This is a genomic window from Neochlamydia sp. AcF95 (assembly GCF_018342455.1).
Lineage (GTDB): Bacteria > Chlamydiota > Chlamydiia > Chlamydiales > Parachlamydiaceae > Neochlamydia.
In genome coordinates this window covers 1-57,671 of sequence record NZ_JAEMUC010000033.1, presented here as the reverse complement: position 1 = coordinate 57,671, position 57,671 = coordinate 1, and the positions used below count along the sequence as shown (strand labels likewise).

The window sequence follows — 57,671 nt, the reverse complement described above, 5'->3', positions numbered from 1 at the left end:
CCAGCCGCTGCGCTAGCGGAAGCTTCTCTTTTTTCCAGGTGGAAAAAATTGATATCTCCATTTCCAGGGGTATTGACTTGGCTCCATGCCCCCACTTGCATAGCAAAAATTTCATAAGCATCCAAATCACTGTTTAAGTCGCTACGTAAGCCGCGATAAGGTGTTTGGATTAACTTCCATTGATTCTCTAAAGGCTGGCGTTTCGCTAGCTTCTCTGAAGGCGCTTCCTGAGCGGTATAAATCCACTTTTGCGTATTAGAAGGATCTTTTTCCAAGCTAGCGCGAACCTCACGCATGTAAGCATATAAACGCAAGGAAGCCAAGTAATCTCCTAAAAAAATAGAAGGTGCCGGCTGAGGAGCTGTAGCTTTCCTATAATCTGTTTCAATAGCTTTACGTATTTTTGCAAAATATTGATCTGCTACAAGATCCTGGACATCTGCTAAAGGTTTCCAAGAGCCATCAGTTTTTCTATAGTGTGAAGGCTCCTTCTCGCGAATTTTTACATAATAAGCTTCTAACTCTTTCTGCAGTAAGGGCTCTAATACATCTTGCTGCTCTGCTTCAGCAAAGGTCATAATTTCTTGCTCAGAACCCCGATCAATAACCTTTATACAATAGTAGGTGAGATTATCAGGAGAGTACTGCATAAGCTTTTCTGCTGCTGAATTGATAGCTTCTCCTTGCAAAGAAGCTTGCTCTAATAGCTGTATAAGTTCTGGCCGTTTTTCTCCCACAGCAAAGGCTACTTTGCCGCCTTTAATGCCAATTGATACCTCGCTTTTCTTAACAGCGGCCTTCTCTAATGCTTGCTTTATCCATTCAGGATGTAGATCAACGATGGCAGTGCGAGCAAAAGCATCCACTAGCCCTCTGGTTTTATCGTCTAAACTATCTAAAGCTAAGAAGCGTTCCTCGCGGGTGGCCCCTTTTCTAATCCCTAATTCTGGAAATTTCTTTTTTAATATCTCCCAATTGTGCTCTTCAACTTCCCAATCCCAGGTATCTTTAATGCTGACTTTAGCTTGAAGATCTCTTTTATTTAATTGTGCTACCTCCAGAATATAGCGCTTATGAAGCAATTCGGGAAATTTTTTAGCTAGGGCTTCTGTTGTTAAAAATTTAGTCGGTAACATTAAAAGGTTCATTGTATCTTCTGGTCGCTGGCTGACGGCGTTAAGATAAATTTCTAGCTTTTGCAGTTTGCGATAACTATCCATGCGCAAACTTTCCGGTAATTGAAAAATTTGCCCTATCACTCCTTCCTTGGTATATTCTTGAAGTTTTGTGATGCTAAATGGATCTACGACTAGCGCATTACCAATATCATGGAAAAGACGGCGAAATAACAAAACATCTCGCCAAACTTTTATTGCTTTATTTTGGTCCATTCCCATCCGGCGTAGCTGCTCATCGAAGTATTGCTGAAGGTTAGCTACTCCTAAATTAGGGTTGTTTATATTTTCCTCATAACTTTTGGCAGCATGTTGCATCAACTCCGCTAAAGCTTCTTTTTTCGAAACACTGTAGCCTTTTTGTTCAGCTATCTTAGCACTATTGAGAATGAATTGAGCAATAAGACGCACAAAACGAGGACCAAACCAATCTTCTGCCGTATGGTATCCAAAAAGAGAAAGGTCTTGATAATCAAGATTATCATCGGGAGGCAGCCAAGAATACTGTCTTTCTTGATAGCGTAAAACTTGCCTTAATAAGGGGGCTGGAAATTGCTTTTCTTGTAGGAACAAACTTATACGCGCTTGCAATGCCTCCCTCTCCACGGGATTAGTAGTGGCCTGCAAAGAATTATAATTAGCCTTCATCTGAGGAGCAAAGTAAGACCAGGCGGACTCGACATTGATAAATCCGGCTTGCGGATGACGGTAAAGAGAAAAGCGTTTTTCTTTTTCAGACCGCGCTCTTAAATCTTTTGCCAGCTCATCAGAATAGTGTGATGCCAACATCAATCCCATTCCACTTTCTAAGAAATCTTTATATATAACCCCATCATTTAAGAAATTAGGCCCCCAAACTCCTCCTAAAAGAAGTTTATCATGCCTATCGGTGCTAATAAAATTAGATAGCTCATCCAGCTCTAAACGTTTTACCGCAGTACCATCTATGGCGGTAAAAACCGTTTGCTCATGGGGATATTCGATGTTAAGCGTGTTAAAAGTGCCGAAGAAAGAAAATGAAATGACAATCATTACCGTAATGACAATGAAGAAATAACGCTGATGCTTTCGTAAAAATTCTAACATGATTATGGCTATCTCCTTAAAAATCAGAAAGAGAAGATCCTAACAAAAAAGCTGCTTTCTCTCAAAGGATATCTCTTTTCTTCTTTTTAATTAGGTAGGGGCCCTCACCTAATTTTCTTAATTACTAACTTTTTTGAAATTAGCCCTACAGAGAGGAGAATTTAAAGAAGACTCAATTCATAGGCAGGTAGGAATATTTTTTTAACCTCTTAAAACATACTATAAGAGAAGCTTCTTATTCTCAATATTTACCCTGCTATAAACATGCTTATTTTCTGACCGCGTATGAAACACGAAAGCATGATCCGAGCTAATGCTCAGTTCATTAAAAATCTCTCTATATTCCCGCTCATTCTTTTTTAACAAGTTTTTTCAAATTGTAGAACCAGTAAATGTTTTAGCTGGTGGCGAATCTCTTCTAATTGGTTAGCATTAGCCCCTTCTTCTAAAGCATAGCTATAACTTTTCATCGCTTCCCACACCTCCGTTCCTTTTTTTAGCACAGCTTTAAGCAATGACTCATCAGGCAAAGCAATAGATAAAGTACCTTGATGTAAAAAGCCCTCACGGGTACGCCGTTGTGCCGCCCCACCGATCTTTTTACCCTCAACCATGACATCATAAATGGTAGGCTTTGCCATGCAAAAATGACGGCAAAGCTCATCGGTAGAAAGAGGTTCGATCTTTAAAAAAGCAGTAACAATTTCATTTTTAAATGCTTTTACCGCCTCGGCCACCTGCTGGTTCACCCAAGCATAATTATCAAGCGTGTTTAAAGAATAGCAGGGATGTTTAGCAGGTATGATCACTGAGAAAGCTAGATCGGTTAAATGGAAAACTATTCCCCCTCCTGTCGGCCTTCGCCCTAACTGCAGTCCATGCTTTTGCATTCCTGCAACATCTAAAAAAAGCAAGGGATTAATAAAATATCCATAAGTCGCACAAGGGCCCTGCCAGCCATAAAAACGCAGGATAGGATTTGCCGTGCACCCAATATTTTGCAAAAGTTTTAAATCCTTATCCATATTGTTTTGAGCAGTATCAACGGCGTCCTGAAGAATGGTCCACTTCATTTTTTAAGCCTGTACTTTAATTTCAAAATTTTAATAGAGAAAGATTTAGCAATTTATTAACTTCGGATAATAAGAGGATTGAGCTTATCGGATAATCTATCGCCGAAAACATATCCTCGATGTTTTAAACTATGCGTATGGGGATCTTGATCATTTAACACATAGATTGATCTTGGCTCAGCATAAGCAATCATCAAATAACGTCCCCCTTTCGCATGGGAAAGATAACTCAAATCAAGAGGAAGATCGGACTTAAAGAAAACCCCATTGCCCAATGTTTGGGGAAGAATAACAGGCGGAATTTCAAGCGATAATGAAGGTTGCAAACAAATAACAAGGCCACACACTAAGGGCTGCACACAACTTTTATCTTGGAGAGAACCTACACTTTGTAAAAATTGATTGTAAAGAGCATTTGCGTTTACGTTAGCTTGCCCCGATTGACCGACAAGCAACTGATCATACCCTATACGTAGCCCTCGTGCTTCCATCAATTCCAGAGCAATTTCTGCCAAGCGTCGATTTAGCACCTGTTTCTGGATTCGCTCATCTTTTCGATAAAGGTCGTGCCCGCAAAGAAATATATCTTCAGCATTTTGCAATTGCAGAGCAATATTTTTAAAAGTTAGAGAAAGAAGGTCATCAATTGCCGTATTAAGCTGTTGAATTTGCTCTAAGGAAAAAAGACCATCAAACTCAATGGTCCCATGTTTGTAGAAATAATCTCTATGAGATTTATCGGTGGCTAGTTTCATTATGTTTAAAATTTGGGTTAGATGTTTGCAAAGTCTAGACAAAAGAATAACATAAAAAACAGTTAATTATCTTGAGAAATATACTTTTTTTCAATAGCCGCTTGTAGCAAAAATTAAAGATTTACTAAAAGCTACCCTAAAAATAAAAAGTGGAGTAAAATTTAACCTATGAACGCCTACCATGAACTCATAAAACGTGCTACCGAGATAGAGCATAAGATTGGTTATACCTTTAAAGACCGAACTTTATTAGCTTTAGCTTTTGTTCATCGATCTTACGTTAACGAAAACAAAGAAGTGGGGAAGCACAATGAACGCTTAGAGTTTTTAGGAGATTCGGTTCTAGGCATGCTCATTGCAGACTATCTTTATCGCTACCTACCCTCCACCTCGGAGGGTGAACTCTCTGTTCTTCGTTCCCGTTTAGTAGAAGCCAGCTCCTGTTTTAATTATGTGCAAAAGTATGATTTAGGCCAGTATTTACTTTTAGGAAAGGGCGAAAGAATGAATGATGGGCGAGGACGTGAATCTATTTTAGCAGACTTATTTGAAGCGATTATTGGAGCCATTTACTTAGATGGAGGCTTAGAAGTCACCAAGCAATTTTTATTTAAAAATTTTTCTGCGGAAATCGAAGCTATATTAAAGATGCCTCTGCGCAATTTCAAAGCCCTTTTTCAAGATTACTGCCAGAAGAACTTTCAACAAACCCCTACTTATAAAGTTCTAGGTGAGGAAGGACCTGATCACAGTAAAATTTTCAAAATATGTGTGATGGTTCATGATCAAGCTAAAGGATATGGACACGGCTCCTCTAAAAAAGAAGCTCAGCAAGCTGCTGCTGCAGATGCACTCGCTCACTATCGCGTTATTGCTATTTAAAAAAATTAAAGAGGCTTAAATAGTTTATGGCTGCTAAACAAAAAAGCGCCTGGTATTGCTCTGAATGTGGCCACAAGCAATATAAGTGGACCGGCCAATGCCCTCAATGTACTTCTTGGAATTCCATGCATGAGGAAGTAGAGGTAGTAGGCGCCAAAACACGCTTTGAAGCTCAACAGCCTATACGCACTAGTAGGCCCGTACGCTTAAAAGAAGTTTCTCATAAAGAAACACCCCGCATCCGCACCTTACTTCATGAATTTGATCGTTTAATTGGTGGGGGTCTCGTCCCTGGTTCTCTTTCTTTAGTCGGTGGAGACCCTGGAATTGGAAAATCCACTCTTCTATTGCAGATTTCTCAGGCACTAGCTATGCAAGGCTCTATTATTTTGTATGTTTGCGGAGAAGAGTCTGTGGAGCAAACCTCGATGCGTGCGCAACGTTTAAGGATCGATAGCGAAAATTTGTTCCTTTTAAGTGAAACCAATTTTTCCGCTATCAAGGCACACATCGATCAGATAAAGCCCGACGTTTTAATTATTGATTCCATCCAAATTGTTTATAAAGGCGAAATTTCTTCAGCACCTGGATCAGTTTCACAAGTACGCGAAACGACTACAGAGTTTATGCATATCGCCAAAGGACACCAGATTGCCACTTTTTTAATTGGCCATGTAACTAAATCTGGCGAAATAGCAGGCCCTCGAGTTTTAGAACACTTAGTAGACACTGTGCTCTATTTTGAAGGAGATAAACAGAATAATTATCGTATGATTCGTGTAGTGAAAAATCGCTTTGGCCCTACGGATGAAATTGCCGTATTCCAAATGCAACAGGCGGGCTTAGTGGAGGTGCCTAATCCTTCACAAGTCTTCTTAGAAGAACGTCGCAAAGAGGCGATTGGCTCTGTGATTATTCCTACTATAGAGGGAACACGCGCTATCTTAATAGAAACCCAAGCTTTGGTTACCGAAACTTTCTTTAGTACCCCTTCTCGCCGCTGTACAGGAATTGATCAAAATCGGCTAGCCTTGTTATTAGCAGTTTTAGAAAAACGTATGGGCTACCAATTACATAGATGTGATGTATTTGTTTCCATTGCGGGCGGCATGCGTATTACAGAACCAGGCATTGATCTGGGTGTTTTATTATCTGTAGCCTCTTCTATGCGTAATCTACAAGTAGATGCTGAAACTGCCGTAGTTGGTGAGGTTGGTTTGGGAGGAGAGATTCGGAGTGTGACCCGCATAGAGAGCAGGCTTAAAGAAGCTATTCATATGGGCTTTCAACACTGTCTAATCCCTAAAAGAAATATTAAAGGTATTCCTCCAGAGATTTCCCAAAAAATCGGCATCATTGGCGTTGAGTTTGTAGAAGAAGCTGTCCAACAATTGATTAGATAAATCGTGCACTTAAAATTTTTAATAGATAGTATTTGCCTATATAGAGATCAGCGATTCAAGGGAAAAATTATGCAAAGCTTGTCAATTAAAGTAGGTGCGCGTTCTTCTGCCTTATCTAAAGCTCAGGTTAAAGAAGTTTATCAAGAACTTTGCCGCCATCATGCCCATCTCATATTTGAAAATATTTACCTTGAAACAACAGGTGATAAAGATCGTCTCACTTCGCTGCGCCACATGGGTAAGACAGATTTCTTTACAAAGGAAATTGATCTTCTCCTTCTAACCCAACAGTGTCGTTTAGCTATACACTCAGCTAAAGATCTTCCCGATCCCCTTCCTGCAGGCCTAGTGCTCGCAGCTATTACTCATGGAGTAAACCCTGCAGATGTATTAGTGCTAAGGCCGGGACAAACTCTTGAGGATCTTCCTCCAGGAGCCTGTATTGCCACCTCCTCTCTACGTCGTGAAGAAAGAGTAAAAGAATTACGTAAAGACCTAACTTTTTGCGATTTAAGAGGAACTATTCCCGAAAGATTGAAGTTGCTTGAAAAAGGACAAGCTGATGGCGTAGTCGTAGCTGAAGCAGCTTTAATTCGTCTTAATCTTACCCATCTAAATCGCATTAAGCTACCAGGGGAAACTGTGCCTTATCAAGGACAATTAGCCCTCATATGCCGAGAAGATGATACGGAAATAATTGAGCTAATGAGCTGTTTAGATAGCCGCAAGCCACAGCCGCAAATCCTTTATCTGGGTATAGATCTTCCCGAACAACACAAAAAAAGCATTAACTTTATTCATTATCCTATCATTTGCATTCACCCACGCGCCTCCCACGAAACTGATATTCAAAAAAGCTTTCAAGATTTTTTATCTTACACTCACTTAATTTTTACTAGCAAAAGTGCAGTGCATATTTTTTTTAAACTCTTTTCTCATTATGGATATAAAATCCATCATTTACATAATAAAGAAGCCATTTGCGTCGGCTCTCAGACAGCCAAAGCTTTTGCAAGCTATGCCACCCTTTCTCCTTTAACTCCTCCTGTAGAAACGGCTGAAGGCATGGTAGATTTTTTGCAAAGTTTATCCCTCGCCAATCCTTATTTTTTTTGGCCCCATTCTGCTCTTTCGCGCTCCGTCCTTGCCGATTTTTTTATCCAGCAAAAATGGCGTTTTCGTGCATGTATTCTCTACGATACTTTCCTTAATAAAAATTTGCGACCTCTAGATTTAACCCTTATTGAGGAAATTCATTTCACCAGCCCTTCTACAGTCAATGCTTTTATAGAGAAATTTGGTAGCCTTCCTAAAGACAAAAGGCTTAAAGCTATTGGACCTATCACGCAGCAGCATCTAATGCAGCGATTAAATTTTTCTTAAGCTTTTTAGAAGGCTAAAGAAATGAGTAAGTTAAGATGCATGAATTTCCTACTTCCCCCTTACTCCATATAATTTTGCCCCTTTAATCCCATCCATGTTTTTTTAAGGCTTCACTCTCCTTTTACGCTTTCAAAATAAAGTTGCTCAAAAAAAGAAAAAAAAGTAAATTTTCTGTAAAGATCTAAGTTAAACCCTTAATTATTAGACACAAGCAATCTTAAAATTAGCAACCTGCTTTAATACTTTTAGGAGGTTATATGATGCCATCCGTTTCTTTCTCTAACACCCAACCAAATTTTCGACTTGCTGTCTCAGAAAATATAGAAGACGCGGTCTCAGGAAAGCTGATGACTCGAGCAGTTACAGTATTTCCTTGCGGTCATACTCTTAATGAAGATACTGTCATTCAATGCTTAGCCCGCAATAAACTTTGTCCTCTTGATAGCCAACTTATAGAGAGGCATACACCCAACCCTACTATCAGGCTCCACGCTCAAATTGCTGAGACCGAGTTTTTATCAGAATTTTTTAGAGAGCGCTATATTGCCCTTTTGATCCATCTTTTAAATGAACCTTCTATTAAAGCAATTCCTTCCCTGGCTAGCTTATTAGAAAATCAATCCAAAACTTTAATGAGCCAACTCGGTGAACAGCTAACCCAAGAAGAAATGATAAATTATAAGTGGACAAAGAATTTATTAGATGAAAATAAAAAAGTTAGACTATTTGTCTTCAAAAGGCTGCAACAGCCTTACCAAAGCTCCCTTTCCACCTCTTCTTTATCTGGCACCTCGAACGAAAGTGGATGCTACCCTCATCCATCCGTGTCTCCCCTTTCCATGTCCTCGCTTTACAGCGCAATCCTCATGATTCATTTTCCTGGTAGAGATGAAAGTCTTATAGAACAGGCTCCTATTTTAAATAAGATCTATGAAATTGAGCCTAACCTTTCTACAGAGGAAAAAGTGGCCCATATCTTTCAAAAAATTTTTACCTTAGCAGCTTTTTTTTCTCCACCAGAAGTTGAAAGAAATAGTAGAGAAAGCAAAACCTTTACCCTTTCTAATTACTGCTACTACTTATTAAATATTAGTCGCCTATCACTCTGGCATCACCTACCAGGAGGGGCAGAGTACTTAAACAAGCCCCAGATTAAGATCTTATCTTTAAAGAAAAAAGGAGAGATATTAATTCAATGGATAGAAGAACACTTTGTAGCTATTGATTACTTAAATTTAAGTTGTTCAGGCTTTATGTGCTTGCCGCCAGAGATCGGGCAGCTTTCCCAGCTGCGGCAACTTTACTTGCAAGATAACCAGCTAACTACTCTTCCAGCGGCTATCGGCCAGCTCTCCCAGCTACAACGGCTCTATTTATACAACAACTATTTAAATACTCTGCCTGAAACCGTCGGGCAACTTTCCCAATTGAAAGAGCTTTTTTTATCGAATAATAGATTAAGTGCACTTCCTGAAAGTATTGGGCAACTTTGCCAATTGCAATACCTTTTTTTATCCACTAATCAATTAAGAGCTCTTCCTAAAACTATTGGGCAGCTCTCTCAACTGAGACTGCTTTACTTAGATAACAACCAGCTAACATCTCTTCCTGAAGTCATAAGCCAGTTTTCTCAACTTCAGCAGCTGAACTTAAGCAATAACCCTTTTACTACTATTCCTCCGTTTCTTAAGAGCGAAGAAATCGTCCTACATAAAAAGTGTTATTTAGTTTCCCTTCAAGAGGATAGATAAGTAACGGTAGCTCAAAAAGCCTAATCCATTTATTTTCGAAAAAAACTATAAAATACTTCCAAATATTTACTTAAAAACTATTCCTTTCATTTGAGCTTGCCATTTATCTACTGTAGAGCCACGGAGCATGCATAGAAGGTCCATGCAACAATGAAAAAGTAAAAGCTTAACAATTCGCTTATCTTTTACCTCCAACTTTAATATTCTCAAATCCTTAATTTTATAAGCCTTTTTTATAAGAATGAAAATTGTGCTTAAACCTTGTCAAAATTACTTTCATAGGACAAAATGTAGATTCACATTTTTTTCAAACTTCAAGGAGCTTTTTTATGGCCTTCAAATATCAACTTCCCCCTCTACCCTATGATTTTGGCGATTTAGAACCTGTCATTAGTGCAGAAATCATGAACTTACATTACACTAAGCACCATCAAACGTATGTCAACAATCTCAATAAGGCTCTTGAGCAGTATGAAGAAGCCCAAATAAAAGCCGAGAAATCCAACGATCCTACCGATTTAATTGCTCTGCAATCTGCTATTAAATTTAATGGCGGTGGACACATTAATCATAGCATTTTTTGGACAAATCTAGCACCTAAGAACCAAGGCGGCGGTACAGTACCCAATGGTGAGTTACAAAATGCCGTTAAAAAAGATTTTGAGTCATGGGAAAAATTCATTGAAGAGTTTAGCGCCCGCACGGTGGCAATTCAGGGTTCTGGATGGGGATGGCTGGGCTATTGCAAGCAACACCATCGCTTGCAAATTACCACGTGTGAAAACCAGGATCCCTTATCTCCTAAAGGTTTGATTCCTCTGCTCGGCATTGACGTCTGGGAACATGCCTATTATCTCCAGTATAAAAACGTAAGAGCCGAATATGTGAAAAATATTTGGGATATTGTTAATTGGAAAAATGTCGAAGAGCTTTATAAACTAGCCAGTGCCCCTAAAACCAACTGATTTGAATTTTAAGCCAGAAAGAAAATTTTCCCTTTCTGGCTTTCTTTTTCTTCCACTATTTTCACTCAGAAAACTGCTTGTTTGCAAGATTTAGATTGAATTGCAAAGCTTTTTCCTCTATAGTTTCTTTTTCTACTTCATTATTAAGAGAGTTAAATAATGGGATTATTCTCAAGGAATAAACCTAAAATAAAAATTCAAACAACCAAAAAAGATGGGTATAGCGGATGGCTAAAATGTACACATTGCCATGAACTTATCCACGCGAATGAGTTGCAGCAAAACATGAATTGCTGTCCTAAATGTGAATACCATTACCGTCTAACCACCGAAGAGCGAATTAAAAATCTTAGCGACGAAAATTCTTTTCAAGAAATGTATAACGATTTAGAGCCGGTAGATGCATTAAATTTCGTAGATACGGAAACTTATCCCAAGCGTTTAGCAAGTGCTCGAGAAAAATCAGGGCATAACGAAGCAGCTATAGTAGGCACGTGTAGAATTAATGGCAACCTAGTAGCTTTAGGGATATTGGATTTTAATTTTATGGCAGGATCCATGGGCTCGGTAGTAGGTGAAAAGCTGACTCTCTTAATGGAATATGCATTAGCCCACAGAATACCCCTTCTTATTGTCTCTACTTCTGGCGGGGCTCGCATGCAAGAATCGATCCTCTCCCTCATGCAAATGGCTAAAACATCGGCAGCACTTGCCAAGCTTCACGAAGCTAAAATCCCTTATATTTCTGTTTTAACTAATCCGACTACAGGTGGAGTAACGGCTTCCTTTGCCTCTTTAGGAGATATTATTATGGCAGAACCTAATGCCTTGATTTGCTTTGCCGGTCCGCGAGTAATTGAGCAGGTTATTGGGCAGCAGCTGCCGCCGGGCGCTCAAAAGTCGGAATTTCTTCTCCATCATGGGATGATCGATTGCATTGTTAATCGGCAAGAGTTAAAGCATAAAATTTCTGAAGTTCTTTACTTTCTTACCAATAACGAAGAAAACAACCATAAAGACGAGCATTCTTTTCTTGCTTATCCTTCTTTAAATAATCTTACTAAAGCCGATCAACCTTGTAGGTAATCTTTATGAACCCTGGCCTTTCTGTTGAAGTTCTCGTTTTATCACCTGACGTTAGCTGGTTACCTCAGTATGTTTCTTCTGGTGCTGCAGGTGCCGACGTTAGAGCTTATCTTAAAGAACCTTTGGTTCTTGCTGCCGGAGCCTCTTGCTTAATTCCTACTGGTCTACGAATGGCTATTCCTCAAGGATATGAAATCCAAGTAAGACCTCGCAGTGGCTTAGCTTTAAAAAACCAAGTGACTGTTCTTAATACTCCCGGTACAATTGATGCCGATTACAGAGGTGAAATAGGAATTATTCTTATTAACCATGGTAAGCAAGATTTTATAGTTACACCTGGCATGCGTATCGCCCAATTTGTTCTGGCGCCTGTAACAGTAGGAAACTTTATCTTGTCCGAAAAGCTTACAGACACTGCTCGCGGTGAGGGTGGCTTCGGTCATACAGGAAGCCATTAATCAGAGCTAAACTGCTCTTACCTGTCAAAGGTATAAGCTATGAATAGAAAAAAATGCTTGCGTAAATGTAGAGCTTTTTCCGTGCAATAACCGTCTCTAGGGTAAATAATGATGATCAAAATTTCAAAGTATTTGGACTCTCGAAATATTCTTTTTATGTCAGCTGAAGATCGCGATGAAGCCCTCCATACTATAGTAGAAAATCTTCATCAAAATCGTTTTTTACATGACAAAGAGGCTTTTTACCAAGCTATTCTTGAAAGAGAAAAAGTTGTTTCCACAGGCATTGGCATGGGAGTTGCTATTCCTCATGCTAAGCTAAAAGGATATGAAAGCTTTTTTATTGCTATTGGCATCCTGCAAAAAGGAGTGGATTGGAATTCTTTAGATGGCAGTCCAGTACGCATCATTATAATGATTGGCGGCCCTGATGACAAACAAACCGAGTATCTTCAAATCCTTTCTGCACTAACAATTGCCGTTAAAGATGAAAATAGAAGAAAAAAAATGTTAACATTGAATTCGGCAGAAGCTATTATGACTTTGTTTAAAGGATTTTAAATGCGGAGGTGAGGGTGGACTTAAAAATCAAAGATGTAGCCGATTTATTAAATGTTTCTGAAAAAACCATTTGTCGTTGGTTAAACGAGGGAAAAATCCCTTCTTACCAGATTAACCAGCAACATCTCTTTAACCGCAATGAAATTGAAGATTGGGTTTTAAGTCAAAAAATCCCTGAAGCTTCCTTTGACCATCCTACCGCTATTCCTGATCCTTCTCCTATCAAAGGTGGTATTAAGCAATTTAGCCTTTATCGCGCTTTACATAAAGGTGATGTGTTAATCGATATTATGGGGGACACTAAAGAAGAAGTTATTCGCCAGACAATGCAAAGGATGGCCAAAAGTTTGAATTTAGACGCAGAAGGTATCTCTCATCTTCTTTTGGATCGTGAAAAGCTTCAACCTACCGCTTTAAATAATGGGATAGGCATTCCCCATACTCGTGATTTTCTTCTTAACGCCCATTATGATGTAGTCGTCGTAGCCTATTCCAAAAATCCTATCGATTACGGTGCTCTGGATGGTAAGCCCGTTCACACTCTCTTTTTTCTTTTTGCCTGTGATGATAAGCGTCACTTACACTTACTCGCCAAAATTGCTCATCTGGTTAACCACCCTAATACATTGGAATTCTTGCAGAGCAAGCCTCCTAAAGAAGAATTTTTGAATTACATTAAAAATTTTGAATCGTCTATTAAATAGTTTGGCATGATTTAAAGGGTGTCTATTGCTTAAACAAGATTTTGAGAGCGTTGTTTCTCCTAATTGCTATAATTTCTTTACGCCTAAATCATTATAAAGCTCTTAATTTCTTGCAAAGTTGACTATGAAACCAATCAAGCTAGATAATCAACAAGGCCGTCTTTTTAAACCCCGCTTTAGCGATGAACTCACTCTAGATCATCCTCTTATCCAGCTATCCAAATTGATTGAATGGAAGCAGCTGGAAGAAGAGTTTGATAAGCTGTTTGTAGAAAAGATGGGACAGCCCGCTAAACCTGTAAGGCTAGTTGTAGGGCTCTTTATCTTGCAGCATACGTATGGGCTTTCGGATGCAAATGTGGTGCATCGATGGGTAGAAAATCCTTATTGGCAATACTTTTGTGGGTATGAGTTTTGGCATCATGCGCTGCCTATCCATCCTACTTCTTTAATCAATACTACTACGTTAAATTTAAGAGGAATCAAAAAATAGCCTTTTAGATGAGTCGTGAATAGCTTGGTAAAAAAAGGTAAATGGTAACCTCGACTTTGACAGTTATTTTCTAAGTAGATAATTATTAAAGGATTATATTCAAAAATTCAGGCACAACATAGGGGGTTGAAACGTAGTAGTACTAAGTAAATTTTCACATCTTGCTCAAACCATTGATTACTCTTTTTTAAGTATATGTTAATAATAAGAAATATGAAATGTAAATTACTATATTTGCGACTTAGTTAGCTTTCTTATAGTGAAAGGTATGTTGGCAATCTGGGTGTGGTCCAGATTCAGCTCTTGCAATTGAGTCAACTGCCCTATCTCAGCGGGAAGAGTGGTAAGCTAATTATGGTCTAAGGTAAGCACTTGAAGCTGAGTTAATTGCCCTATCTCGGCAGGAATAGTGGTAAGTTGATTATGGTCTAAGGTAAGGAATTTTAGCTGAAACAGGCGGTCTATCTCTGCAAAAAGAGCGGTAAGCTGGTTGTTATCTAAAGTAAGCTTTTGCAACTGAAAAAGCCATCTCATGTCTGCAGGAAGAGTAGTCAGTTGGTTATGATCTAGGGTGAGCGCTTGTAAATGAAATAGCTTCCCTATCTGTATAGGAAGAGAGATGAGTTGATTATATTCTAAAGCAAGTCTTTCAAGGTCAAATAAGTGTTCTATTTCGGCAGGAAGGGTTGTGAGTAGGTTATGGTGTAGGGTAAGCACCCGTAGCTTAAATAACTTTCCTATCTGAGAAGGAAGAACATAGAGTTGATTATATTCTAAGCTAAGTTCGTATAGTTTAGATAAACGTCCTATTTCGCTAGGAAGAGAAGTAATTAGGTTATTGTTTATGTAAAGATTTTGTAGTTCAGATAGTTGACCTATCTCGATAGGAAGAAAGCTAAGTTGGTTATGGCCTAAGGCAAGCTCTTGCAGCTGAGAGAAGCGTCCTATTTCGAGAGGAAGGGAAGTAAGTAGATTGTGGCTTACGTAAAGCCTTTTTAGTTCCAGCAACTGGCCTACTTCGGCAGGAAGAGAAGTAATTAGGTTGTTATTTATGTAAAGGTTTTGTAGTCCAGATAGCTGACCTATCTGGGCAGGAAGAGAGCTAAGTCGGTTATGGCCTAAGACAAGCTCTTGTAACTGAGAGAAGCGTCCTATCTCGTAAGGAAGGGAGTTAAGTAGATTGTGGCTTACACAAAGCCTTTTTAGTTCCAGCAACTGGCCTACTTCGGCAGGAAGAGATCTAAGTCGGTTATGGCCTAAAACAAGCTCTTGCAACTGAGATAAGCATCCTATTTCGTGAGGAAGGGAAGTAAGTAGATTATGGCTTACGCCCAGCCTTTTTAGTTCCAGCAACTGGCCTACTTCGGCAGGAAGAGAAGTAAGCAGGTTGTTATTTATGTAAAGGTTTTGTAGTCCAGATAGCTGGCCTATCTGGGCAGGAAGAGAGCTAAGTTGGTTATGGTCTAAGGCAAGCTCTTGCAGCTGAGATAAGCGTCCTATTTCGTGAGGAAGGGAAGTAAGTAGATTGTTGCTTACGTAAAGATCTTGTAGTTCAGATAGCTGGCCTACTTCGACAGGAAGAGAAATAAGTAGGTTGTTATTTATATAAAGGTTTTGTAGCCCAGATAGCCGGCCTATCTCGGCAGGAAGAGAGCTAAGTTGGTTATGGTCTAAGGCAAGCTCTTGCAGCTGAGATAAGCGTCCTATTTCGTGAGGAAGGGAGGTAAGTAGATTGTTGCTTACGTAAAGCCTTTCTAGATCCAGCAACTGATCTACTTCGACAGGAAAAGCAGCTAGTTTATTGTACTTTAAAGAGAGCAGTTGTAAATACGTCAGTTGACCTATCTCAACCGGAAGAACGGTAAGCTGATTATGGTCTAAGGTAAGCATTTGAAGCTGAGTTAATTGTCCTACTTCGGCAGGAAGAGTGGTAAGCTGATTATGATCAAGGTTAAGGATTGTTAAGCGGGATAGATTGCCTATCTCGGTAGGAAGATTAGTGAGTTGATTATAAGCTAGTATGAGCTCCTGTAGCTGAGGCAATAGGCCTATCTCGGCAGGGATAGTGGTAAGTTGATTATGGTCTAGGGTAAGGAATTTTAGCTGAAACAGGCGGTCTATCTCTGCAAAAAGAGCGGTAAGCTGGTTGTTATCTAAAGTAAGCTTTTGCAACTGAAAAAGCCATCTCATGTCTGCAGGAAGAGTAGTCAGTTGGTTATGATCTAGGGTGAGCGCTTGTAAATGAAATAGCTTTCCTATCTGTATAGGAAGAGAGATGAGTTGATTATATTCTAAAGCAAGTCTTTCAAGGTCAAATAAGTGTTCAATTTCAGCGGGAAGGGTTGTGAGTAGGTTATGGTGTAGGGTAAGCACCCGTAGCTTAAATAACTTTCCTATCTGAGAAGGAAGAACATGGAGTTGATTATATTCTAAGCTAAGTTCGTATAGTTTAGATAAACGTCCTATTTCGCTAGGAAGAGAAGTGAGTAGATTATTGTTTATGTAAAGGTTTTGTAGTTCAGATAGTTGACCTATCTCGGCAGGAAGAGAGCTAAGTTGGTTATGGCCTAAGACAAGCTCTTGCAAATGAGAGAAGCGTCCTATTTCGTGAGGAAGGGAAGTAAGTAGATTGTTGCTTACGTAAAGCTCTTGTAGTTCAGATAGCTGGCCTATCTCGGCAGGAAGAGAGCTAAGTTGGTTATGGTCTAAGACAAGCTCTTGCAACTGAGATAAGTGTCCTATTTCGTGAGGAAGAGAGGTAAGTAGATTGTTGCTTACGTAAAGCCTTTTTAGTTCCAGCCACTGGCCTACCTCGGCAGGAAGAGAAGCAAGTAGGTTGTTATTTATGTAAAGGTTTTGTAGTCCAGATAGCTGACCTATCTCGGCAGGAAGAGATCTAAGTCGGTTATGGTCTAAGGCAAGCTCTTGCAGCTGAGATAAACGTCCTACTTCGCGAGGAAGGGAAGTAAGTAGATTGTTGCTTACGTAAAGATCTTGTAGTTCAGATAGCTGACCTATCTCGGCAGGAAGAGAGCTAAGTTGATTATGATCTAAGACAAGCTCTTGCAACTGAGATAAGCGTCCTATTTCGTGAGGAAAGAAGGTAAGTAGATTGTGGCTTACGTAAAGCCTTTCTAGATCCAGCAACTGACCTACTTCAGCAGGAAGAGAAGTAAGCAGGTTGTTATTTATGCAAAGGTGTTGTAGTTCAGATAGCTGGCCTATCTCGGCAGGAAGAGAGCTAAGTTGGTTATGGTCTAAGGCAAGCTCTTGCAGCTGAGATAAACATCCTATTTCGCTAGGAAGGGAAGAGATTAGATTATTGTTTATGCAAAGGTTTTGCAGTTCAGATAGCTGGCCTATCTCGGCAGGAAGAGAGCTAAGTTGATTATGATCTAAGACAAGCTCTTGCAACAGAGATAAACATCCTATTTTGCGAGGAAGAACTGCTATCTGATTGTTGTCTAAGTAAAGGCCTTGCAGTTGAGACAGTTGATCGATTTCGGCAGGAAGAGCAGCTAGTTTATTGTACTTTAAAGAGAGCAGCTGCAACTGAGACAACTGCCCGATCTCTGCAGGAAGAGTAGTGAGCTGATTTTGGTCTAAATTAAGCACTTGCAACTGAGGTAACTGTCCTATTTCTATAGGAAGAGTAATGAGTTGATTGGAGCTTAAATAAAGCTTTTGCAGCTGAGATAGCTGCCCGATCTCTGTAGGAAGAATAGTGAGCTGGTTTTGATCCAAGATAAGCGTTTGTAGCTGAGGAAACAAGCCTATTTCAGAAGGTAAATAAGTCATACCATTTTTTTTTAGGGCTATATGTTTGATATCGATGCCATATCTTTCAATCCATGCTCTAAAAAGCTCTCCTTTTTTTTCTAAAGATAAAGCTTTAATTTCTTCTTTTTCTAAATATTCTCCTCCTCCGCCCAGTTCTTTCCACATTAAGAGGCGGTTGATATTTACAAGGTAAAAACAGTAATTAGCGAGGGTAAAATATTTCTTTTCCTCGGTTTTCCATTTGAATTCTAAAGGAGAAAGAGATTTAGCTAATATAAAAGTTTGCTTAAAAATTTTATCTACCTTTTTTACAAGAGGCAGCCGAGTATCTAATTCATAAATTTTATCTATGATAAGAGCCTGCTCAGTAACATTTCCGTTAGGGAAATGAATGTTACCTATCTTTCTATACAGGGGAGGGATCACTTTATCAGATAGAAGATCATGCCAGCGGGAGCAAATGCTAAATAAAGAGGGGTGAGGGCAGCGCTCAAGGATAGAGGCTAAAACTTCATTGGGCAAATGCCCAAGAGTAATAGGAGGGATAAAGGGGTTCATTTTTTACCGCCTAGTAATTATTAAAAGATTCAAATTAGCTTATCTTGAAAAGGCACAATCATCAACAAAATATTTAGTTCGACATGATTTAAAGGGTGTTTCATGCTTGAAAAATATTTTGAGAGCATTTTTTCTCCCCAGTTACTATGATTTTTTACGCATAAATCCTTATAAAGCTCTTAATTTCTTGCAAAGTTGATTATGAAACCAATCAAGCTAGATAATCAACAAGGCCGCCTTTTTAAATCCCGCTTTAGCGATGAGCTTAATCCAAATCATCCTCTTATCCAGCTATCCAAATTGATTGAATGGAAGCAGCTGGAAGAAGAGTTTGATAAGCTGTTTGTAGAAAGCCAGCCCGCTATGCCTGTAAAGCTAGTTGTAGGGCTCTTTATCTTGCAACATATGTATGGCTTTTTGATGAAAAAGTGGTGTATCGATGGGTAGAAAATCCTTATGGGCAATACTTTTGCGGGTATGAATTTTGGCATCATGCGTTGTCTATCCATCCTACTTCTTTAATTAAATGGGGGTCTAGGTTAGGAGAAGCTGGACTTAGCAAGGTTTTACAAGGGACAATTACAGCAGCTGTCTTGACCGGCGCCGTAAAAAAACCTTAAAAAGGTCATTGCCGATACAATAGTGATGCCTAAAGCTATCGCTTTTTTTCCTTATTATTGATAAAGCTGCGACAAGGTTAGCTTTTACTTGAATAAGTCTTCCACTGCTTGCAACACAGCCTTTGTATAACCTTTATAGTTATAAATAAGATCGTCGACGGTGATTTCATAGGGAAAATCTGGTGTAACACCAAGATTTTCAAGCGGTCGATCGCCTGTGCGATAGAATATAGAGCCGGTGTAAGAAAAGCTAGCAATGCCAAAAAGGTTAGGATATTCGTGCTCTAAAACAAATCCTCCGGCGCCTGCTGTCGGCGAGCCAAAAACCTTCGCGCGCTGGTTATCTTGTAAAATGGCTGGAAAAAGATCAGCGCATGAAAAATCTAAAGAATTTACTAAAATTAGGATAGGTTTATTGTAATGAGTATGCGGATTAGATGAAACAGAAGTAATTCCATAATAGTGGAGAGGCTGAGTAAATGTTCGTCCTGCGTTCCATTCATCAATAATGGTCTGAAAAAAAGCGGTAATCCCCTCAGTATTGTCACGAGAAATTAGAAAATTCGGAATATTATCGATCAAATCATTAAGTATATTGTGATGGTTATTTACCATCTTCAAAGCTTTAGCGACATCTTGCTGAGTAATGGTAAGCCGTTCCAGAGGTAATTCAAGAGAATATTCACTGAGTAGAGAGAGCAAAGAGAGCAGATAGGCTAATGATCCTCCCGGATTGTTAAGTTGATCGATAACCAATGCATCTGTCTCGTTTTGAAAGTGCTGGATGATTGTCTCTAACTCCTTATATTCATTTTCACTAGCAGCATAGGTAGGGATACGTAGGTAGCCAATCTTTTTATGATTAGTTGTTTGAAAAATATAAGAATAGTAATGTAAAGAAGTAGCTCTCCATAGCACCTCCCCTAATTCTGGGACGAAACTTTGATAGCGCCCCAGTACTATATAATCGCTTTCGCTATTACCTTCTTCCAACAAGCCCCAATTTTCTTTTTTAAATTTATTAATAGATTTTTTGGCTACTTCCATTTGCCTATGTAAGGGAGTGATCATCTCTTTATCAAAAAAACCCAGACCTTTTTTCATAGAACATATCTCTCCGAAGCATGTAGAGTAAAAGCTAGCTGAAGGAGAATGATTTGTAATGTGTTCAGGCACGTATAGCCATTCAGGTGTATAAGTATTTATTTGATTCGCATGATGATGTCTAATAGTAATAGGCACGCTTCCCTGCTCCACTTCGTAGCCCATGCTGGCTAAGCGCAATGTTAGATATTGCTCAGCCAAACGCTGATCGGTCGCGGTTAAAGCTTTTCCAAAAGATTTCAAGCTAAATTTCTTAAAGTATTCATCAATTGGCATATTTCCAAATGCTAATACTTCATCGCCTATCTGCATATTCGCAAGCATATCTGCAAGGCTTGAATCCATTTTTGCATAACTTTGAGAATTTTTTGGTAGCCAAGCAACAAAATATCTTCCCTCTGCTCCTTCTAGCCGGAAGGGCAAAAAAGACATTTCTGTGGCATAAAAGTCTATTTTTACATGGTAATCTTGCATGGAGTTAAAAAAATTCAGCAAGATCTTTTGATAATCATGAAGGGATAAGCTACTTCTTCTCAACACTTCATCCTTAGCTGCTTGTGCTTCTATCTCTAAATCCCAGCCTATATAGTTTTTTTTCCATTCAGCCGGTGCATATTTTGAGGCTAATATACTTTTTATAAGGTCAATATTTCCTAGCATTTTAGCGCGATAAGCCTCGGATGCTAAGAGAGTAGACCCTAGATAAAAAAATAAAAAACTATATAAAGCCGCAAGGAAGATTTTGTTAATCATTAATCGCATTATCTAAATTCAAAAATTATTTATTCTAAAAGGTTAGCAGTATTAGGTAAAAGTCCATCCACCCTAAGAGAGACAACTTCATTAACAACATCGATAAAGCCGGCAAACTCTTTTGTATAATCCTCTGCAGTCCAAAGGCAAGTCAGATCAGGCTTAACTCCTACATTTTCAAGAGGCTGCTCATTGTAGTGATACACAAGTGATTGTGTGAAAACTAAATCAGCTATTCCAAAGCGATTGGAATACTTTCTACGTATGATAGAACCTCCCGCTCCAGCCGTTTGCTCACCTAATATTATTGCCCGCTCATTGCCTTGTAACAGAGCAGGTAGAAACTCTGCACAAGACATACTTAAAGAATTAGTTAAAACGAATAAAGGCTTAGTGTACTGCGTAGTGGGATGAGGATAGATGGTTTTTATTCCATTCACAGGATATAAATCGGTGAAATATTTACCCTGCTTGAATTGATCTTGAATATATTTGGCATATTTAAAAAGATAGCAAGCTAGTTGCCTATCGACAGTATAGCCATGGATATGTGTCCCTAACACCTGTGTAGCGTCGTGATCGTTAACAATATCTTTTAACGAAGAAGCATCCTGTACAGCATAGTATACATTTTCTTGAGTAATAGAGAAGTGTTCTTTTAAATTGGTCAGCGGCTTAGAAGTTAACATAGAGGCTAGGGCATACATGTAAAAAGTAAAGCCACCAGGATTATTCATGACATCCACGATTAGGGCGTCTGTGCAACTTTCCATCTTAGTAATAATTTGCTGGAACTGCCCTACTTGGTATGCATTTCCTTGAAAATCAGGAATACGTAGGTATCCAATGTTTTTATTGTTCTTTAAAGAGTAGATATAAGCGTCAAAAATGGGCGAATCGGCTTTCCATAGTACAGGCCCCAACGCAGGGAAAAAATTTATCTTAGCGCCTAATAGCTCGGCTTTATCAGCTAAACAAGGAGAATGGTCGGCCAAACTAGCATAAAAAGGCAGAATGTGCTCTTGATGAAAAAAGGGAGGTTTATCCTCATCCTCTCTGTCTAAATTAAGAGGCATGCTTAAAGAATAATTATTTTTGATCTCTTCAGGCGTATACTCCCAGTTTACTACAAAAGAGTGAACTTGTTGGCTATCAGGTTTTCTAGAAACTATTTCTATTGGACCTTGAGGAACATCTTGCAATCTAACAGCTTTACGTAAGGTAAGCTGCCATTCGCTAAGATGTTGATAAGTTTTGTTGCGGCTAGCTCCAAAGGCTGATAACCTAATCTCTTCCACTACTTCCTTGACTGGCCTTCCGTCAAAAGATAAAATCTCATCGCCCACCTGGAGATTTATTTGCTCTTTTTTAGCCCACAAATTATCTACCCATACAACAAAATAATGGTCCTGTACCCCTTGCACACAAAACGGCAGAAAGGCATATTCTGTAGCATAAAATTCAGCACGTGTATGTAAATCTTGTACGGAATTAAATAAGTCACGAATAATTTGATGATAATGCTTGTTAGATAAGGAAGGGGAAGAAAGGATTTTTTCTTTGGCTTTTTCAACCTCCTGATCTAAATTCCAGTTTAGACATTTCTTTTTCCATTCAAAAGGGGCATAACTGATTTCAAACTCATGCTTAATAGCCTCCAGATTGGCAATCATTTGCGACTGGCGGTGGCAACAATCTTGCGCCATTATTAAATAAATAGGTGCAATTAAAAAAGCTAAAACATTGATAATTTTAACCATATAAAACCTCTCTACTGTGCATGAAATACTATAGGCCTCCCTTCATTTGCCGGTAAACAATAAAAAATTTATGCAAGGGAATTCCATAGATATTTTAGAAGCAAAGAGCGTCTCTTAAGGTTTGCTGGGTAGCAAACCTTAAGGTTTAGGCAAGCTTTTAAACAGTAGGAGTAGTTAAAATCTTTTTATCTACTATTTTTCTGTTTAAATTTATAAGTTCTTCTTCATGAATAATTAAATGATCCTCATCTGCTGTAACCGTACAACGGCAGCCCTTCTCAGGATGCATTAAAAGCTTTTCGGCTAAAGGATCTTCTAAATACTGCTCAATGGTGCGCCTCAAAGGCCGAGCCCCCATTTCCGGCTGAAAGCCTTTGTCGACCAAGAAATTTTTAGCTTTTTCATCAAGAGTGATGTAAACTTCACGTTTTTGTAAGCGATTTTGCATTTTTTTGATTTCAATCTCAATAACCTGCATTAAAGCTTCACGATTAAGCGGACGGAAAATAATCATGTCATTTAAGCGATTAAGAAATTCTGGCTTAAATTGTTTTTTAACAGCTCCTTCAATCTTATCCTTAATGCGCTCGTAGTCTAAAGATCCTTCCTCGGCACCAAAGCCTACTTCTGTGGTTTTCCTAATCAGATCAGCACCTAAATTAGAGGTCAAGATGATAATAGTATTACGAAAATCTATTTTACGGCCAAATGAATCAGTTAAACGACCTTCTTCTAGGATTTGTAATAATAAATCCATCACGTCGGGATGAGCCTTTTCAATCTCATCAAAGAGTACAACCGAATAAGGACGCTGGCGGACTTGTTCTGTTAGCTGCCCGCCTTCTTCATGGCCTACATAGCCTGGTGGAGAGCCTGTCATGCGGCTGACAGCAAATTTCTCCATATACTCTGACATGTCAACTTGAATAAGCGCATCTTCGCCTCCAAACATGTTGATAGCAAGCAAGCGAGCTAAGAGAGTTTTTCCTACTCCTGTTGGCCCTAAAAAGAGAAAAGCCCCTATTGGACGATTAGGATCTTTAATATCTGCACGACTTCGACGTATAGCCCTGCAAACAGTTTTAAGAGCCTCATCTTGACCGATGATGCTACCTTTAAGATGCTCTTCCATCTTAAGAACTTTCTGAGTTTCTCCTTCAGTAAGGCGACTAATAGGAATCCCAGTTTGCTTTGCTACCACCTGAGCGACATCTTCGTCTTCAACAATTACCTCATGCTCTTCTTTATTCACTTCCCATTGATTACGCAGCTGCTGGAGCTGTTCCCTCAATGTTTTTTCCTTATCACGTAACTTGGCAGCTTTTTCATATTCTTGCTTAGCGATCGCTTCTTCTTTAGCTAATCGTGTTTCCTCGATTTCTGCTTCAAATTTGCTTATATCTTGGGGCTGATTCATCATGGAAATACGCATTTTGGCTCCCGCTTCATCTAATAAATCAATCGCTTTATCTGGCAAAAATCGTCCATGAAGGTAACGATCTGAAAGAACAGCAGCAGCAGTCAGCGCTTGAGGAGTATAAATACATTTGTGGTGATCTTCATATTTATTTTTTAAGCCACTTAAGATTTCTATTGTATCTTCTACTGAAGGAGGCGCTACCACAATTTTTTGAAAACGACGCTCTAAAGCAGCATCTTTTTCAATATGCTTGCGATATTCATCGATAGTAGTTGCCCCTATGCACTGAATTTCTCCACGAGAAAGAGCAGGCTTTAAAATATTAGAAGCATCAATAGCTCCTTCAGCAGCTCCCGCGCCTACAATCGTGTGGAGTTCATCAATAAATAAAAGAACATTTCCATTCTTTTTAATTTCGTCCATGACCGCTTTAATACGCTCTTCAAATTGCCCGCGATATTTTGTACCTGCAATCATCAAGGCTAGATCAAGAGCAATTAAACGCTTCTTTCTTAGATTATCAGGAACTTCGCCTTTAACAATGGCTTGGGCAAGTCCTTCTACAATAGCAGTCTTTCCTACACCCGCTTCCCCGACCAGCACAGGGTTATTCTTGCGACGACGACAAAGGATCAAAATAAGTCTTTCAACCTCGGGCTTACGACCAATCACAGGATCCATCTTATTTTCTCGGCACATTTCCGTGAGATCATGGCCATAAGCTTTAAGGGCAGGCATCTTTTCCAGCCCTCCACCCATGCCTGAATTACCTTTGTCATAAGGCTTACCTGAAGATCCCATCTGACCACTAATCTCCCCAGAACGGGAAGAAGGAGATCCTGCTCCAATAGGAGGCAATTGGAGATTGAAAGTTTCTAATTCTTTTAATACTTCTTTGCGAACTTCCTTAAGATTTACATTTAAATTTTCTAGTACTTGCGCCGCCACGCCATCCGTTTGGCGCAATAACCCTAATAGTAAATGCTCAGTTCCTACATAATTATGGTTAAGATTTGCCGCTTCTTCATTAGCATGTTCAAATACTTTTTTAACCTTTCCCGTTAAAGCTGGGTCCCCATACACTTGAATTTCAGGTCCGTACCCCACGAGTTTTTCTACTTCATTCCGCACTGTCTCAAAATCAATATTAAGGTTGCGCAATACATTGACTGCCACTCCTTGACCCAACTTGAGCAACCCTAGTAAGACATGTTCAGTGCCCAAATAATTGTGATTTAAGCGCTGTGCTTCTTTTTTGGCAAGCTTAATGACTTGCTTTGCACGATTTGTAAATTTGTCAAACATAACAATCTCGTAGTTAAATGGCGTATATTTTAACTGTAGCCTCAGGCTCTATTTTTTGCAACCTAGGTTACCTGTTCTGAAAAAAGAGAAAAGGCTAAAGAGTTAACTGCCTGTCCTAATTTTATATTGTTTAAGCATAAGTAAATTTAACATTATTTTAAGGTAATAAACACTATTTTTAATCTTTTAATTTTTCCTTAAAATACTTGGGATCCCCCTATAACTTAATCAAGCTATCTCCAACGTTCACCTAAAAGTAAGACTTTAAAGGGCTTTTAAATGACTTTAAAGCTTTTCTCCTATTGTTACAAAGAGCCTATAAAGTAAACCATGTTTTTCTCTAAAAGCTCCTATATATAGGCTAAGTATATAAGCTAAATCTATTTTTAGGGATTCTATCCATAAGAATAACACTTGATATAAAAAACTTAAAGCCACCTTTTATTTAAGCAAAAGCATCTAAAAATGAAGAACTTACACTACTATTACAAGGAGGTAAGAGCTTTCAAAGCCCTAAGATGCGATTCTACAGGCATCTGTAAAGACGAAAATGCTAACAAATAGCTATTTTCTATTTCCTGCACTTCCTCATTTGCATGGGCTCCTTATCGTCAAAAATTAAGCAGTTCTGTACCCATGACCGCTTACATTAATGGAGAAGATTTAAGAAAAAAATTTTCATTAATAAAGAATTTAACAACAGCCTTATGGGAGGAAATAGCTAAGAATTATAAAAATTATAAACTTATAAAAAAACTCTTCTAGCCTTTTTCTTTTTAAGGTTTTTAGTATAAAAATAGCCCATGAAACCTATTTGAAAGCAAGGGGTTATAAAACCCATCATTAGCTTGCAGATTTTTTTTCTTTTTTGGTTCCTAGCCTTTTTGATTTTCTCTTCTTAAAATTATGCTCTTAATGATTTTCTCAAAATTTAATTTTTTAAGTCTGCCCGAGAGATCTTGTGTTTCCAACCGTGACCAATCGATAGGAGTTGCATTTTCCATCCAGCGGAATAAATTTTTTTGAAAGGTTTTCAATCATTTAGAATGTCGCTGAAACAGCATGGCAAGCTCAGCAACAGCCCTAGCGGAAAATCCTCCTAATTGCGTAGCGGCATACCAGATACCATAAAAGTCTTTGTAAGCTTTTGAGGGGGCATTACGCTTGGGAAATGTAAGGCCTTTATGAAGCATCCATGCTCCCGGGGACACAACCAAGCCTCTCTCCCCCGAATAGGTTACAAAGTTTAAAGTCATTTGCAAACTTAACGACAAATAGCTCAATGGCTGTGCAATGACTCCAGCTATTAGGACGTTTTTGTTTTTATCTCCACGAGTTACTGAATCCGTAAGAAACTCGATTTCCACTTCAAAGCCGTTAATTTCTTTAATATAGGCTTCTGTAGCTGGGTGATCATAATCTTTAAAAATGGGGGTAAATCCGGATTCTTTTAAGCAGTAGGCAATATTTTTGTTCATAACACTAGGAACTTTTCGTGGGATTAGAGAATCAAGATCATGGGTGCCTACAGGTGCGATTCCTACTTCTTGATTCGCTAGGTTCGGAATTTTTTTCTTCTAGCCTATTTTTATAGTGTTTTGCTCCTTTTAAATTTTTCGCCTTAATTTTAATGAGCCCCCTTTTATGATTCAGGGATACGCTTGAAATTGATGTTCATAGTCCCTTAGGCCAACAAACATCATTTATCTTTCTAATTTTTGTTATCCCCCTTTTCAAGTATGCTTTATTATTCCTCTAAACTTCATGGATTTGCTAAGGATTGCTATTACCAAACTTTTGGATGATTCTTCATGTGAAAATTCTCTTACGACTCTTATGCGTCTCTTAATCTTCTGATTCTCTCTCTCTGTCTTATAGGAGAGGTTTGTTATTTTTACAGGATGACTGCAACTAATAAGTTCTTAGCAAAACCAAGAAGCACTTGATCAAAACGGACAAATATTTAAGGCCTTAAAAACGAAGTTACCAAAAGCTTTACCGCAGACCTGTAGCCCATAAGAGAAAGTGCGAGAGTAGGCATAAATTATTAAAAATTAAAAATTTGCTTACAATTGGTTACCTTTGAAAGAAGGAAGCTTTCATTAAAAATAAGAAGTTTGATGTGAGCATGCATTAGATTGAATGCATCAGATGTTTTACTGCATAAAACGTTAATAAATAAGGATATTATATGCTATCAGGAATCAAGCGAGAATAGGCCATCGAATAAGCTTGGGCTATACAATCATTCACTGAGACACCATTAAACGCACTTCCTAATAGTTGCAGATGAGGGGATAATTCCTGCAAATATTTTCCTATCAGCATTTTTTTTTGTTCATGCCCTACAACATATTGAGGGATAGCATTCTGGGCAAGATGAATATCTACAACATCGGGCGCTGCATGAAACTGTAAGTGATTAGAGATCGCTTTTAAAGCACTATTCAAAAAATCTGATTCTTTTCTTTGCGAAAAATCACTCATGCGGGTGCCACCTATCATTACAGTCAAACGCGTTTCTAATGAGTGTAAGCTTTGCTGGGGAAATATACAGGAGTCCCAAACCATTCCCAAAATTTCCTCTTTTTCTTTAGAAGGTATTAAATATCCAAATCCTTTGGAGGTTAATAATTTTTGCTTATAACCTAAGCCTACCACTGCAATCGAAGCATTAGCAATTGAGCTTAATAGATTAGCCAAAGGAAGATGATGTGGGCGTATAAGAGCGGCCAAGGAAGCGGGTGGCAAAGTCGAATAAACCTGGTCTGCCCATAAAGTTTTACCTTGGGCAAGCCCTAATTCTATTCCCTTTTTTTGAAAATTCAAGTCAGTTACTTCTTGCTCATGCAAAATAGATTCATGCAGGTTTTGCGCTAGCGCATTCGAGAGAGTTTGCATGCCCTCTTTAAAAGAGAATAAGCTTTCTTGACACATTTTTTTAATATAAAGAGAAGAAGGAGATTGCCTATTTGTGAAAAAGTGTAGGAAAGCTCCTCTTGTAAGAGAGCCATGTTGTCGTTCCCACTGAAATAAGTCAGGAAAGCAAGACTTTATCGACAGTTCATGAATATTTCCTCCATAGATGCCGGAGGTAAGAGGATCTAAAAAATTTTCTGCTGCGTCGCTGCCTAGGCGCCTTGTGAAAAAGGCATGAATAGTTTCATCCTCATTTTCTCCTGGTGGAATTTGCCATTCTTTAAATAGATTAAAGGCTACCTGCCTTGTTAAAGGAGAAAATAGCAAAGAAAATAGATGAGAGGGAATTTTTTGCAAATGCTTGTCTAGATACAAAAAACGCTGTCGAGCTGCTTGATCGGCCACGATTACCTGCTTTTGCAAGCCAAGCTCTTCAATAAGACGAAGGGTTGCTTTTCCGCTGCCACGCGTGCGACAACTACGAGGCCCTCTTTCAAAGAGAAAGCCCTCCTTTTTATAGGAATTAATCCATCCTCCTAAGCGATTACTTCTTTCTAGCAAAGTCAAAGAAGCAGCAGAGCCGTGGCGCTTCCTTAGATACCAAAGAAGGGCAAGTCCTGAAATGCCTCCTCCTATTACAACAATTCTTTTCATAGAGATTGCACTGTTTCTACCAAAAATCTAACAGAATCATAAGGAGTATCAGGCTTAACACCATGGCCTAAATTAAAAATGAAGGCACGATCACCATGCATAGCATCGATTAATTGCCGCGCCTCCTGCTCTATTTTTGCATGAGGGGCATACAGAATATCCGGATCTAAATTTCCTTGTAGAGCGATATGAAAAGGCACATATTTACGCATATGCGCTAAATTACAGCTCCAATCTAAGCCAATACCCTGAGGAGAGGCTTCTGCTAGCTTAGGAGCAAAGACGGATGAACCGCGACAGTAAAGAATTGCAGGGATAGAATATTGCTGTAAAAGCTTTACCAATTTCTTCATATATTCATAGGAAAATTCTTGAAATTGTCCCCAGCTTAAATGGTTGGCCCAGGAATCAAAAATTTGAAAAGCATGCACGCCTGCCTGCACCTGCATTTCAATATATTGAAGGGTAGCTTGTAAAATTTTATCCAATAGTTGATGAAAACTAGTTGGATGGCTAAGCATCCATTTTTTTGTTTTGAGTAGATCTCGGCTACTGCCACCTTCAATCATGTAACTTGCTAGAGTAAAGGGCGCGCCACAAAATCCGATCAGGGGAACTTTTAATTCTTTTACCAGCAACTTAATTCCTTCCGCTACATACGCAAGCTTTTCTGCCACAGGGCCCGCTGATAAAGCTGCAACATCCTTTTCTGTTTGCAAAGGTCTTGCTATCACAGGTCCCTTACCTTCCTCAAATGACAATCCCACTTCAAAAGCTTCAGCTACAACTAAGATATCCGAAAAGAGAATCGCTGCATCCATGCCAAAAGCCTGCAGTGGCAAGTTAGTCACCTTTACAATCAATTCAGGATGATGGCACATCTCCAAAAAAGAATATTTCTGACGAAGAGCCCGATATTCCGGCATATAGCGTCCAGCTTGGCGCATCAACCAAATGGGGGGGCGCCCCTGGTTATGCCCATGCAGGGCGAGCAAAAATTTGCTGTTAATGATAGCGGGGTCAATGGTTTTCATCATGGAAGAAGCTTTTTCAAAATAGCATCCACTGTGAACCCAAACTCTTGCGCCAAAGCAGCAGCCGGAGCGGAGGCGCCAAAGCTGTGCATACTAATTGCTATGCCGCTTAAACCGATATATTTATGCCACCCCTGCTCCACGCCAGCTTCAATGCTAACACGAATGCCAAGGTCGCCACCTAAAAGGCTCTCTTTGTAAGCTGAATCTTGCTCTTCATACAATTCCCAGCAAGGCATGGAGATCACGCGTACGCTCTTCCCGCTTTTTTCTAAGGCTGCCGCAACATCAAGCGCTAGATGTAATTCTGAGCCGGTGGCTAGCAAGGTATAATCGGGCTTAGAGTTTTCTTTTCTAAGGATGTAGGCGCCTCGTCCCATACCATCTGCATAAGAAAAGCTTTTTGTTGCGGTTATTTCCGGAAGATTTTGACGAGTTAAAATAATAGCTGTAGGTCCGGGATAGCGTAAAGCTGCCGCCCATGCCATTTTCACTTCATAGGCATCTGCTGGCCGAATAACGCGTAAATAAGGAATGGCTCTCAAGGAGGCATAATGCTCAACGGGTTGATGAGTAGGGCCATCTTCTCCTAAAAAAATTGAATCATGCGTAAACTGATAAATCACATGAGCTTTTTGCAAAGCTGCCAAGCGAATAGCATTGCGCATATAGTCGGAAAAAGTCAAAAAGGTACCAATAAAAGGTATGATCATATGGGTTTGGTAAAGACCATTAGCAATCGCAGCCATACCAAATTCGCGTACCCCATACTTGATATTACGGCCTGAAAAGTCACCTGATTTAACTAACGGATAGTTTTTTAACATGGTTAAATCTGAGCCCGACAAATCTGCAGAGCCCCCATAAAGCTGCGGCAAAAGTGTAGCTAAGACGTTCAATACTTCCTGCGATGCTTTCCGTCCTGCAATAGGAGATTTAATCTCTATAGCCTTCAAGCGCTCTTCTAAATCCACAGGTAAAGAATTACAAGACATAGCTTCATAAGCCTTTAACAAATTAGGGTTTGCTTGAGCCCAAGCATTAAAAGTTGCCTGCCACTCTCTTTCTATAGCTATATGCTCTGCTATTTTTTTGCTAAAAAACTCTTTAACTTCTGAAGGAACATAAAATAAAGGCTCTTGAGGGATGCCTAGTAGATCTTTAGTCGCTTTAACCTCTTCTACTCCTAAAGGGGCACCATGAGCTTTGTTTGTTCCTTCTTTGTTAGGTGAGCCTTTTCCAATAATCGTATGGGCGATGATGAGCCGAGGACGCGTTTGCTTCTCGCTAGCCTTTAAAAACACCTGATGGATATCATCTAAATCGTTGCCGTCCATCTCGAAGACTTCCCAACCATATGCCTCGTAGCGCATTCTAGTGTTTTCAGTAAAGCACTCACTTGTGGGACCATCTAAGCATATGTGATTAGAATCGTAAATTAAAATAAGGTTATCAAGTTGCAAATGAGCTGCTAAACAAGATGCTTCTGAGGAAACACCTTCCATTAAATCCCCATCGCCACATAAGCAGTAAACCTTGCTATTAAGAATCTGGTGGGCCTCTGTATTAAATTTAGCCCCTAGCAATTTTAAGCCTAAAGCTTGACCTACGGCATTGCCTATCCCCTGCCCTAAAGGACCTGTAGTCGTCTCTACCCCCTCGGTATCCAAGAATTCAGGATGCCCTGGGGTTTTAGAGTGAAGCTGCCTAAAGTTTTTAAGATCTTCTATGGAAAGAGGATAGCCCGCTAAATGTAGGGCAGAATAAAGAAGCATAGAACCATGCCCGGCCGAGAGAATAAAGCGATCGCGATTGGACCATTTAGGGTTTTTAGGATTATAATGAAGTAAATATCCCCATAAGTAAGCCCCAATTTCTGCGCATCCCATCGGTAATCCAGGATGCCCTGAGTCTGCTTTTTGCACAGCATCTATGGAGAGCCCTCTAATGGTATGAGCGGTTTTAGCTAAAACAGCTTTAAGCTCGGGATTTAAAATTTTTGAAATATTTTGTTTATTATTTTTTAAAGAACTATTGACTTCAACCATAGAGATGCCTATTAAAGATTGTTGGGTAATGTTCTAGACTCTAGCCACAATTTAGTAAACAGGCAAGAAAAAATATGAATCCTATTGCTGTCTATCGAAGTTTACAAGATGATTTAATGCATGATAAAGTTTTAGGGCACTTTAATCTTTCATTACCAGTAAGGGCTACCTTAAAAATTTGTACGGTCGTACATTGGGTTTGGTGGCTACAGCGCAAGAAAAAGCTTTGCACTTCACAAACAATTGTCCCTGCCGCTTTAGGAACTTTAACAGATTTTGCTCTTAAATTTACTCCTACATGTGTGGAAAATACTATTCGCGGAATAGCCAAACTTATCCTTCTTGCCACCCGCATTGATGAATGTTTTCAAAGAATTGGCGCTTTATCGAATGCTTTTACCGAGTTAAAAGAAGCTATTAAAGGCAATTACTTTCCTCATATAGAGCCTCAATGGGCTAAAAATCCTGACTCTATGTTTTTCTCCGTTAAGACAAGAAATCAAGCAAAATTAAGGATAAAAAACCTAGAAGCCTATTGGCGTCGCCTTTATTATTGTACTCTCAATGTATTGGTTAAAACTTTTAATTTAAGCATGCAATTATGGGACACCTATCATGCTTTTATTTATTCCCATGATGATGTTCCTGAAATGTATGTGAATGGGATCGCCTGGTTTAAAAAGCTAAGAAAAAATAAAGAGTATCTATGTGCCAAACTAGAGCAGTATCAGCCTGTCATCCAAAAGATTTTTGATCTAGTAAAGGCCGATATCACAGCTGAAGATCTTATAAAATCCACCAAAAACATAGGAGTTAAAGTCATAGATACAGTAGATAAACTAGAACAAACGGCCACTTTAGCAGGAGAAGCTATTGTTACAGCTTCAAAGAAAACAGCAACCACAGTGATTGAAATTAAAAGCAAATTACTATGCCAAGGCTTAGTAAAACCTTCTATCCATACGCCTTTTATCCTTAATAAACGTCCGCGGCTCTTTTGGCCAGATAAGATGCTTCTAAAACAAAAGATGTAGGAAAGCGTAGCTTTTGGTTATCTATCCAAGCAACTACTAATAAAAGTCTCTCAATTATTAAGCAACTAGCGAAAACACTCATATTGGCTTTTAATTTTGTAATCCCTCTAGATATAAAAAGCTATTTCATCAACTTTTTATCAAAATTTTTATCTTTCTTAAACGACAAAAATTAGAACTTATTAGCAATTGACAATTAAATGCTTAAGAAAAAAAAGCAATCTATCCCTCCTTCGTTAAAGTTTATAACCCCATTAATTTTTCACCTTTTTTATTTGTTTAAAATCAAAGAATAAAATATAAAAACAAAGCTAACCCTACTTTCAATTGTAAAGTAAGGCATTTTCCTTATTTACCAAATGATTAATAAAAGGTTTTTTTATGATTAATTTAGACTCTAAAGATCATGTAGATGCGGATTTCAATATGATAGTTTCAGAAGCTGATTTTAAAGCTTTAGTTAATAGAGTAGATAAACAAGAAAAAAAGCTTTATAAATATAAAGCAACAGTAAGAGAATGTAAAGCAACAGTAAGAGAATGTGACAAAAAGATTGATGACCTTCTTGCTACCCTCATAGTAAGAGATGAACAACTCCTGAAGGCAAATCAACGAGTAATGGCATTGGATGAAAAAAACGAGATGCTTAAAAACAATGTTAAGATTTTGGCGGCTGAAAATCATCAATTGAAAGATAAAGATAGGGAAGCGCTAGCAACGATTAAAAGAATTGAAGCAGAAAAAGATAAAGCGTTAAGTAGAAATAGAGAATTAGAAGAAAGCCTTGCCTTATTAACAACACGAGAAGAAAGCCTGGCTAGAGAAAATCTTAGCCTTAGAATAGATAAAGATAGCTTAGAAGCAGACAAAACTAAACTTGAAAAAGAAAGAGAAAGTCTTTTAGAAGACAGAGATGCCTTAAGAGCGGCTAAAGCAAAACTTAAAGAAAACCGCTGTTCTCTTTTAAATGATAATGCTCTTTTAACACTCGCTAATCATCAGCTTAAAGAAGAAAACGAGAGCCATCTAAACGATAAAAACAATTTAGCTACAGCTAATCATCAACTTAAAGAAGAAAATGAGCGTCATCTAAACGATAAAGACAGCTTAGCAGCAACCAATCATCAACTTAAAGAAGAAAATGAGCGTTATCTAAATGATAAAGACAGCTTAGCTGCCACTAATCATCAGCTTAAAGAAGAAAATGAGCGTCATCTAAACGATAAAAACAATTTCGCTAAAGCTATTCATCAACTTAAAGAAGAAAATGATAACCTTCTAAATGATAAAGACAGCTTAGCAGCAACCAATCATCAACTTAAAGAAGAAAATGATAACCTTCTAAATGATAAAGACAGCTTAGCAGCAACCAATCATCAGCTTAAAGAAGAAAATGAGCGTCATCTAAACGATAAGAACAACTTAGCAACAACCAGTCATCAACTTAAAGAAGAAAATGAGCGTCATCTAAACGATAAAAACAATTTAGCTGCAGCCAATCATCAACTTAAAGAAGAAAATGATAACCTTCTAAATGATAGAAACAATTTAGCTGCCACTAATCATCAGCTTAAAGAAGAAAAAGAAGCTGTCGAAAATGATAGAAACAATTTAGCCGCAGCTAATCATCAACTTAGAGAAGAAAATGACAACCTTCTCAATGACATAAATAAACTGTTAGTTGATATCCATCAAATTGAGGAAGAAAAAAAAGCTATTCAAAGCAATAGAAATAACCTGTTGGTAGCTAATATTGAAAGTGAAAACAAAATAGAAGCGTTAGTAAATGGTAAAATTAGACTTGCGGCAGAGAAGAAGGTACTGGCAAGAGAAAATAAACGTCTTTTATCTCATCAGGTTAAGTTGGAAGCAGACACTCATCATTTTGTAGAAGAGAAAGCAGCTCTACAAAGTGACAAAAATATATTAGAGATAAAATTACGAATATTAGATTGGCAATTACAAAAGCAAACTGATAAGGAGCAAGAAGTATTAAAACTGATGAAAGAAGGGGGCCTACCGCTTCAGCCAACTACCACCTTATCTGTTGCCGTCAAGCATCTGTTAGGTGCGAATAAGGAGTTATCATTAATTGCTGAAAAAACAACGTTGGCGCAATATAAGATTAAAGAAATAGGAGATAAACTTGCTACCCTTAACATGGTAAAAGCCGATTATACAGCGGAAGAAGTTCTTGAAAAGCTAAATAGTCTTTTTGAAGATTACCAAGCCTTTATTAAATACCAATCTGCTTTATGTAAAGAATTAGGTCTACCAAGCAATGCTAGCTTAAAAACAGTATTAGACAAAATGCAGGAAAAAAAGATGTGTAAGAAAAGCGGTATAAGCGCACATTTTAGTAGATTAGCCAGATCTACTCTTTGTCTTTTTTCTTTAGGATTTGCAAATATTGTATAAATGTTAGTAAGAAAGTAATATTTTTATCATGGATTAAGAAGCTAAGTTTATTTGTAAACTTTCTTACCCAACAAAAAAGTTATCAAATGAGCTTGCTTCTTTTGACAAATTATATAAAAGTTTTAAAAATTGAGGTAGATTATGGGAGTAAGAAAAATTCTTTCGTCTGATTCCGATTCTGATTCGGAGGATTTTTTAGAGGAATTTAACGCTCGTCAAAGATATCAGGATGCTCGGCTCCTGCATGCTAATGCAAAATTATTACAATCTGAGCAGGATTTGATGATTGCAACGGTAATGCATCAGCTAAATAGCATGGAACGTGAGCAAAGTGAAAGAGAACGTTTATCTCGAACTAGTGTTGTACATTTACAGACCGAGGAATTAGAAATAGAGGTTGAACAAAGACAAGAAGAGGGACAAGAGCTTAGTAACCGGGCTGATAAACTTTTAGAAGACTTTTGCCTTATAAACGAAGGACTGTCAAGAATTGAACAAGGACAAATTAAAATCCAAGAAGGCCAAGAATTAATAATTAACGATCAGGCAGAGCTAAGACAATCTTTTCAAAGAATAGGGGAAGAACAATATCTTATCCGTAGAGATTTTCAAAATCTAAGAGAGTCCTTTCAAGAAATAGGACAAGAACTAGAAGTCATTAGCAGAGACTTTGGAGATTTTGAAGAGTCTTTCATGGAAATACGCCAACAACATCAGCTAAGGCGGAATGAACAGGCAGAGATAAAACAAGCTTTTCAGGAATTAAAGCAACAACAGCAGCTAAGACGGAATGAACAGGCAGAGATAAAACAGGCATTTCAGGAATTAAAGCAACAACAGCAGTTAAGGCTGAGTGAACAAGCAGAGATAAAACAAGCTTTTCAGGAATTAAACCAACAACAGCAGTTAAGGCGGAATGAACAGGCAGAGATAAAACAAGCTTTTCAGGAATTAAACCAACAACAGCAGTTAAGGCTGAGTGAACAAGCAGAGATAAAACAAGCTTTTCAGGAATTAAACCAACAACAGCAGTTAAGGCGGAATGAACAGGCAGAGATAAAACAAGCTTTTCAGGAATTAAAGCAACAACAGCAGTTAAGGCGAAATGAACAAGCAGAGATAAAACAAGCTTTTCAGGAGATACGGCAAGACCAAGAACGCTTACATAAAGGTTTTGCAAGCTTGCGAGAATCCTTCCAGGAATTAGAGCAGCAACATCAGTTAAGGCGATATGAACAGGCAAAGATAAAACAAGCCTTTCAGGAGGTAGGACAAGAACGAGACGTTATACGTAGAGATTTTGCAGACTTACGAAAATCCTTTCAGGAAATAAGGCAGGCCCAAGAACGCGTACATAGGGATCTTGTAGGTTTGCGGGAATCGTTCCGAGAAATAGAGCAGCAATTCCATTTGCTACGCAATGAGCAGACTGAGATAAAACGAGGCTTCCGGAAAATAGGGCAAGATCAGCAACAGCTGGCCATAGAATTTGGAAGCTTGAAAAACAATTTTAAAGAAATGAGGGTAATAGTTGAAGAGCTGATAAAAAAGTTTATTCCTCCCCATACTCAAGAAACTCTAACTGCTGAAGAACTAGCAGAAAAAGAAGAAAAAGAGGCGAAATTACTTACCCAACATTATATGCATGATTGGCAGGAGAGAATAAATCGTGAGAATGGAAAGGAAAATTCTTTTATTAAAGTGGAAATGAAAGAAAGTGAGGGAATTTTACCCCAAGCGGAGGAACAAGAAATACCCCAACTAGATCCAACCAGAAGCTATTCATTGCAAACCGTTAAAGCTAGCTTTTTAAAAAAAGTATGGGCAGCTAAAGAATATGCTCAGAGCTTTTTTATAAAGCTAGCATGCTTAGCTACTATAGCTTCAGCAGGCATAGCTAGTTTCTTTGCTATAGGTGCTATGATGGCATAATTAAGTAAAAATCCAAATAAAGGAATATTTAATTTCTTGTTAGGAAAGCTACTGGGTTAATCCTAGCAGCTTTTTTTTAAGGATAATCCACTCATGCAAAATTGTCTCAATGCATTTTTCTTGCATACAGGAAACTAGACTTTTCAAATTCCGTAGCCAATCTTGCTGCTCGTGTGGCTTCCGTATTTTTTGCATCGATTATTTTTTGGCCTTATGCATTTTATTAATGCTATTTTCTGCTGCAATCCTGTTGCTTTCCTTCCCCAAGTAATTTTTGCCACCATGAAAGGGCTTGTATGGGTCCTTATTAAAGAATTTACAGGGAAATTGTATAGGGCAATTGGCATGCATATTGGTGGCAATACCTTAGGCTGGTCTCAATATATAAAGGCATCTTGTGACCGAATTTTGGATCGCAAAATTTCAGCTTTAAACTATTGAGAAACTAAGCGTTTCTCCTACGATAACAAAACTTTTGCTAAACCAAGTTGGATTCATTATGTGGTAATATTCCGCCCAGCCCAAGCAATTCCTGTCCCTTACGTAAATCAATTTCATTTCCTACGCAGTTTAAAGGCTGCAGGCTAAACACCTTCTTAATGGCAAAGAACAGAAAAAATGTGAAACCTTTATCTTTTAGCTTACCATCTTTTCGAAAACTAATCCGCTAGAAGGAAAAAGCTTTCTTAAGATATAATCTTTTACTTTTTCATCCATCAGGAATTTTCAATGCTTACTCAAGAAATTCGTCGCCAATTTCTCCATTATTTTAAAAATAAGCAGCACTCTATAATTACCTCCTCCCCTGTAGTGCCTCATGATGATCCTACTCTTCTTTTTACCAATGCAGGCATGAACCAATTTAAAGACGTTTTCTTGGGCGATACTATACGAGATTATAATCGAGCGACTACGGCCCAGAAATGTATTCGAGTGGGAGGAAAACATAATGATCTTGAAAATGTGGGACATACCGCGCGGCATTTAACATTCTTTGAGATGCTCGGCAATTTTTCCTTTGGCGACTATTTTAAAGCAGAAGCTATTCAATTTGCCTGGGAAGTTTCTACTCAAGTTTTTGGGTTTGAAGCAGAACGTATCTGGCCTAGTGTCTTCCGAGAAGATGAGGAAGCTTTCGAGCTTTGGACCCAGTATGTCCCTACCCATAAAATTACTCGTCTAGATGAAAAAGATAACTTTTGGGCGATGGGAGAGGTAGGACCTTGTGGACCTTGTTCTGAGCTATACTATGATCGAGGGCCTAAATATGGCAAAGCTTCTAAGCTTAGTGAAGATAGCGAAGGAAGTCGCTATCTTGAATTTTGGAATTTAGTCTTCATGCAATATAATCGCTCATCGCCCGAGCAGCTTACTCCTCTACCTAAGCCATCGATAGATACCGGAGCAGGCTTAGAACGCGTGATTAGCCTAAAAATGGATGTAGATTCTGTCTTTGAAACAGATGTGTTACGTAGCTTAATCGCTCAAGTTGAGCAGGTCTCAGGCATTCCTTATGACCCTGCTAATCCTCATCTAGCCCCTGCTTTTCGTGTGATTGTCGACCATTTGCGCTGCTTAGCTTTTGCTATAGCCGATGGGGTTCAGCCCAGTAATATCGACCGTGGATATGTTTTAAGGAAGGTTTTAAGGCGTGCTGTACGCTATGGTCGTATGTTAGGGATAGAAGATCCTTTTCTAGCTAAAGTACTTCCTCGGTTAGTTGAAACGATGGGCAGCGACTATAAAGAATTGCAAAGAGGACACAGTCTTATTGCTGAAATTTTAACAATAGAAGAAGAAGCTTTTTTCCGTACCTTACGCCGAGGTGGCAATATTCTTAATCAAATCATTGATAAAGCTCAAGCCAGCAGCAAAAAAATTACAGGTGATGAAGCTTTTAAACTTAAAGATACTTATGGCCTGCCCATGGAAGAAATCCTATTGATTGCTAAAGATTCAGCTCTTACTGTTGATGTAGAACGCTATCAAATTTTAGAGCAAGAGGCTAAAGAACGCTCCCGTAGCTCTCAAAAAGCTATCCAACAAGTAGCTTCAGAAAATCTATACGCAAGTTTTACTGAAAAGCATGGCCCTACAAAATTTGTAGGCTATCAGCAACAACAGACCTTAAGTAAAATTCAAGGTATTCTCTACAACGAACAATTTGTCACCTCCCTAGAAGAAGGCCAGGAAGGCATTATTCTTCTTGACCAAACCCCCTTTTACGCAGAAATGGGTGGACAAATAGGAGATTTAGGAGTTATTAAAGGAGATCATAAGCTCTTTCAAGTTATTGATTGTAAGTCCCCCTATAAAGGTATTATCGCCCACATAGGTAAGGTAGAAAAAGGTTGCTTGACCACAGCGGATACCTTGACAGCCACGATCGACTTAAACCGGCGTCAAAAGATTGCTAACAACCACACAGCTACCCATCTTCTACATTGGGCTCTTGCTCAGGTATTAGGAGAGCACATCAAGCAGGCTGGCTCAGTAGTAGATGCGGAACGCCTTCGCTTTGACTTCAATCATCATAAAGCTTTGACTCATGAAGAAATCCTAGCTCTTGAGGATCTGATTAATGCTAAAATTCGTACTAATCAAGCCGTCAAAGGATATGAAATCCCCTATGAAGAGGCGCAAAAAAGAGAGGATATCAAACAATTTTTTGGGGAAAAATATAGTTCTCTCGTGCGAGTTGTGGATATAGACTATTCTAAAGAGCTATGCGGAGGCACGCATACTAATTTTTTAGGCACTATTGGTTATTTTCGTATCGCCAAAGAAAGCAGCATCGCTGCGGGCGTGCGACGCATTGAAGCAGTTACGGGGGCAGAAGCTGAAGCTCTCACTCGTGAAACAGAAAAAACAATCTTAGAGAGTGCAGCTTTACTAAAAATACCACCTGCTAAGCTAAAAGAAAAAATAGAAAAGTTATTAGAAGAAAATAAGCAATTATCTCAACAGCTAAAAAACCTCCAAAAAACCCAAAGAGAAAAGCTTGTCCACTCTCTTTTAGAAAAAATGGAAAAACTTCCTCAAGCTAACCTGGTTGCATCCCAAGTTGATCTCTCCCCTGAGGAATTGCGCTTATGCGCTGAAGACCTTATGGCACGCTTTAAATCAGGCGTGTTAATCCTTGCAGCTTCTTATGAAGAGCGCTGCCAATTTATCATTCGCGTAACTGAAGATTTAGTGGCCCGAGGCATCCAAGCTTCTGATATAGTCAAGAAGATTGCCCCCACGATTGAAGGTAGCGGAGGAGGCAAGCCTGGCAATGCCCAAGCAGGAGGGAAAGCCCCTCATAAGGTTGAGCAGGCCTTAGCACAAGTACGTGAAATGCTTGGAGATCGACCTTTCGATAAAAAAGTTGGCTGAGAAGAAAATATTTTCTCTCGCTCATTTTACTTTCCACAAGCTGCTGATAGGCCTAGCTTCAAAGGTCGCCCTCCCTTTTTTTCTCTTCACTGTCCTTTTTGTGCAGCTGTCCCCTTGCGCAAACTGGTTACCTTTGTAGTTTTTTAGTCCCTCTACTTCATCCTGCCCTATTTATCTAGTGTTTAATCCTCCCTTGCCCGCTCCCATCTATTTTCAATAGGCTCTCTTTCAAAAAGATATCCTCAATAATCAATTAAAAATTAACTTTTTATAATCAGTTGACTATAATATTTTTTTCCTAATAAGCCTTTTAAGGTTTTAAATTTATGGACTTTATCATCCAGATATTCCCTTTTTACCTTGTGGCTTTTTATTTCTTGAGAACTCTTCTTTTACAAAATTTTCCTATGCAGATTGAGCGCTCTCGGCTATTCATTAAACTTAAGGCCAATGAGGAATTAATACTGGTGCAAAAAAGCCTATTTAAAGTGTATCTTATTTACTTTCTTTACCTTCTTCTTGAGGCAAAACAGTGTTTAAAGAAATAATCAAAAGTGAAAAAATTCAAAAGCTTGAAGAAGCTTTAAAAAATCATGATTCCATTCTTATTGAAGAAACATGGAATGCAGCCAAAGCTTTTATAGCCTCTTTAGCCAAGCAAGCCACTGGCAAAAACATTCTTATTTTAACAGGGGCTAGCTTAGAAGAGACCCGCTTATATCACGATTTTCCATTTTTTGCTGGGCAATCCGCTATTGAATTTCCCGCTTGGGAGACTTTGCCCTCTGAAAACATCGCACCTAGCCCTGATGTAGTGGGCGAGCGGTATAAAGTTTTAGAACAGCTAATGCAACAAGAAGGCCCTCACATTATTCTTTCTGGCTTGCAAGCTTGCTTGCAACGTCTGATCCCTCCCCAAAAATTTAAGCAGCTCTACATGCACCTGACCCTCCAAACATCTATTCCTTTTGAAATTTTTACAGAGCGCCTAGTGAGCATGGGGTATCAAAGAAGAGCTGTAGCTGCGGATAAAGGAGAATTTGCAATTCGCGGCGGAATTATTGATATTTTTCCTGTTTCTTCCCCTGATCCTTTTCGACTTGATTTCTGGGGAGATGAAATTGAATCCATCCGCATCTATGATCCTATTGGGCAAAAGTCTATCCGAAGTGTAGAAAAAATAGAGATTCCACCTGCTAAAGAGTTGGAATTATTAAAACCTGAGCCTCATCTATGCACACTCTTGGATTATTTAGGTCCTGAGACTATCGTGCTCTTTGATGATATACTCGCTTTAGAAGATCGTTATGCTTCTCTTGTCAATATTTGTGGTAGCTCAACGCCTACTTTTTGCAGCATCGGACAATTCATGGAAGCGATGGCCCCCCTACAAAAAATCTTTCTTAGTCAAAATCCTATAGAAGAATTGAGCGAAGTTCGCATCCTTGATAAAACTTCTACAAATTATTATTCTAGACAGGCTCCTCTCTACAAGCTCTCTTTTTATCTATTCGCAAGCGAATTTCAGGCTCGACGTTGGTCTCATCCTTTCATTCCTCTTAGTCATTTCCTGTTGCCTGAGCAGGCAGAGAATGCGGAGATTAACGGCCAAGAAATTCTCTTATCCCTTTCTAAGCTTGGGCGATCAGATTATCATCTTCATTTTCTTTGTGCCACTGCCTTAGAAGAAAGTAATCTAAAAAAACGCCTTCATGAGGCTAATATTACCCTTCCGGAAAATACTTTTTTCCACCTTCACTACTTATCTAGCGGATTTGTCTTAGAAGATCAAAAGCTGATCATCTTACCTGCCACCGAGATCACGCATCGATATAAAATTCGCCGACAGAAACAGCGCAGCACTTATCATACTACCCCGATGGAGAGCTATGATTTATCTGCAGGAGAGCTTGTGGTGCACCTCAATAATGGGATCGGTAAATTTATTGGATTAGAAAAACGCCCTAATCTTCAAGGGACACTCAGTGAATATTTTGTCATTGAATATGCTGACAACGCTAAATTATTTGTCCCTCTTAATCAAGCCTATTTAATTAGCAAATATATAGGAGCTAATGAAGAAATTCCCAAACTGCATCATCTAGGCAGCAGTCGTTGGAAGAAAACTAAAGAAAATACTGAGCGGGCTATCATGAGCTATGCGGCCGATCTTTTAGAGCTATACGCTAAACGCTCTATGAAAGAAGGCCATGCCTATTCGGAAGACAGCCCAGATATGCAGGCTTTCGAAGAAGATTTTCCTTTTGTGGAAACTGAAGATCAACTAGCTGCTATTGCTGCCATTAAAGCTGACATGCAAGAAAAAAAATGCATGGATCGCCTGATCTGTGGCGATGTGGGATATGGGAAAACAGAAGTCGCTATGCGTGCTGCTTTTAAAGCAGTGGTTGACGGTAGCAAGCAGGTGGCGGTCTTAGTTCCCACCACCGTGTTAGCCATGCAGCATTATGAAAATTTTGTTGAAAGAATGAGCAGCTTCCCTATCAATATCGCCGTCCTGTCTCGCTTTCGTTCCACCAAACAGATGAAAGACACCTTAGAGGGCATTGCTAAGGGCTCTGTCGATATTGTTATTGGTACCCATCGTTTGATAGGCAAAGATGTTATTTTTAAAGATTTAGGGTTGGTTATCATTGACGAAGAGCAACGTTTTGGTGTTAAAGCTAAAGAACAGCTGAAAAAAATTAAAAACTCTATTGAATGTTTAACGCTTTCTGCTACGCCCATTCCACGCACCCTTTACATGTCACTCATCGGAGCACGCGACATGTCTATCATTAACACTCCCCCTCAAGATCGCTTGCCTATTACTACTCTCATCACGGAATCTAATGATGAAACACTTAAGAGTGCTTTATTACGTGAATTATCTCGTAATGGCCAAGCTTATCTTATCCACAATCGTGTAGAATCCATCTATGAGTATGCCGCTCGCCTCAAAAAACTTTTACCCCACGCTCGTATTGTAGTAGGACATGGACAGATGAGCAGCCAAGAAATAGATGCTGTTTTCCATGCTTTCAAAAGCGGCCAAGCAGATATCTTGGTAGCTACGACAATTGTAGAAAACGGGATTGATATTCCTAATGCCAACACTATTTTAATCGACCGTGCCGATACTTTTGGGCTAGCGGATCTATACCAATTGCGTGGCCGAGTAGGCCGATGGAATAGAAAAGCTTATGCTTATTTTATGGTTCCTCGTCTACGCTCGTTGCCAGAACTTTCGCGCAAAAGGTTGAATGTGTTGATGGAAGCACAAGGATATGGTGGCGGTATGAAAATTGCTATGCGCGATCTTGAAATCCGCGGGGCAGGAAATATTTTGGGCCATGAGCAATCCGGACAGGTAGCCGCTATTGGCTTTCATTTATATTGCAAGCTACTAAAAAGAACTATACAGACTTTGCAAGGTAAAATATCCAGCCTGCTTGTGGATACTAAAATGGATTTTCCCCTGCTAGACGCACGATTGCCAGAAGAATTTATTAATGAAGTCAGCTTACGCATGGAAATTTATCAAAGACTAGGAGAAGCCATCACCCACGAAGAGGTAGAGGCTATCTGGGAAGAAATTAAAGACCGTTTCGGAAAACCTCCTGAAGCTGCTAGCTGGCTATATCATCTTACAAAAATACGTGTATACGCTTCTACCCACGGCTTTACTCTTTTAAAGCTCGATAAGTTTTCTTTAAGCTTAGAGCAGCAGAAAGGTAAGCAGACAAAAAATAAGCGAACGCTAATAGGTCCCTTTAAAAATGGTGAGCAGCTGGAGAGCAAGGTTATTCAAGCTATGCAAGAGATGTAAAAAGCAATTTAAGGAAATCCCTTGAGAGCTGGCCCTTAACATGGGAGCTTATTTTGCCATCTTTATATAAGCTCTGCACACATACGGACGTTAAAGGTGAAGAAATATATAAGCCTAAAAGGTTGTTTTTTTATACATTCTTAAGAGCAGCAGTAATCAATTCACTCAACTCAATCGTTTCAGGCAATTCTTTCAAGCATTTTTTAATAGCTTGTTGGGCAATCAGTTGATTGTAACCTAGATTGATCAAAGCGCTCATCGCATCTTTAATCTTCTGAGCCTGGGGGTCGGTTGAGGGATAGACAACAGGCTCTTCAGAATCAGGAAGCAGTATAGCTGGAATTTTATCGCGCATTTCTATCATCAAACGTTCTGCAGTTTTCTTGCCAATGCCTGGAACTTTGCTGATGGTAGCTATCTCATGATTATGAATAGCCCGCTGCAGCTCACGCCCTGATAGATGACCTATAATGTTTAAGGCCATCTTTGGCCCTACGCCTGTTACATTCATTAAAGCTTCAAAAAGCTCGCGATCTTCGCTATTTAAAAATCCATATAACGTCTGGGAATTTTCTCTAATGACAAAGGCAGTGTAAAGCAAAACATCTTCCTGTAGGGAGGGAAGCTTTGCAAAAAGATTTGCAGGAATTAAGATTTTGTAGCCTATACCACCACTTTCAATTACAGCAAATAAGGCGGTCAATTGCGTTAAAGCTCCTTTTATATAAGCTATCACTTCTCACCTGTTATTTAATATTAAATTTCCGCTTCATAGAGACTCTTACATTGGGCCGCATGGGCATGGCAGATTGCCAACGCTAAAGCATCCGCAGCATCCTCCGGCTTAGGAGGCTGAGCGAGCTTTAAAAGAAGTTGCACCATCTTTTGCACTTGTCCTTTGCTAGCGCTTCCATTGCCTACCACCGCCAGCTTAGCTTTAGAAGGCGAATATTCAAAAATAGCAATCCCTTTTTTCTTGGCTGCTAAAATTGCAATTCCTCGTGCCATTCCTAGCTTAATCGCACTTTGCACATTTTTACTGACATACTGCGTTTCCACGGCAAGGGCCTCAGGGGAATACCGATGAATAAGAGCCTCTAGTGCATTAAAAATAACCAGATAGCGCTCTGTTAATTTATAATTAGCGGGCGGGCGTATACACCCATAATCTAGAACTTGATAAACATTTCCTAAAACTCTAATAATGCCATATCCTGTGATGCGCGTGCCAGGATCAATTCCAATAATTATCACAAATATCCTTTAATCAAATAAATTTTGGCGTAAGGGAGAAGAGGCAGGCCTTGCATCAAACAAAGAAGGCTGCGATTCCAGTTGCTCATCAGGAAGAGAAGAGTGCTCATCATTTAAAGAAATCTGCGCAGACGCCTCTTCCCATTCAAGAGGTCTCTTGGGTGTAACAGTCCCCCCAGAAAGCTCGCCTTGCGATATAATATCCTGAGCCCCTATCACATGGCTTAAGCTAGCCAATAAGCTATGCATCTGCTGCTGCTTTTCTTCTAAGGTTTTAAGATTTTCCTCCGCCTGTTGGTATTTGGCTTCCCATTGGGCTACCTGGCTCTCAGTCGCTCGAATAGTTTCCTGCAACAGGTGTTGAGTTTTACTTTCCTGCATTAACTGCTGTTCAAAAGAGTTTTGCCTTTCATTCATTTTGATTTTAAGCTGATTTAAATTTTCTTCTAGATCAGCAATCAGGGATTTTTGCTCTTCAATTTTTTCATTAAGAAGGGCAACCTCTTTAACTTTTTTACCCAAATGCTGTTGAGCTACTTTAATGCGCGCATCTTGCTCCTCTTGATAACGAGTCATTATAGATAGAGTATCTTCAAGTCTGAATTTTTCTTGAGAAAGATAGGTAATTTCCTTTTGATCGGCTTCTACTTGCTGTTCTTTTAGCTTAAATAAATCTTGCTGCTGCTGTAAACTGCTTTCAAGCTCTTGAGAATGCTGCTGTTTTTGCCTCTCTGCCTCCAACTGCTGTTCATGCAGCAAATTCTCTAATCGTAACAGCTGCTCTTTGAAATCATTTTCTTTTGTTGAGATTTGCTCAAGTTTGCATTGGAGGGCTTTATTCTCATTTTGCTGGGAGGCTAGGGTCTCTTCACCTTGCAACACCTTATTATAAAGAGCTATTTTTTCACTTACGGCATTCATATAGCAGCTTTCGATTTCTTTAGCTTCCCGCATACCTTTAGATAAATCTTCCTTAATGAAGGTGATCTCCTTTTCTAACTGATTAAAAAGCTGGTCTTTCTCAGTCATAGAGGTTTCTAAGTGCATTTTCTCATCTTTAATTTTATTAAAAGCTTCTCTTTCTTCGGCTAATTTTGTTTTAAGAGAGCTAAATTGTAGTTGCAAAGCATGAATTTCTTCCACTAATTCCTGTTTCTCAGCCTTTTCATTGTTTAAGGCCTCTATCTGCTGGTGGATGCGCTTCTGTGCTACCTCCAATTGCCCGGTAAGATTAAAAACAGCTTCTTCGGAACGCTGAAAATCTTCTCTTAGCTGATTGAGCTCTAAATAAGCTTCTTTGGATCTTTCGTGCAGATGTTTAAGTACGCGCTCTAGTTGAGTAGAGTGCTTTTGGATTTCGGCAAGCTTTTTAGCTAAAGCATGATTTTCCATCTTTAAAGCATGGATATTTTTGGGCTCTTGCTCTAGCTTTGTCTCCGTGCCTAGCATATCCTCTTGCCGTCTATCGTGAGTGGGGTCTTCCTGAATTAGCTCATGAATCCTTTTTTCTTGTTCTTGTACGACTAATGTCAATTTTTCTAGCTGTTCTTTCTGCTGTTGATTTTGCAATAAGGCTTCTTGATAAGAGTCTGCTAACTCAGAAGATCTAGGCAAAACAGCTTGATCATTCTCTTCTTTTTGCTGAGCTTCCTTTAAATCGGCTGCTAATTGATCATAAAGAGCTTTAAGGCTTTTTTGTTGCTCTAAAAGAGCTATATTTTCTTGAGTAAGCTTTTTATTATGTAAATGTAATTGATAAGCTAAGTTACTTTCCTGCTTATTTCTCTGATGGACATTTTCATCTGCAACTGGGCTACTTAAAACATTTTTCTTTTTGTACCTAGCTAACATATTCTTCAAATTATCCACGCTTTCCTTTCTTTTATAAGAAAGATTGCGAGAAGGTTTGAGGGGATCATTTTCTGATAAAAGCATAGTTTGTTCTAACTTCACGTTTTGAAGCTCCTTCTCCAGTTCATTAGCTTTATCCTTTTCAAAAGCAAGATTTTGAAAGAGCTGTTGTGGCTCTTCATCTGAGTAAATGTGACGGTTGCTCAAAACTTACCTATTAAGAAATATTTGGACAGACACCTATTTTTGCTCTATAGTATATTCCTTTTATACTTAAGTTTCGCTTTATAACTCAAGAGATGCATAACCAATTAAGGTTAAAAAGCATGAAAACCCCTTATTTCCCCTGGCTCTCTAGGCCTCCAAAAAATATTATCGTGAGAATGCCAAATTGGATAGGTGACGCTGTCATGGCCACTCCCCTATTAACCGATTTAAGAAGGCAATGGAAAGAGGCTAAAATTACAATTATATGCCAAACGCCTATCGATAAGGTGATTCAAAACAACCCTCATATTAACTCTATCTACGCATTTAAACGTCCTACGAGCTGGTTAGACAAGCTTCATCATGTGGAGGTGATCGATTTTTTGCAAAAAGGCCAATATGATTTAGGTCTTCTTTTAACAAATTCTTTCTCCTCAGCTTGGTGGTTTTTAAAAGGAAAAGTTCAACATCGCCTTGGATTTGCTGACGGGTTTAGAAGCCTTTTGCTAAATAAAGCTATACCATTTCCGAAAAATAAGGAATTCCAACATCAAGTTATTACGTATAAAACGTTACTCGGCCCTTTAGCCATCCCCCTTTCCTCTACACCGCCCCAGCTTTACGTAAGTACGCAAGAGCTCCAAGAGGCTCATCATTTTCTACGTAGCTGCGGGCTTGACCTTCAAAAAAACATTTTGGTAGGCATTAATCCTGGAGCAGCTTATGGCTCGGCTAAATGCTGGCCACCTGAGCGCTTTAATAAATTAACGAAAAAATTATTAGAAAACCCTAATGTTTTTATTATTTATTTTGGCGATAGTAACGGGGTTTCGGTGGTCAACCAAATATGCCAAGACTTACCTAGCCGTGCGATTAATCTAGCAGGACGCACATCTATTCGCGAATTGATCGCCCTGCTAAAATGTTGCTCTATCTTTCTTACAAATGATAGCGGGCCTATGCACATGGCTGCTGCTTTAGGTGTACGTTTGCTAGCACTGTTTGGCTCTACGAATGAGATAAAAACCGGTCCTTATCCGCAAGGGTTGGTGATTCATAAGCATGTCGAATGCTCTCCTTGCTACAAGCGTGTATGCCCTATTGATTTTCGCTGCATGACCAAGATCGAGGTTGAGGAAGTCTATGCACAACTTGAAAGATTATTAAAAGAAAATAGCTGTTGATAAAAAAATAGCCTTTATTAACCTCTTCTTGAGGCTTTCCTTAGGGAATAAGTCTAGAAAAGGTTGTTAACAATTTATCGATTCATTTTCAAGAATGCAGCTCTTAAGAAATTAGCTTGGCATAAAATAATAAGCTGCCAAAATGGTGCCTCTTTCTTTATTTTTGAATTTTGAAGAGGATTTGTTAAATGTTCGGCAAATTTTTCTTTGCGTTTTGTGTTTTCTTAAGAAAGGAAACCGGAAGGCTTTAAACGATTTTTAAGAAAAAAAGCGCAAGACAAGCGCTAAAGATCGTTAAAATATAAATCAGATAGACCTAATTTTTAATGGCTCTATCAAGCTCTTTTAAGACTTTTTCCCTCTACTTTTTTTGAAGTGTGTCTAAAAATGAGCTTTAAGCTAGGCATAAACGCAAAAAACTTCCCAAAGTCTTGCAATAAATTAAAAAATTTAATTAATTTGACTTCTCAAGAAATGGCTCTTGAAAAATTCTGTGGCCAAAGAATAAACTATCTTTCTTATCCGCGCTAAGGTTAAACCGTGTAAAGATAATAATTCGTCAAGCTACTTGCTCCCAGTATGCCTTCAAATTTTTGAGACTACATGATAAAAGAGAATGATCATGGGTAATAATTTTATTTTTAAGGAATATATGCATGAATTATGAAAGGGCAATAGCCAAGCTCAATAGCATTCAACAACCTCACCTCCTTAACTATTGGCATGAACTTAATGAAGGAGAAAAAAGCTTTTTATTGCAACAGATTGAAAATTTAGATATCGATACTTTTCATGAGCAACAAGCTGCAATTAACGCGCCCTTGCTTTGCGACATTTCTGTTGATCCTTTTCTAGATTATCAAAAAGTGGGCTCTTTAGAAAATGCATTACTTGGTAAAGAAGCGATCGAGCAAGGACGCTCGGGATGCTTAATTGTAGCTGGAGGGCAAGGGACACGCTTACATTTAGAGGGACCTAAAGGGTTATATCCTATTAGCCTCATACGCCATAAAAGCCTTTTCCAGTTATTTTCTGAGAAGATTGTAGCAGCAAGCAAGCTGGCTCTTCGTCCTCTCCAAGCAGCTATCATGACATCTCCTCTTAATCATGGGATGACCGTGGCCTATTTTAAGGCCCATGCGAATTTTCAATTAAGAAAAGAACAGCTTGATTTCTTTACTCAACCCATGCTCCCCTTTCTAGATGATGCGGGTAACCTTTTCTTAGAAAAAAAAGGGTTGCTAGCTGAAGGGCCCAACGGCAATGGAGCCTGCCTGCATCAATTTTGGCAAGAAGGTCTCTTAGCTAAATGGAAGGAAATGGGCATTGAGCATTTAAATTTTGTTATGATTGATAATCCCTTAGCCGATCCTTTTGATGCTGAGCTATTAGGTATGCATATTCGTAATCAGAATGATATCACTATCAAGTGTACGCTTCGAGCAGATCCAGAGGAAAAAGTAGGGGTTATCGTCAAACAGCAGCAAAAAGTTCAGGTCATTGAATATACTGAATTTCCCGAAAATGAGCGCTATGCCAGGCTATCCGACGGCTCCCTTAAGCACCCCTGTGCCAATATCAGCTTATTTTGCATCAGCCTATCATTTATTGAAAAAATTTGTAATAATAAAAGAAAAATGCCTCTCCATGCTCTTCACAAAAAGGCACCTAGCTTAATCGATGCGGCCCAAAAAGGATGGAAATTTGAGCATTTTATTTTTGACATTTTTCCTCTTGCTGCTAAAATTCAAGCGCTACTTTACCCACGCGAAAGGTGCTTTGCTCCTCTAAAAAACTTGAGGGGTCAAGACAGCCCTACTAGTGTCCAGGATGCCTTGCAAGCTAGAGATCGACAAGTATATGAAGAGCTTTTTAGCAAGAAAGCTCCTTTGGCTCCCTTTGAGCTAGCACAAGATTTCTACTACCCTCTTCCTTCTTATGTGAACCAATGGAAAAACCATGCTATGCCCCCTGAAGGCTACTTAGGAGAAACGGGATGCTTGGATATTTAAAGCCCTCATTCCACTTTACCCATCTCTTCAAACGCTTGGTTTCACCCTTCTTCTACAATCAATTTCATTGGGAAGAGAGACAGGTTTTTTTAAATTTTTTACTAGCGTAGGGATTAGCGATGAGGAGAAGTAGGCTTTTATTTGCCAACCGAATAAGTCTAAACTACAATCAAAAGCAAAAAATTGATAATTTTATGAAAGATATAACTTAGGTAAAAATTATGAAAGTAGGATTCCTAGGAGCCGGAAGCTGGGGGTATAGCCTGGCATCACTATTAGCTTCCAAAGGATATCAATTAATCTCTTGGAGCGCACGACCTGAGCTCGTTAAACATTTAACGGAGAAGCGTGAACATCCTTACTTGCCAGGCCATACATTCAATGGCAACATGAAATTTACAACAGATATAAAAGAGGCCTTGCAAGGAGCTGATATGCTTGTTGAGGCTGTCACCTCAGCAGGCATTCGCCCTGTCTTTGAACAAGTTAAAAGGCTAAAACTTCCTAAATGCCCTATCGTTATTACCTCTAAAGGAATTGAGCAAAATACAGGGCTTATTCTTCCTGATATCGTCGTAGAAGTGTTAGGAAGAGATACTCGCAAGCAAGTAGCTTTTTTAAGTGGACCTAGTTTTGCTCAAGATGTTATACGAAAATTGCCCACTTCTGTCGTTGGCTCTGCTTATGATCCTGAAGTGATGCGCCTTGTTACCGATACTTTTACCACTCACACTTTTCGTGTTTACCCTAATCCTGATATCCACGGAGTAGCCTATGGCGGAGCCTTAAAAAACATTATCGCTATTGCCTGCGGCATGGCTGAAGGATTAGAATTAGGCCATAGTGCTAAAGCAGCATTAATGACACGTGGCTTGCATGAGATTCGCAAGCTCGCTGTTGCTAGAGGCTGTAGGGCTGAAACATTAAATGGCTTATCAGGAATGGGTGACTTATGCCTAACCTGCAGCTCCTTGATGAGTCGGAATTTTCGTTTTGGATACCTTTTAGCACAAGGCTTATCCCCCCAAGAAGCAGCTGTTAAAATCGAAATGGTTGTGGAAGGAGCCTATACCTGCGTCTCCACCTTACAACTTAGCCATCAGCTAAATGTAAGTATGCCTATCACTGAGATTGTTTATAAGATTATTTACGAAAGCCTTGCCCCCCAGGAGGCTGTTAAAGCTCTCATGCAAAGAACCATTAAAGAAGAACATCTTTAAAAATTTTCTCTAATAATGATGCAGGACCGAAAACTTAAGTGAGATAAAGCATGAAAGTCTTTACAGCACAGCAGATGAGGAATTTAGAAGCGCAAGCCTACCAAGATAGCGCTTCGGAAGAATTTTTTATGGAGCAGGCAGGCGCCAGCATTGCTCAAATGGTAGAAGAGTATCTTAACATCCATCAGCTTACTAAATATATTATCTTATTGTGTGCCAAAGGTAACAACTCAGGAGATGCTTACGTAGCAGGATGTTATCTTTTAAAGAAAGGATGTAAAGTATGTGCTTTGCAAGCTATTTCTTTAGAAGGAGGTTCCCCTTTATGTATTAAAAATTATCACCGTTTTAAACAAGCAGGTGGGCAGATAGAAGATCCCTCTTTTTCCTTTCCTAAACAAGGAGTTATCTTAGATGGCTTTTTTGGCACAGGATTTAAAGGAAGCCTACAAGAGCCTTTTGCTAGTATAGTAGGGCGTGCTAATGCCTCTAAATTACCTATCTTAGCCATCGATATTCCCTCAGGACTAAATGGAGACACGGGGATGGCGGAAGGCAAAGCCATTCAAGCAACTAAAACTCTTTTTCTAGGTGCACCTAAAAAGGGTTTCTTTATAAACGAAGGATGGAACTATGTAGGTAACTTGCATTATATAGATTTTGGGATGTCTAAAGAATGTATCGATCATGCTCCTACCGATATGATCATGCTGACTAAAGACATTGTGCAGCCGCTACTTCCTCCTATTAAGAGAGGTTGGCATAAATATGAACGTGGCTATGTAACAGCTATAGCAGGCTCTCCTCACATGCCGGGAGCTGCCTTTCTCTCTGCAAAGGCAGCCTTAACGGCAGGTGCTGGCATTGTACGTTTAATTCATCCTAAAGAAATGGAAGCTGCACTTGCAGCTGCCCCTGTAGAATTAGTGCGGCAAAGCTATTGTTTGCAAAATCTGGAGGCTATCCTTGAGCCTATAAATAAAGCGTCTGCTTCTTACATAGGGCCTGGTATAGGAAAAACAGAAGAAACTTCTTACCTTCTTAAATATATCCTCAAGCATATTAAAAAACCTTGTGTCTTAGATGCAGACGCACTAACTCTGCTATCTGAGAATCAAGCACCTTTACCTAAAGGGCTAGTGTTAACTCCTCATCATGGAGAAATGTTGAAGCTTTTAAGAATAGAGCAAGAGCATCTTACCTCAGGAAAACTACTAGATATCGCTCAATCATTTACTAATGATAAAAATGTTACCTTAGTGCTTAAAGGAGCTCCTACCTTTATTTTGCAGCCAAACTTGCCTATACATATTAATCCAAGAGGTGATGCAGGAATGGCTACTGCAGGAAGTGGAGATGTATTAACGGGGATAATTGCAGCTTTGCTAGCGCAAGGTTTGCCGCCTCCTCAGGCCGCAATCTTAGGAGTGTGGTTGCACGCTATAGCGGGTGAACAGGCAGCTAAAAAGAAAACCTCTTATTGTATGACAGCCTCTGATATAATTACTCACCTTCCCCATGCTTATAAAGATCTATTAAATAAGGCGATTTAACCCTAGCTTAACTCCCTTTCTGCTAACTTCAATCTTCCGATAAAAAACATGCTGCCAAGTAGGCCTTTTGAAAACACTCAAGCTGTGATTATATGCTTTTTAGCAGCTTCCTTTGCAAACATATACTTAATAATAAGCTTTTTAAGGAAAGAGCCAACCTCCTTAAGGCTCATTTATTTTTCAGATTATGCAGGCAAAGTTCTTTAAACAGTAGGATTTCTAGAAGCCCTCTTAGTTATACTAAAAAAAAACCGAGCCTACCCCTTTTAAGCAACTTTTCTATGCAATCATCTACACTTCTCTCTACCAGGAAGAGCGAAAAGAAGAAAGCTAATAACCTTTTTGAATGGGGTTCGTGCCTTTTTCGAGTGAATAAAAAAAGCTAAGATAGGCTCAACTTATTTTTTACAACGACTTACTAGGCAAGGTTTAAGGTTTAACTTGCTGGGCAATCTTAATGATTTCTTCTAATATTTGATTAAAAGTATTTTCTCCTATAGCCACTCTTTCTAAGGTAGAACTAAAGAGCTCTAACGTGAGCATGATTAGGCCAATAATAGAAAAGCAAAGATTTTTATTGAGACTTCTTTCCCCGTAAAGCAGGATATAACGATAATTAAGCTTAAGATTTACTTCATCCATCTCAAATCCCGGAAGTTCAATCAAACGATTTAAATAGCAGATTAAGCTACTTACTTGGGTAGAAGCTTGAGGATGGACGGTGAAAGGAAAAACAGCTTGAAATTGGAGGCGATAAAAGGGATTGTCTGCAGGGCCAAGACCCTGCATCAACTCTTGTTTTGAAGCGGTTATCTCTAAAATTTTTTCCCGTTCCTTATCATCTACGCCTAGAAAGAGAAGGAGACGTGGATAGAGAATTTGATCGGTAGCTTCTATGTAAGAGCAGTCAAATTTTTCGTCCATCAATGCTTGTTGAAATTGCTTTAGAAATTTTTCTTCTATCATTGTGTTTGCTCTTTTAAATAGTTAATTATATTTTTTGGCCTTTAAATTGTTAAGCTGCTGCTTCATTAACGCTAGCAGCTCTGTATCATCCATTTTAAAAAAGTCTTTTAGTTTATCCATCAAAGCATTCTTATCCACTTGATCTGCCGTCTTTTTAAGGGCTTGATAATCTATTCCCATTTTTTCTTTTAGTATCTTTTGAGTTTCTTCGTCAAACTCGAAAGAAGAGTGGGGATCTAAAAATTTTTCCATAATAATTAAAGGCAGATTCATCGCTTTCTTTTCAGCTTGGGTAATTAAGCCATTGGCTATAGCAAAATCTGCACTACCAGCTTCCTTCAAACGATTCTGCAATTGCGTGATTTTTCCTTTTTTTCCTATCCAAGATTCCACCTTCTGGCTTAATCGTTCTTGTTTTTGGCTTTCTTTTTCTAGCATTTTAAGGTGCCTTTCATGCTTTCTATCCAATTCCTCCATCATTTTTTCCAGTTGTGTTTGCTCCCCATGGCTTTCTAGCTCATCGATTTTCTTTTTCGTTTCTTTGTGTAGTTTTTCAAGAGTTTTTCTTAACTCAATAGGATAAGCAGTAGCCTCCAATGTCTTTTGCTGCTCCAATAAACCTGCCAATTGCTCATATCTAGCACTTGTAATCTTTAGCGTACCTATCCGTTCTTCTTGCTTATTTAATTGCCAAGCACGGATTTTAGCAGGAAGCTGAAATAAGCTAAGACGCACCTCAACTCCCTGGAGCACACATTTCAAAAGATGAGGTTTATATCTATAAAAGAAATAGAGCCCTATCCCCATTACTGCTATTCCTAAAACAAAAAAGCCTAAGCCAGGCAGAGCCATACTCGAGGAAGCTAAAGCAATCACGCCGGTAAGGGCTAAAACTTGTAAAGTAATCGCTAGAGTAGTGGAAAGACAGGCAAGGATAAGTTCTATATTTGCGGATACAAGCCTAAAATTAAAAAACTTCTTTTCATTTCTGGCTTTTAATTCTGCTAGCGTTTGCAAGCTATTTCTTGTCATCACGTTGAGAGTATCCTCAGTTTGATCAATATCTTCTATAAAATTTTGGAGTAAGAAAGTTCTAAACGCAGGTTCGGTAATCTTTTTTTCAAAAGTTTCTTTATCTATAATCCCTTGCGCTTCGCACTCCATGCCCTTCTCTTCCAAATTATCTTTAATTTCTTCAAAAGAAAAAGCTTGAAATCTACGTAAAAGTAAACGCTCTTCACGTTTGGCTAAAAGATCTTGCGCTTGTTGAAAACTCCTAGGATCTTTGGTAAGCTCTAGCATCCAAATCTCATGAGTGGATCTAGCTTTTTGAGCTTGCCATACGCCAATCGTTTTCATTATTATATCTAAGAAAGATAGGGTCCAACCCAGGGCCGTTTTTCCAGCAGGGACTGCCAGCTTTAAGGCACTTAAAACCAAGCTAGTACTTTTAGCAGCTATGAAACTCGCTGAAATAGTAAAGTTAATGATTTTATTTTTTAATTCCAGTTTTTGGGCACTAATAAACTCGCGGAGAATCCTAATAGAGTCTTTAAGGTTTTCATCCTGCGGATGATGTTTAAATTCTTTCACTTTCTGTTTTAAGAGTTTTTTTGCCTGCTGATACTGAACGCCTTGTACAATCAAAACAGCGCCTTTTCCAATAATCTCCACGCCCCGCAAAACCGTTCGTATAATTGACACGGGCAAGATAACGTTTCCTACTATTTCTCCTAATTTTGGAGGAATGCTTATAACGGGTGCTATATAGCCATAGGGTTCAAGGGCTAATTTATGCAGTTTATCAGGTGCCCATTGAGTTGCTTTATATGCATTTCCTAAATGCCTTTCTATTTTTTTTCGCTTTTCAGTTTTCTTAATAAAATTATCTAAAGCATAAACATTTTTCTGCTCGGCAAGCGTTGTTATAGGCTCTGCTTCAAGCAATAAGAGGGTTTCTATATTCTCTAATTCTTGTTCGACTTTGGCTATTATTACTGCGGATTCTGCCTTAAAAGGCTCCTCTTCATTTAAAACCTCTACTCGATTGATCACTAGGGCACGGTCAGAAGGTTCTATTCTCTCGATAGAGTTAGAAGATATGATAGAATTATGCTTAGCTGTTCTAGAAACTTGAGGCTCATCTGCCAAAGGAACGGGAGGGGCTGGCAGGGAAGAAGATTTTAAAGCTTGCTGGGAACGTATAAGAGGAGGCTGCATGGTTAATCCTTATGCATAAAAGATTTTCTTACTAGGATGGAAAGTAGGCCGAAACTCTACCGCTGCTTTTTTATCCATATCTTGTGAAATAAAAGCTTTTAGTTTAGTTATCCAATAAAATAAATATTTTATAAATTTATTAAGCCTTTGAATAAATTGAAGATAATTCAACTCATTTTTATCAAAATATTCAAATAAAACTAGAGAGCGTGTTTGTTCTACATACCCTAAGCTTGCTCGTCCTGTTTCTCTGCCAAAAAGATTGCCTTTTAAAGCCATTAAGCTTATCCCCTCTTCTTTTTCTAAGGGAAGGCTGCCTACGCTAGAATAAAGATAAAACCCTTCCTGATCGAGAGATTTTTCAAAGGTGATAAGATAATGACCATTCATTAAAAGCGTGCAAAGTCCTGAGCTATCAAGCTGAAGTCTACCTAATTGTTTAGATCTCCCATATTCAAGCAGCAGATCTTCTAACTCCATACACTTCCTTAATAAAAAGGTTATTAATTTAAACTTTATTATAACAAATAATAATTATTAAATTCAATTAATTAAAATATTAATTAAAAAGCTGTTTACTTATTAAATCTTACATATATATAAGCAATATTGTTTTTTTAATAATTTCTAAGAAATAAAATATTTTTAATTACTCAAATCGTCGTTTGGTAGGCAAATAGAGCTTTGAGCAAATTATAGATTTGCTAAAGGTAATGATAGATGTAGAAATACAGGTGGCAAGCCTCGGAAGAATCCTGAATGCTACTTGCAGAATTTGCCAGCCTTGTTCTCTTGCTAAAGAGATATAGCCCAGATTCCGCAAGTTGTAACGATCCCAAAATATTATTTTTAAGTAATTTTGATAAATTGATTTTAGCCTATC

General features: G+C 38.8%; 39 protein-coding genes (1 of these 39 running past the window's edge). 22 read left to right on the top strand and 17 right to left on the bottom strand.

Annotated elements, in window-relative coordinates; all coding sequences use genetic code 11:
* The 3 genes from NEOC95_RS03365 to NEOC95_RS03355 form a co-directional block, all read right to left on the bottom strand.
* Window positions 1-2,261, bottom strand: the 5' portion of a protein-coding gene (locus NEOC95_RS03365) for a hypothetical protein (protein ID WP_213151593.1). Its footprint begins 133 nt before the window's first position; 2,261 of the gene's 2,394 nt are visible here — the first part of the coding sequence; it begins with the start codon at window positions 2,259-2,261; its stop codon lies off the left edge, out of view.
* A gap of 359 nt (window positions 2,262-2,620) precedes the next feature.
* A complete protein-coding gene (locus NEOC95_RS03360) occupies window positions 2,621-3,334 on the bottom strand; it encodes a lipoate--protein ligase family protein (protein ID WP_213151592.1) in 714 nt (237 codons plus the stop codon).
* 56 nt (window positions 3,335-3,390) lie between these two features.
* Window positions 3,391-4,089, bottom strand: a complete 699-nt coding sequence (locus NEOC95_RS03355) for a hypothetical protein (RefSeq protein WP_166155962.1) — start codon at window positions 4,087-4,089, stop codon at window positions 3,391-3,393.
* A 168-nt stretch (window positions 4,090-4,257) separates the two neighbouring features.
* On the opposite strand from NEOC95_RS03355, the gene rnc reads away from it, so the two are divergent.
* From rnc to NEOC95_RS03305, 10 genes are all read left to right on the top strand, one after another.
* A complete protein-coding gene (gene rnc / locus NEOC95_RS03350; protein ID WP_213151591.1) occupies window positions 4,258-4,971 on the top strand; it encodes a ribonuclease III in 714 nt (237 codons plus the stop codon).
* A 26-nt stretch (window positions 4,972-4,997) separates the two neighbouring features.
* Window positions 4,998-6,374 (top strand): DNA repair protein RadA, encoded by a 1,377-nt coding sequence (gene radA / locus NEOC95_RS03345; RefSeq protein ID WP_166155956.1) that lies wholly within the window; start codon window positions 4,998-5,000, stop codon window positions 6,372-6,374.
* 69 nt (window positions 6,375-6,443) lie between these two features.
* A complete protein-coding gene (gene hemC / locus NEOC95_RS03340) occupies window positions 6,444-7,757 on the top strand; it encodes a hydroxymethylbilane synthase (RefSeq protein ID WP_213151590.1) in 1,314 nt (437 codons plus the stop codon).
* Window positions 7,758-8,014: 257 nt separating this feature from the next.
* Complete coding sequence (locus NEOC95_RS03335) at window positions 8,015-9,508, top strand: leucine-rich repeat domain-containing protein (RefSeq protein WP_213151589.1); 1,494 nt, start codon at window positions 8,015-8,017, stop codon at window positions 9,506-9,508.
* A 329-nt stretch (window positions 9,509-9,837) separates the two neighbouring features.
* Window positions 9,838-10,473, top strand: a complete 636-nt coding sequence (locus tag NEOC95_RS03330) for a superoxide dismutase (protein ID WP_213151587.1) — start codon at window positions 9,838-9,840, stop codon at window positions 10,471-10,473.
* Window positions 10,474-10,632: 159 nt separating this feature from the next.
* Window positions 10,633-11,559, top strand: a complete 927-nt coding sequence (accD, locus tag NEOC95_RS03325; protein WP_213151585.1) for an acetyl-CoA carboxylase, carboxyltransferase subunit beta — start codon at window positions 10,633-10,635, stop codon at window positions 11,557-11,559.
* 5 nt (window positions 11,560-11,564) lie between these two features.
* Complete coding sequence (gene dut / locus NEOC95_RS03320) at window positions 11,565-12,017, top strand: dUTP diphosphatase (RefSeq protein WP_166155944.1); 453 nt, start codon at window positions 11,565-11,567, stop codon at window positions 12,015-12,017.
* A gap of 108 nt (window positions 12,018-12,125) precedes the next feature.
* On the top strand, window positions 12,126-12,578 hold the full coding sequence (locus NEOC95_RS03315; protein ID WP_349305246.1) for a PTS sugar transporter subunit IIA: 453 nt from the start codon (window positions 12,126-12,128) through the stop codon (window positions 12,576-12,578).
* Between the two features lie 14 nt (window positions 12,579-12,592).
* On the top strand, window positions 12,593-13,282 hold the full coding sequence (locus NEOC95_RS09505; RefSeq protein ID WP_166155941.1) for a PTS sugar transporter subunit IIA: 690 nt from the start codon (window positions 12,593-12,595) through the stop codon (window positions 13,280-13,282).
* A gap of 124 nt (window positions 13,283-13,406) precedes the next feature.
* Complete coding sequence (locus NEOC95_RS03305) at window positions 13,407-13,775, top strand: transposase (RefSeq protein ID WP_213151584.1); 369 nt, start codon at window positions 13,407-13,409, stop codon at window positions 13,773-13,775.
* Window positions 13,776-14,123: 348 nt separating this feature from the next.
* On the opposite strand, the gene NEOC95_RS03300 is transcribed toward NEOC95_RS03305, so the two are convergent.
* A complete protein-coding gene (locus NEOC95_RS03300) occupies window positions 14,124-18,113 on the bottom strand; it encodes a leucine-rich repeat domain-containing protein (RefSeq protein ID WP_213151578.1) in 3,990 nt (1,329 codons plus the stop codon).
* Between the two features lie 201 nt (window positions 18,114-18,314).
* Here NEOC95_RS03300 and NEOC95_RS03295 point away from each other — a divergent pair, with 201 nt between their 5' ends.
* Together NEOC95_RS03295 and NEOC95_RS03290 are read left to right on the top strand one after the other, a co-directional pair.
* Window positions 18,315-18,560 (top strand): transposase, encoded by a 246-nt coding sequence (locus tag NEOC95_RS03295; protein ID WP_213151575.1) that lies wholly within the window; start codon window positions 18,315-18,317, stop codon window positions 18,558-18,560.
* Window positions 18,542-18,733: a hypothetical protein gene (locus NEOC95_RS03290; protein ID WP_347566645.1), complete on the top strand. Its 192-nt coding sequence runs from the start codon at window positions 18,542-18,544 to the stop codon at window positions 18,731-18,733. The genes NEOC95_RS03295 and NEOC95_RS03290 overlap by 19 nt, the downstream gene beginning before the upstream one ends.
* Before the next feature lie 84 nt (window positions 18,734-18,817).
* Here NEOC95_RS03290 and NEOC95_RS03285 read toward each other — a convergent pair whose 3' ends face one another.
* From NEOC95_RS03285 to tkt, 7 genes are all read right to left on the bottom strand, one after another.
* Window positions 18,818-20,590 (bottom strand): protease-like activity factor CPAF, encoded by a 1,773-nt coding sequence (locus NEOC95_RS03285; protein ID WP_213151573.1) that lies wholly within the window; start codon window positions 20,588-20,590, stop codon window positions 18,818-18,820.
* 29 nt (window positions 20,591-20,619) lie between these two features.
* Entirely contained in the window at window positions 20,620-22,350 is a 1,731-nt protein-coding gene (locus NEOC95_RS03280; RefSeq protein WP_213151572.1) for a protease-like activity factor CPAF, read from the bottom strand.
* A 157-nt stretch (window positions 22,351-22,507) separates the two neighbouring features.
* Window positions 22,508-25,075 carry an ATP-dependent Clp protease ATP-binding subunit gene (locus NEOC95_RS03275; protein ID WP_213151571.1) on the bottom strand — a complete coding sequence of 856 codons (2,568 nt, stop codon included), beginning with the start codon at window positions 25,073-25,075 and terminating at the stop codon, window positions 22,508-22,510.
* A 1,037-nt stretch (window positions 25,076-26,112) separates the two neighbouring features.
* Complete coding sequence (locus tag NEOC95_RS03270) at window positions 26,113-26,553, bottom strand: hypothetical protein (RefSeq protein ID WP_166155917.1); 441 nt, start codon at window positions 26,551-26,553, stop codon at window positions 26,113-26,115.
* 709 nt (window positions 26,554-27,262) lie between these two features.
* Window positions 27,263-28,648, bottom strand: coding sequence for a protoporphyrinogen oxidase (gene hemG, locus NEOC95_RS03265; protein ID WP_213151567.1), 1,386 nt, complete (start codon window positions 28,646-28,648; stop codon window positions 27,263-27,265).
* Complete coding sequence (gene hemE, locus NEOC95_RS03260; RefSeq protein ID WP_249270148.1) at window positions 28,645-29,685, bottom strand: uroporphyrinogen decarboxylase; 1,041 nt, start codon at window positions 29,683-29,685, stop codon at window positions 28,645-28,647. Before hemE ends, hemG begins: the two co-directional genes overlap by 4 nt.
* The gene (gene tkt / locus NEOC95_RS03255; protein ID WP_349305247.1) at window positions 29,682-31,679 is read right to left on the bottom strand and encodes a transketolase; all 1,998 of its coding nucleotides are present in this window, start codon (window positions 31,677-31,679) and stop codon (window positions 29,682-29,684) included. The genes hemE and tkt overlap by 4 nt, the downstream gene beginning before the upstream one ends.
* A gap of 125 nt (window positions 31,680-31,804) precedes the next feature.
* Here tkt and NEOC95_RS03250 point away from each other — a divergent pair, with 125 nt between their 5' ends.
* The 6 genes from NEOC95_RS03250 to mfd all read left to right on the top strand — a co-directional run bounded on the left by NEOC95_RS03250 (window position 31,805) and on the right by mfd (window position 44,321).
* A complete protein-coding gene (locus NEOC95_RS03250; protein WP_213151558.1) occupies window positions 31,805-32,764 on the top strand; it encodes a hypothetical protein in 960 nt (319 codons plus the stop codon).
* Between the two features lie 381 nt (window positions 32,765-33,145).
* On the top strand, window positions 33,146-35,182 hold the full coding sequence (locus NEOC95_RS03245) for a coiled-coil domain-containing protein (RefSeq protein WP_213151556.1): 2,037 nt from the start codon (window positions 33,146-33,148) through the stop codon (window positions 35,180-35,182).
* A 141-nt stretch (window positions 35,183-35,323) separates the two neighbouring features.
* Window positions 35,324-37,114 carry a coiled-coil domain-containing protein gene (locus NEOC95_RS03240; RefSeq protein WP_213151554.1) on the top strand — a complete coding sequence of 597 codons (1,791 nt, stop codon included), beginning with the start codon at window positions 35,324-35,326 and terminating at the stop codon, window positions 37,112-37,114.
* A 171-nt stretch (window positions 37,115-37,285) separates the two neighbouring features.
* On the top strand, window positions 37,286-37,555 hold the full coding sequence (locus NEOC95_RS09815; protein ID WP_502710271.1) for a CPBP family glutamic-type intramembrane protease: 270 nt from the start codon (window positions 37,286-37,288) through the stop codon (window positions 37,553-37,555).
* A 288-nt stretch (window positions 37,556-37,843) separates the two neighbouring features.
* Entirely contained in the window at window positions 37,844-40,492 is a 2,649-nt protein-coding gene (alaS, locus tag NEOC95_RS03230) for an alanine--tRNA ligase (protein ID WP_213151550.1), read from the top strand.
* Window positions 40,493-41,024: 532 nt separating this feature from the next.
* The gene (gene mfd, locus NEOC95_RS03225; protein WP_213151548.1) at window positions 41,025-44,321 is read left to right on the top strand and encodes a transcription-repair coupling factor; all 3,297 of its coding nucleotides are present in this window, start codon (window positions 41,025-41,027) and stop codon (window positions 44,319-44,321) included.
* A gap of 130 nt (window positions 44,322-44,451) precedes the next feature.
* Here mfd and ruvA read toward each other — a convergent pair whose 3' ends face one another.
* The 3 genes from ruvA to NEOC95_RS03210 are packed head-to-tail and all read right to left on the bottom strand — an operon-like array spanning window position 44,452 to window position 47,528.
* Complete coding sequence (gene ruvA / locus NEOC95_RS03220; RefSeq protein WP_213151546.1) at window positions 44,452-45,057, bottom strand: Holliday junction branch migration protein RuvA; 606 nt, start codon at window positions 45,055-45,057, stop codon at window positions 44,452-44,454.
* Window positions 45,058-45,077: 20 nt separating this feature from the next.
* Complete coding sequence (gene ruvC / locus NEOC95_RS03215) at window positions 45,078-45,575, bottom strand: crossover junction endodeoxyribonuclease RuvC (RefSeq protein WP_166155887.1); 498 nt, start codon at window positions 45,573-45,575, stop codon at window positions 45,078-45,080.
* Between the two features lie 9 nt (window positions 45,576-45,584).
* Window positions 45,585-47,528 carry a coiled-coil domain-containing protein gene (locus tag NEOC95_RS03210; protein WP_213151544.1) on the bottom strand — a complete coding sequence of 648 codons (1,944 nt, stop codon included), beginning with the start codon at window positions 47,526-47,528 and terminating at the stop codon, window positions 45,585-45,587.
* 281 nt (window positions 47,529-47,809) lie between these two features.
* Here NEOC95_RS03210 and waaF point away from each other — a divergent pair, with 281 nt between their 5' ends.
* The 4 genes from waaF to NEOC95_RS03190 all read left to right on the top strand — a co-directional run bounded on the left by waaF (window position 47,810) and on the right by NEOC95_RS03190 (window position 53,602).
* Window positions 47,810-48,817, top strand: coding sequence for a lipopolysaccharide heptosyltransferase II (waaF, locus tag NEOC95_RS03205; protein WP_249270150.1), 1,008 nt, complete (start codon window positions 47,810-47,812; stop codon window positions 48,815-48,817).
* 656 nt (window positions 48,818-49,473) lie between these two features.
* Window positions 49,474-50,829, top strand: coding sequence for a UTP--glucose-1-phosphate uridylyltransferase (locus NEOC95_RS03200; RefSeq protein ID WP_213151539.1), 1,356 nt, complete (start codon window positions 49,474-49,476; stop codon window positions 50,827-50,829).
* A 221-nt stretch (window positions 50,830-51,050) separates the two neighbouring features.
* Window positions 51,051-52,049, top strand: a complete 999-nt coding sequence (locus NEOC95_RS03195; RefSeq protein ID WP_213151532.1) for an NAD(P)H-dependent glycerol-3-phosphate dehydrogenase — start codon at window positions 51,051-51,053, stop codon at window positions 52,047-52,049.
* A gap of 50 nt (window positions 52,050-52,099) precedes the next feature.
* Window positions 52,100-53,602: an NAD(P)H-hydrate dehydratase gene (locus NEOC95_RS03190; protein WP_213151531.1), complete on the top strand. Its 1,503-nt coding sequence runs from the start codon at window positions 52,100-52,102 to the stop codon at window positions 53,600-53,602.
* Between the two features lie 429 nt (window positions 53,603-54,031).
* On the opposite strand, the gene NEOC95_RS03185 is transcribed toward NEOC95_RS03190, so the two are convergent.
* The 3 genes from NEOC95_RS03185 to NEOC95_RS03175 are packed head-to-tail and all read right to left on the bottom strand — an operon-like array spanning window position 54,032 to window position 57,268.
* The gene (locus NEOC95_RS03185; RefSeq protein WP_213151530.1) at window positions 54,032-54,568 is read right to left on the bottom strand and encodes a type III secretion system chaperone family protein; all 537 of its coding nucleotides are present in this window, start codon (window positions 54,566-54,568) and stop codon (window positions 54,032-54,034) included.
* Window positions 54,569-54,589: 21 nt separating this feature from the next.
* Window positions 54,590-56,788, bottom strand: coding sequence for a hypothetical protein (locus NEOC95_RS03180; RefSeq protein ID WP_213151529.1), 2,199 nt, complete (start codon window positions 56,786-56,788; stop codon window positions 54,590-54,592).
* Between the two features lie 9 nt (window positions 56,789-56,797).
* Entirely contained in the window at window positions 56,798-57,268 is a 471-nt protein-coding gene (locus tag NEOC95_RS03175; protein ID WP_213151527.1) for a type III secretion system chaperone, read from the bottom strand.
* Window positions 57,269-57,671: the final 403 nt, after the last annotated feature.

Bases quoted from the DNA above. Each gene is read 5' to 3' on its own strand.
- NEOC95_RS03185 (WP_213151530.1), bottom strand. From the start codon at position 54,568: ATGATAGAAGAAAAATTTCTAAAGCAATTTCAACAAGCATTGATGGAC.
- radA (WP_166155956.1), top strand. From the start codon at position 4,998: ATGGCTGCTAAACAAAAAAGCGCCTGGTATTGCTCTGAATGTGGCCAC.
- NEOC95_RS03295 (WP_213151575.1), top strand. From the start codon at position 18,315: ATGAAACCAATCAAGCTAGATAATCAACAAGGCCGCCTTTTTAAATCC.
- dut (WP_166155944.1), top strand. From the start codon at position 11,565: ATGAACCCTGGCCTTTCTGTTGAAGTTCTCGTTTTATCACCTGACGTT.
- NEOC95_RS03245 (WP_213151556.1), top strand. From the start codon at position 33,146: ATGATTAATTTAGACTCTAAAGATCATGTAGATGCGGATTTCAATATG.
- NEOC95_RS03270 (WP_166155917.1), bottom strand. From the start codon at position 26,553: ATGAACAAAAATATTGCCTACTGCTTAAAAGAATCCGGATTTACCCCC.
- NEOC95_RS03355 (WP_166155962.1), bottom strand. From the start codon at position 4,089: ATGAAACTAGCCACCGATAAATCTCATAGAGATTATTTCTACAAACAT.
- rnc (WP_213151591.1), top strand. From the start codon at position 4,258: ATGAACGCCTACCATGAACTCATAAAACGTGCTACCGAGATAGAGCAT.
- hemG (WP_213151567.1), bottom strand. From the start codon at position 28,648: ATGAAAAGAATTGTTGTAATAGGAGGAGGCATTTCAGGACTTGCCCTT.
- alaS (WP_213151550.1), top strand. From the start codon at position 37,844: ATGCTTACTCAAGAAATTCGTCGCCAATTTCTCCATTATTTTAAAAAT.
- NEOC95_RS03360 (WP_213151592.1), bottom strand. From the start codon at position 3,334: ATGAAGTGGACCATTCTTCAGGACGCCGTTGATACTGCTCAAAACAAT.
- NEOC95_RS03280 (WP_213151572.1), bottom strand. From the start codon at position 22,350: ATGGTTAAAATTATCAATGTTTTAGCTTTTTTAATTGCACCTATTTAT.
- hemE (WP_249270148.1), bottom strand. From the start codon at position 29,685: ATGATGAAAACCATTGACCCCGCTATCATTAACAGCAAATTTTTGCTC.
- waaF (WP_249270150.1), top strand. From the start codon at position 47,810: ATGCCAAATTGGATAGGTGACGCTGTCATGGCCACTCCCCTATTAACC.
- NEOC95_RS03285 (WP_213151573.1), bottom strand. From the start codon at position 20,590: ATGATTAACAAAATCTTCCTTGCGGCTTTATATAGTTTTTTATTTTTT.
- NEOC95_RS03180 (WP_213151529.1), bottom strand. From the start codon at position 56,788: ATGCAGCCTCCTCTTATACGTTCCCAGCAAGCTTTAAAATCTTCTTCC.
- accD (WP_213151585.1), top strand. From the start codon at position 10,633: ATGGGATTATTCTCAAGGAATAAACCTAAAATAAAAATTCAAACAACC.
- NEOC95_RS03305 (WP_213151584.1), top strand. From the start codon at position 13,407: ATGAAACCAATCAAGCTAGATAATCAACAAGGCCGTCTTTTTAAACCC.
- hemC (WP_213151590.1), top strand. From the start codon at position 6,444: ATGCAAAGCTTGTCAATTAAAGTAGGTGCGCGTTCTTCTGCCTTATCT.
- NEOC95_RS03300 (WP_213151578.1), bottom strand. From the start codon at position 18,113: ATGAACCCCTTTATCCCTCCTATTACTCTTGGGCATTTGCCCAATGAA.
- NEOC95_RS03175 (WP_213151527.1), bottom strand. From the start codon at position 57,268: ATGGAGTTAGAAGATCTGCTGCTTGAATATGGGAGATCTAAACAATTA.
- NEOC95_RS03335 (WP_213151589.1), top strand. From the start codon at position 8,015: ATGATGCCATCCGTTTCTTTCTCTAACACCCAACCAAATTTTCGACTT.
- NEOC95_RS03195 (WP_213151532.1), top strand. From the start codon at position 51,051: ATGAAAGTAGGATTCCTAGGAGCCGGAAGCTGGGGGTATAGCCTGGCA.
- NEOC95_RS03330 (WP_213151587.1), top strand. From the start codon at position 9,838: ATGGCCTTCAAATATCAACTTCCCCCTCTACCCTATGATTTTGGCGAT.
- NEOC95_RS03200 (WP_213151539.1), top strand. From the start codon at position 49,474: ATGAATTATGAAAGGGCAATAGCCAAGCTCAATAGCATTCAACAACCT.
- NEOC95_RS03250 (WP_213151558.1), top strand. From the start codon at position 31,805: ATGAATCCTATTGCTGTCTATCGAAGTTTACAAGATGATTTAATGCAT.
- NEOC95_RS03275 (WP_213151571.1), bottom strand. From the start codon at position 25,075: ATGTTTGACAAATTTACAAATCGTGCAAAGCAAGTCATTAAGCTTGCC.
- NEOC95_RS03190 (WP_213151531.1), top strand. From the start codon at position 52,100: ATGAAAGTCTTTACAGCACAGCAGATGAGGAATTTAGAAGCGCAAGCC.
- NEOC95_RS03240 (WP_213151554.1), top strand. From the start codon at position 35,324: ATGGGAGTAAGAAAAATTCTTTCGTCTGATTCCGATTCTGATTCGGAG.
- NEOC95_RS03315 (WP_349305246.1), top strand. From the start codon at position 12,126: ATGATGATCAAAATTTCAAAGTATTTGGACTCTCGAAATATTCTTTTT.